Origin of the sequence: Clostridium acetireducens DSM 10703 (assembly GCF_001758365.1) — a bacterium.
In the GTDB taxonomy this organism is placed as follows: domain Bacteria; phylum Bacillota; class Clostridia; order Clostridiales; family Clostridiaceae; genus Clostridium_C; species Clostridium_C acetireducens.
Genome location: NZ_LZFO01000002.1, coordinates 1 through 57,671, shown reverse-complemented (window position 1 = coordinate 57,671; position 57,671 = coordinate 1). Strand labels below are relative to the sequence as shown.

60 protein-coding genes (1 of these 60 running past the window's edge) are annotated in these 57,671 nt (G+C 25.4%); 6 read left to right on the top strand and 54 right to left on the bottom strand.

What is annotated here, in order from left to right:
* The 20 genes from spoIIIAE to CLOACE_RS00870 all read right to left on the bottom strand — a co-directional run.
* Window positions 1–555 carry the start of a stage III sporulation protein AE gene (spoIIIAE, locus tag CLOACE_RS00960; RefSeq protein ID WP_070109168.1) on the bottom strand. The gene continues 609 nt to the left of window position 1, outside the view, so the window shows 555 of its 1,164 coding nt (coding positions 1–555); it begins with the start codon at window positions 553–555; the stop codon falls past the left edge of the window.
* A gap of 8 nt (window positions 556–563) precedes the next feature.
* Entirely contained in the window at window positions 564–947 is a 384-nt protein-coding gene (spoIIIAD, locus tag CLOACE_RS00955; protein WP_070109167.1) for a stage III sporulation protein AD, read from the bottom strand.
* 9 nt (window positions 948–956) lie between these two features.
* A complete protein-coding gene (gene spoIIIAC, locus CLOACE_RS00950) occupies window positions 957–1,154 on the bottom strand; it encodes a stage III sporulation protein AC (protein ID WP_070109166.1) in 198 nt (65 codons plus the stop codon).
* 24 nt (window positions 1,155–1,178) lie between these two features.
* Window positions 1,179–1,697 carry a stage III sporulation protein SpoIIIAB gene (gene spoIIIAB / locus CLOACE_RS00945; RefSeq protein ID WP_070109165.1) on the bottom strand — a complete coding sequence of 173 codons (519 nt, stop codon included), beginning with the start codon at window positions 1,695–1,697 and terminating at the stop codon, window positions 1,179–1,181.
* 1 nt (window position 1,698) lies between these two features.
* Complete coding sequence (gene spoIIIAA, locus CLOACE_RS00940) at window positions 1,699–2,613, bottom strand: stage III sporulation protein AA (protein WP_070109164.1); 915 nt, start codon at window positions 2,611–2,613, stop codon at window positions 1,699–1,701.
* Window positions 2,614–2,734: 121 nt separating this feature from the next.
* Entirely contained in the window at window positions 2,735–3,160 is a 426-nt protein-coding gene (locus CLOACE_RS00935; protein ID WP_070109163.1) for a CD1247 N-terminal domain-containing protein, read from the bottom strand.
* Between the two features lie 41 nt (window positions 3,161–3,201).
* Complete coding sequence (efp, locus tag CLOACE_RS00930; RefSeq protein WP_070109162.1) at window positions 3,202–3,759, bottom strand: elongation factor P; 558 nt, start codon at window positions 3,757–3,759, stop codon at window positions 3,202–3,204.
* 65 nt (window positions 3,760–3,824) lie between these two features.
* Window positions 3,825–4,895, bottom strand: a complete 1,071-nt coding sequence (locus CLOACE_RS00925) for a M24 family metallopeptidase (protein WP_070109161.1) — start codon at window positions 4,893–4,895, stop codon at window positions 3,825–3,827.
* A gap of 114 nt (window positions 4,896–5,009) precedes the next feature.
* Window positions 5,010–5,420, bottom strand: a complete 411-nt coding sequence (locus CLOACE_RS00920; RefSeq protein ID WP_070109160.1) for a hypothetical protein — start codon at window positions 5,418–5,420, stop codon at window positions 5,010–5,012.
* Complete coding sequence (locus CLOACE_RS00915) at window positions 5,413–5,886, bottom strand: hypothetical protein (protein WP_070109159.1); 474 nt, start codon at window positions 5,884–5,886, stop codon at window positions 5,413–5,415. The genes CLOACE_RS00920 and CLOACE_RS00915 overlap by 8 nt, the downstream gene beginning before the upstream one ends.
* Window positions 5,874–6,626 (bottom strand): hypothetical protein, encoded by a 753-nt coding sequence (locus tag CLOACE_RS00910; protein ID WP_070109158.1) that lies wholly within the window; start codon window positions 6,624–6,626, stop codon window positions 5,874–5,876. The genes CLOACE_RS00915 and CLOACE_RS00910 overlap by 13 nt, the downstream gene beginning before the upstream one ends.
* Before the next feature lie 5 nt (window positions 6,627–6,631).
* On the bottom strand, window positions 6,632–6,772 hold the full coding sequence (locus CLOACE_RS11695; RefSeq protein ID WP_175429417.1) for a hypothetical protein: 141 nt from the start codon (window positions 6,770–6,772) through the stop codon (window positions 6,632–6,634).
* A complete protein-coding gene (locus tag CLOACE_RS00905; RefSeq protein WP_070109157.1) occupies window positions 6,769–7,218 on the bottom strand; it encodes a hypothetical protein in 450 nt (149 codons plus the stop codon). Before CLOACE_RS00905 ends, CLOACE_RS11695 begins: the two co-directional genes overlap by 4 nt.
* Complete coding sequence (locus CLOACE_RS00900) at window positions 7,215–7,658, bottom strand: type IV pilus modification PilV family protein (RefSeq protein WP_070109156.1); 444 nt, start codon at window positions 7,656–7,658, stop codon at window positions 7,215–7,217. The genes CLOACE_RS00905 and CLOACE_RS00900 overlap by 4 nt, the downstream gene beginning before the upstream one ends.
* Window positions 7,639–8,088 (bottom strand): type II secretion system protein, encoded by a 450-nt coding sequence (locus CLOACE_RS00895; RefSeq protein WP_070109155.1) that lies wholly within the window; start codon window positions 8,086–8,088, stop codon window positions 7,639–7,641. The genes CLOACE_RS00900 and CLOACE_RS00895 overlap by 20 nt, the downstream gene beginning before the upstream one ends.
* Before the next feature lie 15 nt (window positions 8,089–8,103).
* Window positions 8,104–8,508: a type II secretion system protein gene (locus CLOACE_RS00890; protein ID WP_070109154.1), complete on the bottom strand. Its 405-nt coding sequence runs from the start codon at window positions 8,506–8,508 to the stop codon at window positions 8,104–8,106.
* Window positions 8,509–8,527: 19 nt separating this feature from the next.
* Complete coding sequence (locus tag CLOACE_RS00885) at window positions 8,528–9,727, bottom strand: type II secretion system F family protein (protein WP_084027504.1); 1,200 nt, start codon at window positions 9,725–9,727, stop codon at window positions 8,528–8,530.
* A 3-nt stretch (window positions 9,728–9,730) separates the two neighbouring features.
* Window positions 9,731–11,236 carry a GspE/PulE family protein gene (locus CLOACE_RS00880; RefSeq protein WP_070109153.1) on the bottom strand — a complete coding sequence of 502 codons (1,506 nt, stop codon included), beginning with the start codon at window positions 11,234–11,236 and terminating at the stop codon, window positions 9,731–9,733.
* A gap of 577 nt (window positions 11,237–11,813) precedes the next feature.
* Window positions 11,814–13,724, bottom strand: coding sequence for a cell wall-binding repeat-containing protein (locus CLOACE_RS00875; protein ID WP_070109152.1), 1,911 nt, complete (start codon window positions 13,722–13,724; stop codon window positions 11,814–11,816).
* A gap of 114 nt (window positions 13,725–13,838) precedes the next feature.
* Window positions 13,839–15,566: an Rqc2 family fibronectin-binding protein gene (locus CLOACE_RS00870; protein WP_070109151.1), complete on the bottom strand. Its 1,728-nt coding sequence runs from the start codon at window positions 15,564–15,566 to the stop codon at window positions 13,839–13,841.
* Window positions 15,567–15,765: 199 nt separating this feature from the next.
* On the opposite strand from CLOACE_RS00870, the gene CLOACE_RS00865 reads away from it, so the two are divergent.
* Complete coding sequence (locus tag CLOACE_RS00865; RefSeq protein ID WP_070109150.1) at window positions 15,766–16,833, top strand: DPP IV N-terminal domain-containing protein; 1,068 nt, start codon at window positions 15,766–15,768, stop codon at window positions 16,831–16,833.
* A 308-nt stretch (window positions 16,834–17,141) separates the two neighbouring features.
* Here the strand turns inward: CLOACE_RS00865 and CLOACE_RS00860 are convergent, their stop codons facing one another.
* The 27 genes from CLOACE_RS00860 to mraZ all read right to left on the bottom strand — a co-directional run bounded on the left by CLOACE_RS00860 (window position 17,142) and on the right by mraZ (window position 42,143).
* Entirely contained in the window at window positions 17,142–17,903 is a 762-nt protein-coding gene (locus CLOACE_RS00860; protein ID WP_070109149.1) for an exodeoxyribonuclease III, read from the bottom strand.
* Between the two features lie 76 nt (window positions 17,904–17,979).
* Window positions 17,980–19,692 carry a hypothetical protein gene (locus CLOACE_RS00855; protein WP_070109148.1) on the bottom strand — a complete coding sequence of 571 codons (1,713 nt, stop codon included), beginning with the start codon at window positions 19,690–19,692 and terminating at the stop codon, window positions 17,980–17,982.
* A gap of 169 nt (window positions 19,693–19,861) precedes the next feature.
* On the bottom strand, window positions 19,862–21,205 hold the full coding sequence (gene uraA / locus CLOACE_RS00850) for a uracil permease (RefSeq protein ID WP_070109147.1): 1,344 nt from the start codon (window positions 21,203–21,205) through the stop codon (window positions 19,862–19,864).
* Window positions 21,206–21,259: 54 nt separating this feature from the next.
* Complete coding sequence (pyrR, locus tag CLOACE_RS00845) at window positions 21,260–21,799, bottom strand: bifunctional pyr operon transcriptional regulator/uracil phosphoribosyltransferase PyrR (RefSeq protein WP_070109146.1); 540 nt, start codon at window positions 21,797–21,799, stop codon at window positions 21,260–21,262.
* 325 nt (window positions 21,800–22,124) lie between these two features.
* Window positions 22,125–23,036, bottom strand: coding sequence for an RluA family pseudouridine synthase (locus CLOACE_RS00840; RefSeq protein ID WP_070109145.1), 912 nt, complete (start codon window positions 23,034–23,036; stop codon window positions 22,125–22,127).
* Complete coding sequence (gene lspA, locus CLOACE_RS00835; protein ID WP_070109144.1) at window positions 23,026–23,481, bottom strand: signal peptidase II; 456 nt, start codon at window positions 23,479–23,481, stop codon at window positions 23,026–23,028. The genes CLOACE_RS00840 and lspA overlap by 11 nt, the downstream gene beginning before the upstream one ends.
* A 91-nt stretch (window positions 23,482–23,572) precedes the next feature.
* A complete protein-coding gene (locus tag CLOACE_RS00830) occupies window positions 23,573–24,184 on the bottom strand; it encodes a TraR/DksA C4-type zinc finger protein (protein WP_070109143.1) in 612 nt (203 codons plus the stop codon).
* A 113-nt stretch (window positions 24,185–24,297) separates the two neighbouring features.
* Window positions 24,298–25,098, bottom strand: a complete 801-nt coding sequence (gene aroF / locus CLOACE_RS00825; protein WP_070109142.1) for a 3-deoxy-7-phosphoheptulonate synthase — start codon at window positions 25,096–25,098, stop codon at window positions 24,298–24,300.
* A gap of 34 nt (window positions 25,099–25,132) precedes the next feature.
* A complete protein-coding gene (locus CLOACE_RS00820; protein ID WP_070109141.1) occupies window positions 25,133–25,825 on the bottom strand; it encodes a 5'-methylthioadenosine/adenosylhomocysteine nucleosidase in 693 nt (230 codons plus the stop codon).
* A 16-nt stretch (window positions 25,826–25,841) separates the two neighbouring features.
* On the bottom strand, window positions 25,842–26,918 hold the full coding sequence (gene aroB / locus CLOACE_RS00815; RefSeq protein ID WP_070109140.1) for a 3-dehydroquinate synthase: 1,077 nt from the start codon (window positions 26,916–26,918) through the stop codon (window positions 25,842–25,844).
* 174 nt (window positions 26,919–27,092) lie between these two features.
* Window positions 27,093–27,815 (bottom strand): DivIVA domain-containing protein, encoded by a 723-nt coding sequence (locus CLOACE_RS00810; RefSeq protein ID WP_070109222.1) that lies wholly within the window; start codon window positions 27,813–27,815, stop codon window positions 27,093–27,095.
* Between the two features lie 14 nt (window positions 27,816–27,829).
* On the bottom strand, window positions 27,830–28,609 hold the full coding sequence (locus tag CLOACE_RS00805) for a YlmH family RNA-binding protein (RefSeq protein ID WP_070109139.1): 780 nt from the start codon (window positions 28,607–28,609) through the stop codon (window positions 27,830–27,832).
* Between the two features lies 1 nt (window position 28,610).
* Window positions 28,611–28,883: a YggT family protein gene (locus CLOACE_RS00800; RefSeq protein ID WP_341465045.1), complete on the bottom strand. Its 273-nt coding sequence runs from the start codon at window positions 28,881–28,883 to the stop codon at window positions 28,611–28,613.
* 14 nt (window positions 28,884–28,897) lie between these two features.
* Window positions 28,898–29,353, bottom strand: a complete 456-nt coding sequence (locus CLOACE_RS00795; RefSeq protein ID WP_070109138.1) for a cell division protein SepF — start codon at window positions 29,351–29,353, stop codon at window positions 28,898–28,900.
* Between the two features lie 15 nt (window positions 29,354–29,368).
* Window positions 29,369–30,031: a YggS family pyridoxal phosphate-dependent enzyme gene (locus CLOACE_RS00790; protein WP_070109137.1), complete on the bottom strand. Its 663-nt coding sequence runs from the start codon at window positions 30,029–30,031 to the stop codon at window positions 29,369–29,371.
* 109 nt (window positions 30,032–30,140) lie between these two features.
* Window positions 30,141–30,857: a DUF881 domain-containing protein gene (locus tag CLOACE_RS00785; protein WP_070109136.1), complete on the bottom strand. Its 717-nt coding sequence runs from the start codon at window positions 30,855–30,857 to the stop codon at window positions 30,141–30,143.
* 13 nt (window positions 30,858–30,870) lie between these two features.
* Window positions 30,871–31,209, bottom strand: coding sequence for a small basic family protein (locus CLOACE_RS00780; RefSeq protein WP_070109135.1), 339 nt, complete (start codon window positions 31,207–31,209; stop codon window positions 30,871–30,873).
* A 20-nt stretch (window positions 31,210–31,229) separates the two neighbouring features.
* A complete protein-coding gene (locus CLOACE_RS00775) occupies window positions 31,230–31,943 on the bottom strand; it encodes a DUF881 domain-containing protein (protein WP_070109134.1) in 714 nt (237 codons plus the stop codon).
* Window positions 31,944–31,956: 13 nt separating this feature from the next.
* Window positions 31,957–32,727, bottom strand: a complete 771-nt coding sequence (locus CLOACE_RS00770; protein ID WP_070109133.1) for a cell division protein FtsQ/DivIB — start codon at window positions 32,725–32,727, stop codon at window positions 31,957–31,959.
* A gap of 148 nt (window positions 32,728–32,875) precedes the next feature.
* Window positions 32,876–33,985, bottom strand: a complete 1,110-nt coding sequence (spoVE, locus tag CLOACE_RS00765) for a stage V sporulation protein E (RefSeq protein WP_070109132.1) — start codon at window positions 33,983–33,985, stop codon at window positions 32,876–32,878.
* 23 nt (window positions 33,986–34,008) lie between these two features.
* The gene (gene mraY, locus CLOACE_RS00760) at window positions 34,009–34,965 is read right to left on the bottom strand and encodes a phospho-N-acetylmuramoyl-pentapeptide-transferase (RefSeq protein WP_070109220.1); all 957 of its coding nucleotides are present in this window, start codon (window positions 34,963–34,965) and stop codon (window positions 34,009–34,011) included.
* A 77-nt stretch (window positions 34,966–35,042) separates the two neighbouring features.
* On the bottom strand, window positions 35,043–36,431 hold the full coding sequence (locus CLOACE_RS00755) for a UDP-N-acetylmuramoyl-tripeptide--D-alanyl-D-alanine ligase (RefSeq protein ID WP_070109131.1): 1,389 nt from the start codon (window positions 36,429–36,431) through the stop codon (window positions 35,043–35,045).
* An 18-nt stretch (window positions 36,432–36,449) separates the two neighbouring features.
* Entirely contained in the window at window positions 36,450–37,904 is a 1,455-nt protein-coding gene (locus CLOACE_RS00750) for a UDP-N-acetylmuramoyl-L-alanyl-D-glutamate--2,6-diaminopimelate ligase (RefSeq protein WP_070109130.1), read from the bottom strand.
* Window positions 37,905–38,059: 155 nt separating this feature from the next.
* Window positions 38,060–40,240 (bottom strand): stage V sporulation protein D, encoded by a 2,181-nt coding sequence (locus CLOACE_RS00745; protein WP_070109129.1) that lies wholly within the window; start codon window positions 40,238–40,240, stop codon window positions 38,060–38,062.
* A gap of 1 nt (window position 40,241) precedes the next feature.
* Window positions 40,242–40,724 (bottom strand): cell division protein FtsL, encoded by a 483-nt coding sequence (locus CLOACE_RS00740; protein ID WP_084027502.1) that lies wholly within the window; start codon window positions 40,722–40,724, stop codon window positions 40,242–40,244.
* A gap of 42 nt (window positions 40,725–40,766) precedes the next feature.
* A complete protein-coding gene (gene rsmH / locus CLOACE_RS00735; RefSeq protein WP_070109128.1) occupies window positions 40,767–41,696 on the bottom strand; it encodes a 16S rRNA (cytosine(1402)-N(4))-methyltransferase RsmH in 930 nt (309 codons plus the stop codon).
* Window positions 41,697–41,714: 18 nt separating this feature from the next.
* Complete coding sequence (mraZ, locus tag CLOACE_RS00730; RefSeq protein WP_070109127.1) at window positions 41,715–42,143, bottom strand: division/cell wall cluster transcriptional repressor MraZ; 429 nt, start codon at window positions 42,141–42,143, stop codon at window positions 41,715–41,717.
* 388 nt (window positions 42,144–42,531) lie between these two features.
* Between mraZ and CLOACE_RS11690 the strand changes: the two genes are divergently transcribed.
* Window positions 42,532–42,675, top strand: a complete 144-nt coding sequence (locus CLOACE_RS11690; protein WP_175429416.1) for a hypothetical protein — start codon at window positions 42,532–42,534, stop codon at window positions 42,673–42,675.
* Window positions 42,676–43,029: 354 nt separating this feature from the next.
* Here the strand turns inward: CLOACE_RS11690 and CLOACE_RS00725 are convergent, their stop codons facing one another.
* Window positions 43,030–43,818, bottom strand: a complete 789-nt coding sequence (locus CLOACE_RS00725; RefSeq protein ID WP_070109126.1) for a DUF1835 domain-containing protein — start codon at window positions 43,816–43,818, stop codon at window positions 43,030–43,032.
* 324 nt (window positions 43,819–44,142) lie between these two features.
* On the opposite strand from CLOACE_RS00725, the gene CLOACE_RS00720 reads away from it, so the two are divergent.
* Window positions 44,143–44,643 carry a PH domain-containing protein gene (locus CLOACE_RS00720; RefSeq protein WP_070109125.1) on the top strand — a complete coding sequence of 167 codons (501 nt, stop codon included), beginning with the start codon at window positions 44,143–44,145 and terminating at the stop codon, window positions 44,641–44,643.
* Window positions 44,627–46,081: a PH domain-containing protein gene (locus CLOACE_RS00715; protein ID WP_070109124.1), complete on the top strand. Its 1,455-nt coding sequence runs from the start codon at window positions 44,627–44,629 to the stop codon at window positions 46,079–46,081. Before CLOACE_RS00720 ends, CLOACE_RS00715 begins: the two co-directional genes overlap by 17 nt.
* Before the next feature lie 547 nt (window positions 46,082–46,628).
* On the opposite strand, the gene CLOACE_RS00710 is transcribed toward CLOACE_RS00715, so the two are convergent.
* The 4 genes from CLOACE_RS00710 to CLOACE_RS00695 form a co-directional block, all read right to left on the bottom strand.
* Window positions 46,629–47,486 (bottom strand): AraC family transcriptional regulator, encoded by an 858-nt coding sequence (locus CLOACE_RS00710; protein WP_070109123.1) that lies wholly within the window; start codon window positions 47,484–47,486, stop codon window positions 46,629–46,631.
* A 593-nt stretch (window positions 47,487–48,079) separates the two neighbouring features.
* Window positions 48,080–49,363, bottom strand: a complete 1,284-nt coding sequence (locus CLOACE_RS11885) for a S8/S53 family peptidase (protein ID WP_242866356.1) — start codon at window positions 49,361–49,363, stop codon at window positions 48,080–48,082.
* Between the two features lie 110 nt (window positions 49,364–49,473).
* The gene (locus tag CLOACE_RS00700) at window positions 49,474–50,961 is read right to left on the bottom strand and encodes a M56 family metallopeptidase (protein WP_070109122.1); all 1,488 of its coding nucleotides are present in this window, start codon (window positions 50,959–50,961) and stop codon (window positions 49,474–49,476) included.
* Between the two features lies 1 nt (window position 50,962).
* Window positions 50,963–51,334: a BlaI/MecI/CopY family transcriptional regulator gene (locus CLOACE_RS00695; RefSeq protein WP_070109121.1), complete on the bottom strand. Its 372-nt coding sequence runs from the start codon at window positions 51,332–51,334 to the stop codon at window positions 50,963–50,965.
* Between the two features lie 193 nt (window positions 51,335–51,527).
* Here CLOACE_RS00695 and ychF point away from each other — a divergent pair, with 193 nt between their 5' ends.
* Entirely contained in the window at window positions 51,528–52,625 is a 1,098-nt protein-coding gene (gene ychF, locus CLOACE_RS00690) for a redox-regulated ATPase YchF (RefSeq protein ID WP_070109120.1), read from the top strand.
* A gap of 334 nt (window positions 52,626–52,959) precedes the next feature.
* Here the strand turns inward: ychF and CLOACE_RS00685 are convergent, their stop codons facing one another.
* Both CLOACE_RS00685 and deoC read right to left on the bottom strand, forming a co-directional pair.
* The gene (locus tag CLOACE_RS00685; protein WP_070109119.1) at window positions 52,960–55,269 is read right to left on the bottom strand and encodes an AAA family ATPase; all 2,310 of its coding nucleotides are present in this window, start codon (window positions 55,267–55,269) and stop codon (window positions 52,960–52,962) included.
* 335 nt (window positions 55,270–55,604) lie between these two features.
* Entirely contained in the window at window positions 55,605–56,267 is a 663-nt protein-coding gene (gene deoC / locus CLOACE_RS00680) for a deoxyribose-phosphate aldolase (RefSeq protein WP_101495356.1), read from the bottom strand.
* Between the two features lie 734 nt (window positions 56,268–57,001).
* Here deoC and CLOACE_RS00675 point away from each other — a divergent pair.
* The gene (locus CLOACE_RS00675; RefSeq protein ID WP_070109118.1) at window positions 57,002–57,418 is read left to right on the top strand and encodes a hypothetical protein; all 417 of its coding nucleotides are present in this window, start codon (window positions 57,002–57,004) and stop codon (window positions 57,416–57,418) included.
* Window positions 57,419–57,671: the final 253 nt, after the last annotated feature.

The window sequence follows — 57,671 nt, the reverse complement described above, 5'->3', positions numbered from 1 at the left end:
TATAGCTGCTTCTACAAAACCACCTACACTTGCCACTAACATTATTAAAACTGGTATTAATGCTGCCATAAAATCTGTCATTTTATTTATGCTTTCATTGGCTATTTTTACTCCTATATAAAAACTTTTTGTCATTATAATTATTATCAAACTATAACAGGCAAAATAAGCTATATTAGAAAGACTTTCATTGCTAAAAGCCTTTTGAAGATTAGTTAGTAAAGCACATATTACAGCTATTATAATTAGTATTGCCATTAATTTCAAAGAAGCGTGAACTTCTCTAAAGGCATATGTAATAAAATGTTTAATCAATTTTTTTCCCGAAAGTTTACTTTCACCCTTTTGCATATAGTGTTTTACATAATCTTTAACATCTATATCTTTTAAAAACTCATATTGGCTGTTTATATTTGTTATATAATTATAAAGTTCTTCTACTTTTTTATTATCTTGATTTGTTTTGTTATTTGCATCTTCATTAAATCCCTTTACATTACAGGAAAATAATAAAACAATTAAAACACTTAATAATAATATTTTTTTAATATTCATATTCACACCTACATGATTTTTAAAATTGATTGGAGTACTGCCATAAGAATTGGTATAGCTAATACAAGTATTAGTATTTTACCTGCAAACTCCACTTTAGATGCAATATTATTTTCTCCTGCATCTTTACAAATTTCACTGCAAAAAGTAGCTAAATAAGCAATTCCCAGTATTTTAAACACTACATTTAGATAAACAAAATTTATATTAGCTTTCAAAGCCAATTGTTGTAAAAGTTGCAGTATTGCTGTAATTTTACTTATCATAAATATAAATATTAAAGAACCTACAATTATGCTTACTTGTACTGCTAACTCTTTTTTTTCTTGTCTTAATATAATTACTATAAATAAAGAAATAAAAGCAAAAGCTACTATTTGTATTATTTCCATATTAGCCTCCTAAAGTTGAAACATAGTTCTAACTGTATTAAATAATCTATTTATTAAATTTATTACTAACATTAAAATTATTATTATACCTGCCAAATTAGTTACTACTGCATAATCATCTTTTCCACTACTTATCAAAATTTTATCTAATATTATAATAAGTATACTTATACCAGCAATTTTAAATATTAAACTTATGTCTAACATAGTGTTCATCCCCTTTAAAGTTTTTTAAATTAGCATTATTATAACCATTGCCCCTATAGTAAACCCTAGATACCTGTACATTTTTACATTTTTATCTAAAGATATTTCTGCAGATTTTATTTGCTTTTTTAAATTTTCACAAGTTAAAGAAAACATTTTTCTTTGACCTTCTATATCCGATTCTCCTAAATTTTTTGCCAAATCTAAAATTACATTTTTATCTTCTTTTAAAAGATTTAAAATTTCTTTTTCTTTATTTAAGGCTTTATAAAAGGCTTCATATACACTATCTACCTGATTATTATTTAATAAATTAAAAAGTTCTTTAAAGACTTTATTTAATGGATACTTACTCTTTTTATATATTTTAGTCATAGCTTCTGGTAAGGGGGTATGAGTGTACATTATTTCATTTTCCAATTGATGAATAATCCTATTTAATTCATTTAGTTCTTCTACTCTTTTAATAAACTTTTGGGCATATAAAAATCCAACTGAAGTGGAAGTAGTTATTATTAAAATGCATCCTAAAACTCTCAGCATTTTATCTCCTCCAAATAGCTATTTTATTTTCAAAATCGTATACATATTCTAATGTTCCTACAGATTTTTTGTTGCTTAGTACAATAGCTCTTTTAAATACTTTATTTTCTACTATTTTTTCAAATACCTTTCTATTATATAAGTCTTCTACTCCGTATCCATGAATAGTAGTAATAACACTTACACCTGAATTAAGAGCCATAATTATACTTTCCATATCTTTTTCAGTTCCTATTTCATCGCATACTATTATTTCTGGAGCCATACTTCTTATAGCCATTATTATTCCTTCACTTTTAGGACAATTATCTAATATATCTGTTCTTATACCTACGTTAAGTTGAGGTACTCCATCAAAACATGCTGCTATTTCACTTCTTTCATCTACTACGCATATTTTTTTACCCTGTAAATCTTTAAATCCATTGGATAAATTTTTAGTTATATCCCTAATTAAAGTGGTTTTTCCACACTTAGGTGGAGAAATTATTATTGTGTTCATAACTATATTTTTATTAATTATAAAAGGCATTATAAAATCAGAACAATTTTGAACTTCTCTGCAAATTCTAATATTTAATGAAGCAATATCCTTTATAGTTTTTACTTTGTTTTTTTCTATAATACATCTTCCACATATTCCAACTCTATGTCCACCTTTTATAGTTATATATCCCTGTTTTATTTCTTCTTCAAAAGCATAAATAGAATAATTGCTCATTCTCTGCAAAATAATTTTTATATCTTCTTTTGTTACAGTATAATTTAATATTTTTTCTCTATTTCTTATTTGAAGTATAATAGGTTTTTCTGCTCTTACTCTTATTTCTTCAATATAATCTTTTTTTTCTTCTTCTATTAATGTATTTTTTATAGTGTTAGGTAAAATATTAAATATATCTTTAAAATTTCTCATACTTTTTATCCTCCTTTCCATATTAATCTTTATTTATTTTTTACTTGAATTATTACTAAATTGTTAAAAAAAACTAAATAATGATTAATAAAAAAGCCGTGCAAATTGCACGACTTTTCTATTAATCATTATTTTCTTCATCATTGCATCCACAACCGCAATCACAAGAATCAAATTCATCTATTGAGAAGCTGTTGCTACAACTAGGGCATATTAAACTATCATTGTTATTTAACATTTCCTTATCAATATATATGATTTCATCGCAATTAGGACAATTTACTTCTATGAAGTTATCTATTTCTGATTCTTCATAATCATCATCTTCATAAAATTCATCTTCTAAATTAGATAAATCTTCATCAATAGCATCTACATATTCTCCCATTTCCACTTGTGATTCTCTTAAATCATCTAATTCCTCAGCCATTTCTTTTAAAACTTCTAGTATTTCTTTTATAACTTTACCTTCTTTAGACTGATTATTTAAATCTAATCCTTCTGCTAATCCACATAAATAAGAAACTTTTGAAGTTAGTGTTTCCATACATTCACACCCTTTTTATTTTCTTTTATTTATATTATTGACTAAATTCTTTCCATATATTCACCAGTTCTAGTATCTACTCTAATCACATCACCTTCATTTACAAATAAAGGCACATTTATTATAGCGCCAGTTTCTACTGTAGCTGGCTTTAATACGTTTGTTGCAGTATTTCCTTTAGCACCTGGTTCTGTATGAGTTACTTGTAATTCAACAAAATTTGGTGCTTCTACAGAGAAAGCTTCTCCTTTAAAGAATTTAATCACTGCAAACATATTTTCTTTTAAATATTTAATTGCTTCTTCAACTTTTGCATATTCTAGAGGAATTTGCTCAAAAGTTTCTTGATCCATAAAGTAGTATAATTCTCCATCAGTATATAAATATTGCATTTCTTTTCTTTCAATAACAGCTTCTTGAAGTTTAGTAGTAGGATTAAAAGTTGTTTCTGTAACTCCTCCAGAAATAACATTTCTAAGTTTTGTTCTTACGAAAGCTGCTCCTTTTCCTGGTTTAACGTGTAAAAAATCTACTACTGTAAAAACTTGTCCATCTAGTTCAAAAGTAGTTCCTTTTCTTAAATCTCCTGCTGATATCATTTATGTATCCCTCCAAAATCCTTAAATTCATTTATATTTTACCTAATTAGGCAAATTACTATACATTATTTAATACATATTAATTCCTTTGGTGATTTTGAAATTACTTCACAACCACATTCTGTAATAAGAATTAAATCTTCTATTCTCACTCCACCGAAATCTGGAATATATATACCTGGTTCATCAGTAACTACCATACCTTTTTCAAGTATAGTATCTCCCATAGGACTTACTCTAGGATTTTCATGAATTTCTCTTCCTACACCATGCCCTAATCCATGACCAAAGTATTTTCCATAGCCTTTTTCTGCTATATAATCTCTAGCTATTTTGTCTACAGATTTTCCTGTTACACCAGGTTTAAAACCTTTTAAAGCTTTCATTTCAGCTTCCAATACTACATTATAAATTTCTTTCATTTTATCAGAAGGTTCTCCTATTACTATAGTTCTTGTCATATCAGAACAATAATCATTATATATGCATCCAAAATCTAAAGTTAAGAATTCTCCTTCTTTTAAAACTTTATCTGTAGCCTGACCATGAGGAAGACAAGATCTTACACCTGAAGCAACTATAGTAGGAAAAGATAAATCTCTTGCTCCTAATTTTTTCATATAAAACTCTAGTTCAAGACCTACTTGTCTTTCTGTCATACCTGCTTTTATATAACCAAGCATGTGTTCAAAGGCTTTATCAGCAATAGCAGCTGCTTTTTTTATACAATTTATTTCTTCTTCATCTTTTACTATTCTTATTTTTTCTACCATTCCATCCATAGGAACTAATTCACAGTTTAATTTGTTTTTATATTTAATATAATTATCATAAGTAATTATATTTTCTTCAAAACCAATTTTAGATATATTTAAATTCTTTGTTAAATCACCTAAAAAATCTTCAAACTTTCCCGAATATTGTACTATTTCATAGTCCTTTGCCTGCTGTCTTGCTTGTTCTGTAAATCTAGAGTCAGTAATAAATATTGCTCTTTCATTAGTTATTACTGAAAAGCTTTCATCTCCAGTAAATCCACTTAAATAATTTCTATTTGGATCTCCCTGAAGTAAAACCCCATCTATTCCTTTTTCTGACATTAATTTTCTCAATTTATATATTCTGTTTTTAAACAATACATCACCTCCATTAGTCTATTTATAATATAAATAAACCAATGTTATTTTATCAAAACTTACGATTATTTGCAAATAATATTAATTTACTGGTAATAATATTGTATATATTTACTACGGGCTTTCTTTAATAAATTCTATATTCATTTTAGCATTATAATTATCTTTATTAGCACTTTCATTAATTTCAATATAATTTATATTAGCTAATTTACATCTTTTTTTAATATTTTTTACAAAATCATTAAAATAATTTATATCTCCTAAAACTCCTATTTCCACATTAACTTTATTATTATCATTTTCTTTAAATTTTAGTATATCAATATTTTCATATTTTAAAGAATTTAAAATATCACTATATGTAATTTTTTTTAAATTTTTATTTTTATTTTCAATTTTACATAAATTATTTAAGTATTGACTTTTATATATTGATTTATTTTTTAAAGTATAATTTAAAAATGTAAGTATAGATAAACTTATAATAAGTAAAATTAAAATATATTTAAAGTTTTTATACATGTTCATTTACTCCTAATAATATGTTAAATTTAAAATATTCTTCTTCTTTTGTTAAAGCAGTTAAATTTAAAATTTTATATTTTTTATTTAATTCAATATACTGTATAACCCCTATATAATCTTCTTTATTTTTTAAATAAATTTCTAATTCTATACTGTCATCTTTTATAAATATTCTTTTGCAATTTAAATTTTTGTACATACCATTATAAAAATTCTCAAAGTTATTTATAGCTGTTGTTTTTTTATTATTATTTTCTTTTTTATTTTTTAAATTATCATTTATTTCAAATTGCTTTTTTATTTGTTTATTTAAATAATTTAAATTATTTATATTTTTTATTAATACACAACACAAAAATATGTTTATTAAAAATACTATAATAATAAATAATTTTAACTTTTTATTATATAAATTTATTTTCTTTTTTATATACCATTTAGGTAAAAAATTTAAATTTTCCATAAACTACGCCTCTTTATAGTATTTAATATAATTTCTCTATTGCACATTTCACCTAAGTCTTCACAATTATAATAAGAATTAGTATAATCAATATATTCTTTATAGGGAAAATTACAAAAATAAAACTTTTCAAATTTAGTATTTACATAATTAATTTTATTGCATTTATCTATAAAATCATTAAAATTTTTAATATAATTTTTACTGCTAAAATTTATATTTATTGAATTGCAAACTAATTTGTTTTTATTACAAGCTAGAAAATATAAATCAGTATTATGTAAAAACACAAAAGCATAATTGCTACATTTTATATGGTTTTTGTAATAATTTAAAATGTCAAACTGCAATAATGATACCTTTTTTAAATTGCATTTATAAATGAATTTTTTTATAAATTTTCCTTCATTCCAATTTAAACAATAAACAATTATATCTATATACTCTTTTTCTTCTTTAAATATTAAATAATCAAATATTATACTTTCTACATAATTAAAATAGTAGTTTACTTCTTGGCTTATAATATATTTTATTTTATTTTTACTTACTTTAGGTATTCTAAATATTTTAATATATATTTCTTCACATTCTATAGTTATATATATTTTTTTGCCTTGAATACAATTCTTTAATTTATCCATATGCCTGTAATTTATCTTATTAGAAAGTATATTTTTAAAATCTCCATAAATTGCTCCTTCTTTAGAAAATTGCAATAAAGCAGTATTTGAAAACAATTTTTTCATCTCCCAATTTTTATATCTGCACTTTGATTTATACTTTTTAGTCTATTTAAAGTATTTTTTCTATTTTCTACTTGAATTTTAAAAGAAACAAATACAATAAAGCTACATATCATACCTATTATAATAGTGTAAATCAATATAAATCCCTTTGTTTTTTTATGCCAAAACATCTTTCATATAAAATTCCTTTCTTGCTTTTTATAGATATATACATAATATTTTCTTTTTTACTTACTTTAAATTCCTCTATGTTTTTTACTATATTATTTGAATTAATAGATGAACATCTATCATAAGAAATTATAATATTTCCATTTTTAGTCATCCTAATCCAATCTGAAGTTTCATTATCTTTTTTAATCAATTTTATTTTGTTATTTACTATTTCTACATCTTGGTAAAATTCTATTTTACTTTCAATAAATATAAAAGCTTCATTTATGTAAAAGTTTTCTTTTCTATAATTCATATTTATACTATAATTATTAATAGTTTTTGAAAAAATCAGCATAATCATAATTAAAAGCATGCTAGATATGCCTATAGTTATTAAAAGTTCTATTATTGTAATACCTTTTTTCATAAATCTTTTTCCTTACTAATGTTACATTCTATAATTTTATTTTTATTAAGTACTTTTCCATATATCTTTAAATTCAAATTTAATTTTTCTTTTTCATGTATATGCAAAACTAAATAATTTTCTTCATGAGGCTTTATATTGGTAAATAAATTTAATATGTTATTTTTCTTTATAGTATCTAATTTTAAATTTTCATTAGTAATATATATGTTGTTACTATTTTTTAATTGAATTATTTCCTCATAAGTACTATTGTAAATCAAATCATTTTTTATAAATTCCATTATTGTAACATATTCATTCATTTTATAATTATAATACTTTAATTTATTGTTATTTACTTGAATAACCACTAATTGAATAAATAAAATGCTAAATACAGTAAGGCTACACATAACTTCAATTAATGAAAATCCCTTTTTAATTTTTGTATTCAACATAACTAGTACCTACACACATTGTAATACGATGTGTTTTTCCTTTTCTATCTTTATATCGTATAGTACAAGCATCTGAACTCATTCCTTTATTATTAATATTTATACATTGATGCTTAGAATTCATATAAGTTAATTTAAATTTATTAGGAATTTTAATTTTATCAATTATTTTTTTATTTGCTTTAAAAACAAATTCTTTTTCATTATATTTATAATATATAGTGCCATTAACTTTATTTTTTCTACAATATACTTTGCTATTATTAATTAAATTAATTAGAGAAGTATAAAAAACTTCATTATCAACATTGTTAATTATGCTATTATAATTTTTATAATTTACAATATTAAAAGTTAAAAATATAGATAATATAGATAAAGTTATTACTAATTCTAACAATGTAAATGCTTTTTTATATTTTATATTCATAGTAACCTAAAAAATTTATTCAACATCTTGTGATTTATCACAAAATATTGTGTTCTTTCCTTGTTTTACCTCATAGTAACTTTTATTTGCATCAATACTTACAGTATATTGTTTTTTATCACTTTGAAAATTTATATCTACATTATCCTCACCACATTCACCCTCTATATCTATACTTTTAGCTCCTGTTAAATTAGTTATAGAATCTATAATCTTTTCTTCAACAAACTCTCCATTTTCCTCTGCATAACTTCCCATAACAGCAGTATGTATTTGTTTAGCTGTATTTATAGCTTTAACATTTTTAGCTTTTTCTTGATAACCTATAAATTTAGGTACTAAAAATCCTGCTAATACAATAATTATAGCTATAACTACCATTAGCTCTATTAAAGTAAATCCTTTTTTATTTCCTTTCATTTTTATAGCTAATCCCTCCTTAAATGCAATCCATTATATTAAGTATAGGCATTATTAAAGATATAGTAATTGTGCCTATTATTACAGATAAAATTATTATTAAAACAGGTTCTATAAAACTTGAAAGTATTTTCAAATTTTCTTTAATATCATTTTCATAAATAAAAGATACATTTAAAAATATTTCTTCTAATTTTCCACTTTCCTCTCCTACAATAATCATAGACACAAATAAATCATCAAATATATTTGTACTCTTTAAAGCATCACTTAAACTAAATCCTTTTTCAATATTATATATAGCATTTTTTATAGAATCACTTATATATACATTGTTTACTATATTACTAGATATGTATAAACTTTTTATTATTGAAAATCCAGATTTAATTAAAAGATTCATAGATTTAGAAAATTTTAATAATACAATTTTTTTATATAAATTTTTTATTAAAGGAATTTTTAATTTAAAATTATCTAAAATAGTAAAAGTTTTTAAATCTTTATTTTTTCTTAAAAATTTAAAAAACATTATTATTAAAATTAATATAAAAGTTAATAAAAACAACTTGCCTTTTATAAATTCAAATATGCACATTAACCTATAAGTTGATTTTGGCAAATTTCCTCCTAAAGTACTTAGTATATCAACAAATTGAGGCAATATTTTTATCATTAAAAAAGCTATTACAAATATAGATACAAAACAAACTATAGAAGGATATATCATAGAATTTTTAAATTTTAGTTCTATTTTATACATATTTTCATAATATTCTGATAAATCTTTAAATATTTTTTCTATATTTCCGCTTTCCTCTCCTATGCCTATCATTTCTATTAAAAATTCTGGGTATATGTAGTCAAATTTTTTAATGCTATTATAAAATTTATATCCTTTTATAATATCTTCTTTAATATTTTTTAAACTGTACTTTATATACTTGTTTTTGCATTTAATACTAATTATATCTAATGCTTTCCATATACTTAATCCTGAAGATAGTATAATATAAAACTGTCTGCACATAATAAATATATCTTTTTTATTAGGCTTCCTTATATCTATATTAAATTTTATTAATTTACTGCTTTGCAGGCAAAAATATCCCTTTTGTTTTATTAAAAACAATAACTCCTTTTCATTTTCACAATGAATACAGCCTTTTAAAATTTCTCCTTTAAGATTTTTAGCTTTGTATTTATAAATTTTACTCACTCCCTAATTAAATGAAACATTAACTGCTTCTTCATAAGTAGTTATACCTTTTTTTACTAAATCTATACAATTGTTTCTCAAAGATTGAAAATCCTCTTTATTTACATAGGTATTTAACTTTTGAAATACATTTTTCTTTTCACTAATAGAAGAGTAAAATTTATTAAAATCCAACAATTCATAAGTAACAATTCTTCCTCTATAGCCTGTATTGTTACATTTACTACAGCCTTTCCCCCTATATATATAAGTATTTGAATTTAATTTCAATGCATTTTTTTCTTTAATATCAGGCAAATATTTTTCTCTGCAGTGAACACATATCTTTCTAACCAGCCTTTGAGCTATTATTCCTGTAATTGAATCAAACAACAAATAATCTGGTACTCCCATATCTATAAGTCTTAATATAGAACTTGCTGTATCATTAGTGTGAAGAGTGGATAATACTAAATGCCCTGTAATAGATGCTCTAACTGCTATTTGTGCTGTTTCTTCATCTCTTATTTCACCTACCATAAGTATATCCGGATCTTGTCTCAGTAAATTTCTTAATCCTTTAGCAAAAGTAAAACCTATTTTGTTGTTTACATTAACTTGATTTATTCCCTTAATCACATATTCTACAGGGTCTTCTATAGTTGTGATATTTTTACTATTATTATTTATTTCATTTAACATAGCATATAAAGTAGTTGTCTTACCACTTCCTGTAGGTCCTGTTATTAGTATAATTCCATTAGGCTTTTGTAGAAAATTTTTTAATTTTTTTATATCCTTATAATTAAATCCTAGTGCATTTAATGAAACTTTTCTATTTATATCATAAAGTATTCTTATAACAATTTTTTCTCCGCTTATAGTAGGTAAAGAAGAAACTCTAAAATCATAATTATAATTATTTATATTTAATCTGATTTTTCCATCTTGGGGCATTCTTTTTTCTGCAATATTCATATTAGCCATTATTTTTATTCTAGTATTTATAGAATTGTATATATCTTTGTTTATTTTTAATATTTTATACAAAATACCATCTATTCTAAACCTTATCCAAACAGTATCTTCAAAAGGTTCTATATGTATATCACTGGCTTTTTTATATATAGCTTGTTTTAATATTATATCTGTAAATTTAACTGCTGGTTCTTCTTTTATATTAAAACTTTCTTCTTTAACAAAACTACTGCTTATAGAATGATTTTCTTTTTCTAGTTTTTCTAAAGCTTTTTTAACGTATTGTCTATCATAATAAAAATTTATTGATTTAGTTATGAATTCTTCTTTAGCTAGAATAGCTACTACATCCTTATTTGTTATAAATTTTATATAATCTAATGCAAATTCATCTATACATTTTACAGCTACATACAATTTGTTTTTATCTATTTTCACAGGTATTAAATTATTTTTTAAAGCAAATTTTTTAGGTATTAATTTTACTGCCTCTATATCTATAGAAATTTTATTTAAATCATCAAATTCTTTGGTTTGCCACTGTGCACTCAAATCACATCATCCTCTTATAAAAAGTTCTATTTACATTTATGCCCAAAATTACTATTTTTAAAACACTTTTTATAATAAAAATACTATTTCATATTAAAATTTTTTTATTAATTTAAGATATTCAAAAATATTAACTTATACATCTAGATTTACCAATAAGGATTTTACAAAGTAAATATAAATAATGGAAATAAAACTAAATTTTAATGTAGGCTATTGAATAAAAAATCATTGATATAATTTCCAGATAAAAAATAATTAAAAATAAGCTGCATAAAATAATAATACAGCAACATAAAGAGAGTTTGTAAATAATTAGAATGAATTTTAGACAATCTTAGAAGAAAAAATAAAAAAACTCCGTAATTCATCACAGGACGTGATGAGCCAATTTCCGCCCCAAGGACGGGGCATAAATTGGGTAGGAGTTTTTTTATTTTTTATTCTTAGAGTGTCTTAATGAAATGACTTATTTACAAACTCTCTTTATGTTGCTGTATTATTATTTTATGCAGCTTATTTTTAATTATTTTTTATCTGGAAATTATATCAATGATTTTTTATTCAATAGCCTACATTAAAATTTAGTTTTATTTCCATTATTTATATTTACTTTGTAAAACCCTTCATAGTATGGAAAATCTTTAATTATATAATCATCTATATATAAATAGTCATCTATTATATTTATAGAATCTATTACTCCACTACATAATTCTATTTTTTGTTTTCCATCTAAAGACAGTTTATATAAAGTAAGTTGTTTATCTTCTCCATGATTTTTAAAAGTAGTGTAATAAATATATCCATCTTTTATATTAAAATTTGAAGCTCCTGAAGTATCTCCAAAACATTTATATAATCTATCATCACAGATTTTTACTTTTTCACTGCCATCGGTTTTCATCTTATAAATATGACTATCATTACAATAATAAACATAATCACCATAAACTTCAGAAGCTATTATAGAACTTTCTTTATTTAAAAGTACTTTTTCGCTGCCATCAGTTTTTAATTTGTATAAGTAGCTTATACCATATTGGCTATTGTCTATATAGTAAATCCAATCTCCTTGAACATTTATTTTAGTAAGTGAAGAATCTCCTAATAGCTTATCTCCTTGTCCATTTAATCCTACTTTATATATTTTAAAATCTCCATCAAAATAAGCATTATAATATATATAATCTCCTTGTATTTTCATAGAATAAACATCTTTATTTTTTAATATAAAATATTCCTCTCCAGAGTTTATATTAAGTATTTTTATTCCTTCATCTGTTCCATAATAAATATTATCTCCTATTACATTTAAACATCTTCCTGTACTATTAGATATTTTTATTTTATATAATCCATCTGTAGTCATTTTATATATTTTGGCATTATCTTCTAAATTGAAATAATAAATCCAATTACCTTGTTTAGCCATCATTCCAAAATTATTTATATTTCCATTGGAATTTCCTTCTGTATTTATTTCATAATTTGCACTTTGCTTTAATATACCTGAAGCATTTTCACTTACTGAAGCTTCACCACCTAGTATTATTTGATTATTTATTTCTGATTTATCTATAAAATCTTTTTGCCTTGAAACATTACAACCATCTGTTAAAACAATAGGTGCTTTTAATTTATACGCAATAGAAGTTCCAGATAAAGCATCTGGGAAATTTTGACCATTGGCTACTATAATATTATTACTTTCAAATTTAAAATACTTATTTATATTCAAGCAAGTTTCATATCTATCTTTTCCCTGTATTCTAATTATTTCGGATTTTGTTATGGATTTTACTTCTTTTTCTATATTGCTACTTAAAGCTCCTTGTCCTCCTATTAAATACACTTTAGAAGGATTTATATTATTTAAAATATACTTGCATTGAGAAGTTAATTTACCTTGAGGGCTTAATACTATAGGATATCCATTAATTGAAGCAGCACTAGATATACTTAAAGCATCTGGGAAAGCATATCCATTAACTATAACTACTGGTGTTCCTTTTTCTACATTTAAACTTTCCACTATATTTTTATTTGTTTCAAATCTATCTTTTCCCCATAATCTTTTAATATTATTGTATCCTATAGATTTAAAATATTTTTCAAAATCTTCTCCTACAGCTCCTTTTCCACCTAAAACATATATATTTCCTTCTTTATTTAAGTGATTTTTTATATAATTTATGGTACTTGTACTCTTAGAAACATTTTCTCCTACAAGAAGTATGGGTGCATTTAAATTTCTTGTAAGAGCACTACCTGAAAGAGCATCTGGAAAGTTTAATCCACTAGTTATTATTACATTATCTAATTTACCTTCCTGAAATTTTTCTGCAATATTAGCAGAGGTTTCATATCTATCTTTTCCTTGTATTCTAACTTGATTATAGTTTTTTATGTCCTTTGCTAATACAGGCATAGAAAAATTAATAGTAAATATAGATGTTAATAAAATAAATTTCGTTATTTTATTCATAAATTTCCTCCTTGTATGGTATATTTGTACAAAAATAGCTTACACGTTATTATTCTACATATATGAATATTTTCCTTCATAAAAAAATCCCATAGCAATTTTTTATGTTTTGAATTATTTCAATCTTTCCAATTCTGGTTGTTTTGGATCAATAAAAATAGTTTTATTTGTATAATATATAACCATTCCCGGCTTTGCACCATTAGGTTTATGAACATTTTTAACTTCTGTATAATCTACAGCAACCTTAGAAGATTCCTTACCTTTGCTATAGTAAGCAGCTAAATTTGCAGATTCTTCTAAAGTCTTATCAGAAACATTACCAAAATTTTTAACTATAACATGCGAACCCGGTACTTCTTTAGTATGAAGCCATATATCATGTTTATTTGCAAATTTTAAAGTCAAATAATCATTTTGAAAATTATTTTTTCCTACATATATGTCAATACCTTCAGAAGATTTAAAATGCATAGGCTTAGAAATTTTTTGCTTTTTATTTTTATTTTTTCTAAATCTTATATAACCACTTTCTATAAGCTCTGACTTAATTTCTTCTATAGATTCATAATCTTCTGCATTTTTCAAATTAGTAAATACAGATTGTAAATAATTTATTTCATCTTTTGTTATTTTAATTTGTGTTTTAGCTGATTCTTCAGATTTTTTTAATTTATTATACTTTTTATAATAAAATTGTACATTTTGAGAAGGAGATTTATTTTCCTTTAATTTAATAACTACATTTTCACCAGTATAATAATTTAGTACATTTATTTCTTTATCTCCACTTTTTATATTATATATATTAGCTGTTAAAAGTTCTCCATAAATTTTATATATTTCTTTTTTTTCACATTCATCTAAAGTATTTTTTAATATGCCTAGCTTTTTATAACATCTATCTAAGTTTATATTTATAAGTTTTTGCATAGAAGAAGCTTTATTATTTAACCTGTCTTCTTTATCCTTTTTTAAATAATAATTTTGTAATAAATCTGAAGGGGAATTATACTCTTCTTTATGGTAATTAGTTAAATTAGTAAGTTTTATACAGTGAAAATCTTTAAAAGTACCATCTTTTTTATATAAAGAAAAATCTAATTTTTCCTCTTTAATTTCATTAAACATATTATTTATAAATTCACTTATTAAATTTAAATTATCATAGTTTATTTCAATATTATTATTGTTTAATCTATACCATATTTCCTTTGACAATGGATTACTTACTCCCATGAATACTCTTGAAAATAGCTTGTTATCTAGGGATATATTGTTTTTGTATATATATTCTTTAAAAGATTCATAAGAATAATTTAAAGGGTTTAATTTATTAGATGAAGGTGGAAGTACAAATTCTATACCAGGATAAATGTTTCTTACACTATTAATTTCAGGTGTTACATGCTTTATGCTATCCATAATAATATTATCTCTTTTTCTAACTAAAGTTATATTACTATGCCTTCCCATGATTTCAATAACTAATGTATATATACTATCAAAACCTAATTCATCTAAGCTTTTAAAATCTATAAATACAATTCTATCAGTGTAGAATTGTTTAATGTCTATAATTACAGAATTATTTAAATACTTTCTAAGAAGCATACAAAACATTGGAGCAGTTATTGGATTTGGCTTACTTATAGTAGTTAAGTGAATTTTAGGATATACAGCACTAGCACTTATACACAATTTATAACTTTTTCTATTATTTGATATAGATAAAACTATTTCATCTTTTTCCGGCTGATTTACTTTGTTAACTCTGCCCTTTAAAAGGCAACTTTTTAATTCATTTATAATGCTGTACAAAAATATTCCGTCTAAAGCCATTTTGATTATCATCCTTTCTTTTGATAAAATTACATGTATTAAGTATAACATTATAAAATTTTAAAATAAAGATATTTTGTTATTGATAATATAGTATTAAAGTAGTAAACTAATTTTAGAATTTCTAGAGAGGAGATGATACATTATTGAATTTTTAAAATATTAATAAGTTAGTTTAAAAGGGGAATATGATGGTTAAATGAAAAAAGTAGAAAGATTTTTATTTTTAATATGTTTTATTTTTTTAATAAATGGTTGCACAAGTAAAACAAATAATGTTTTAGAATCTTCACCAGTAGAATATGGCGAAATTATGGCTGCATTTCAAAATGGAAATGAAGTAAATTACTATAAAATAGAAGATGGCAATTTATCTTCAATAGATTTTAAAGATAATGTTGCAGAATTTCAATATAATTTAAATAGCAAAGTATACGTTTATTTAATTAATATAAAAAAAGGAAATAATTTAACTAACAATAAAATAGAAGTACAAAAAAATAATGAAAAGTTTTATATAGATAAGTATTATTTTAATAGTGGTGTAAAAATTTCACCTAACTCCAGCAAAATAGCTTTTACTGCTTATAGTAAAGATTCTTTAGAGAGTATCGAAGGATTAAAAATATATGATATAAAAAACAATAAGGAAATTAATTTAAATTCAAATATACTAATTTCTGGTGATTTATATAACTGGATTAGCGATGAAAAAATAATATATTATGGTACAAATCCAAATAAAAAAATATATAACAATATATGTGTATACAATACTAAAGATAAAACTGAAAAAGTTTATATGGATAAAGTAGAAGGTTTTTGTACTAGTTTAATACCTTTAGAAAGTAATTTATTATATATAGAACAACAATATGATGATAGTAAATTAGCGTTTTATAACAGTGAAAATAATACTAAAAAAATTATAAACAATAATTTAGAAAAAATATATGATTGGGCTTTTAATTCTAAAACAGGAGAAGTATTTTTTATAGGAAAAGAAAAAAATACCGACAAAAATGCATTGTACGAATTCTCCTTAAATTATAAAAACTTAAACAAGTTAAATTATGATTTTCCTGAAAATGTAGATGAAAATGGAGGCATATCTATAGATAAGTCTGGAAATGTATATTTCTGTGGATATAATTCTGAGGATTTTAATTCTAAAGATATATATATGTATAATAACAAAGAAAAATCCAACAACTTAATATCTATAGAATCAGGTCATTACTATGTTTTTGGCAATAAAAAAATTTAGCAATTCAATGGAACCTTTTTGAATTAAGAGTTGAGAGAGAAAATAGTTTGTAAAGTAGCATGGATAGAGTTTGTTAATAAGTAATTATTGAGTTTAAAAATAAAAAAACTCCTAACCAATTTATGCCCTTTCCTTGGGGAAGTTGGCTTATTAGATTCTGTGGTGAATTATGGAGTTTTTTTATTTTTAGAAACTTGTATAGTTTTTTAAAAAAATAAATAATCTAAATGCTACCGCATGAATTTTCTTACGATAATTTTTTATAAGCCCTTATTAATATTTTCATCTAATAATATCCTGCCTTCAATCTATTTTATCTTTATCATTACAGGACAATGATCTGAACCTTGTACTTCAGTAAGAATTTTAGCATCCTTTACATTATCAAGTAAATTATCAGATACAAAATGATAATCTAATCTCCATCCTGCATTTCTTTCTCTAGCTTTAAATCTATAACTCCACCAAGAATATTCTACTTTATCTGGGTATAAATATCTGAAAGTATCAGTATAGCCATTTTCTATTAATTTATCAATCCAAGCCCTTTCTATAGGTAAAAATCCAGATCTTTTTTCATTGGCTTTAGGATTTTTAATATCTATTTCTTTATGTGCCGTATTATAATCTCCACATACTATAAGTTTTTTACCTTCACTTACTAAATTATTGCAATAATCTAAAATAGCATCATAAAATCTTAATTTATAGTCTAATCTTTCGTCATCTTTTTGACCATTAGGAAAATATATATTAAAAAGAATAAACTTTTCAAATTCAGTTATTACTATTCTACCTTCACTATCAAATTCTTCTATATCTATGCCGTATTTTACAGATAAAGGTTTTAATTTAGTATATGTAGCTACACCACTATAGCCTTTTCTGCGGGCAAAACTAAAATAAGAATGATATCCTTCTATATTTTTTAAATTGTCTTCTAATTGATGTGCTTGAAGCTTTGTTTCTTGTATACATAATATATCTGGATTTTCTTCTTCTATCCAGCTAAAAAAATTCTTTTTAGATATTGCTCTAAGTCCATTTACATTCCAAGAATATATTCTCAACATTATCACCTTTCTTTTATAATTTTATATTTTAAAGTATTAGCACTCCCTTTTAAAGAAGTGCTATACTATACTTTTATTTTACACTTTTATTTGTAAATTTAGTTACAGATACTATATTATTATCTTTTATATCCATGTATTTTATTTCAACTTCATCGCTTTCTTTAGTTAAAACTATATTTACTCCTGCTGATTTGGTTACCATAAATAAGTTATTGTTATTTTCTAATTTTATATAAAATACAGTATTTCCATTTTCACTTATAGAGTTAATTCTTTGTACCTTTCCTGATATTGTCTTTTCATCGGCTTTAACACTGTTGGCATTTTTATCTGTGGAATTTATTTTTCCGTAAGCTATGGCATTTTTAAAAGATTCGATAGCAGAGGCTTTGTTGTCTTCTAATACTACATATCCATTTTCAGCTGCTACTATAGCTACTTTTATTAAGGCACCATCAACTTTATTTACTACAGGTACTACCCAAGCTTCACTGCCAAATAAGTTATAAAATAGTGGTTGTACTGGAGCCCAGTTTGCTTTATTTGCTCCTAAAGCCTTGTCTACTGCATTCATTGCTCCTTTACCATTTATATATCCTGAAGTTTTATAGTAGGTCATTTCTCCTGTTCTCATGTTCATTAAAGAGTATCCTGTCATAGTAGTGGATGCTTCTGAAGTATTTGTATGGTCTGTGAACCATTTCATTTCTCCATCTGCATCTACTACTCCTATTACTTCATTAGAATTAATTAATAATCCTTCTACTTTTGCACCGGATTTCCATCTAGTTGGTATGTGAACACCTTTTTTTGATATTTTTTTGTTTAACCATCCTTTTCCCAATGTTCCAAAATATTCATTATACTCTTCAGATACATCAGATGGATATATTTCATCTACCCAATTTGGAACTTTATCTTTATTATAATCTAAAACTTGTCCATCTTTAAAGGACATAAGTAAAACTCCATCAATTACAGGTCCTTTTCTTCCATATTTATAATGTCCATAACTTCCTACATAATAAGGATTTCCTTCATAATCTAACTCTGCATTAGCTTGAAAAAGCACTGCATTTTTTTTGTATTTACGCAAATGCCTTTCTAGCTTTTTATTTAAAGCAAAAGATTCTGCATATTTTACTGGTATGTTTATTATTTTAGCTTCTTCTGTTTTTTCTGCTGATACATATATAACTCCTGGAATTTCTTTATTAGTAAAAGCTCTTAAAAGTCCATCTATTTCTATAGGTGCTACATAGCAAGTACCATTTTTTGTGCTAGTTATACCTAATTCTCCTATTTTATATATGCTTGGATTAGGCAATGTTCCTAGCATTTTTTGCATTTCGTAATAAGCAGTTTCCGGTGAAATTATTATAACATGTTCTGCATTTATTTTAGATATTTTGTCATTACTTTCTTTTAAATTAACCATTTTTGCTAAATTTTTAGATTGTCCAATTACATAAGGATAGCCATTATAAACCATACTACCAATTATTAAAATTATCATAGTAGATAAAAATAAATTTTCCTTTTTATCTTTTGTTGTTTCTTTTTTACGTTCTACAAATGTATTTACTGTTGCAAATATTATTTGAAATAGTGCAGGAATCCAAATTGCAGAAATTAAGAAAGATATGCTTCTATCCATATTAAATATATAGAAAAGTATAAAGGATACTACAAATCCTAAACTTCCTCTAAATATTTGTTCTTTCATATACTCTTTTTTAAAGCTGGGTTTTAAGAAAAGTATAATCATTATCATATAAAACATTTTATCTCCTCGCTTTTAATAAATTTTATACTAGTTTAACAAAATTTATTACTATATGCAAATTGACCAACTTTTTTTAGTTAAGAGTTAAAATTTAAGAGTTGTGGAGAAAAATTCTCCGCAACTCTTAAATCTCAACTCTTCACTAAAAAAATTGCATAGCAATTTTTTAAATTGCTGCTTTTTTTGATTTTAAACCATTTTTTTGTTCTGATTCTTCAATAACCACTGCTGAGTCTTCACTTTTGCTTTGCTCAGGTAATATTAAATTTAATATTATTCCAACTAATGTAGCTAGAGCTACACCTGCTATTTCTACATCTGAACCATTAAATTTAAATTTAATAGCTGCACCACCTATGCCAAGTACTATTATTACTGAAGCTATTATAAGATTTCTCTTTTTACTAAAATCTATTTTATCTTCTACAAATACTCTAAAACCAGAGGAAGCTATTATTCCAAATAAAAGTATACTAACTCCACCCATTACAGGCATTGGCATAGTTTGTATTATTGCTGCTACTGGTCCTATAAAAGATAATACTATTGCAATTACAGCTGCAAAACCTATTACCCATACACTATAAACTCTTGTTATAGCCATAACTCCTACGTTTTCACCATAAGTTGTGTTAGGAGGACCTCCTGCAAATCCTGCAAATATAGTAGCCAAGCCATCTCCTAATATGGATCTATGAAGACCTGGTTCTTTTGTAAAGTCTCTTCCTACTACATTATTTGTTACATATACGTGTCCTATGTGTTCTGCTAATGTTACAAAAGCTACTGGTGCCATAAGTATCATGGCATTTATATTAAATTTTGGTGCCATAAATGGTGGTAATTGAAATAATTTTGCACTTACAATTTGGTTTATTGCTTCTTTAGGTATAACTCCTAAAATTAAAGCTGACATATATCCAACTATCATTGATATAAGTATTGGAATTACTCCTAAAAATCCTTTGAAATACATTGTTCCTAATACTCCCACAGCTAAAGTTATCATAGATACTGCTATCCAAGCCCATCTTGGTACACTTTGCATTGCTGGAGTGGTAAAAGCTGAGTTTAACCCTGCCCAATTTATAGCTACTCCTGCAAGTCCAAGTCCTATAACAATAACTACTGAACCTACAACTACTGGTGGAAGAGCTTTATTTAACCAATCTATACCTGTAAATTTAATAATTAAAGCTACAATTACATATACAAACCCTGCTGCAATTATTCCAGATAACATGGCATTAGGACCATAAGCTGCTGAAGCCACTGTCATAGGTCCTATAAAAGCAAAGGATGAACCAATATAGGCAGGTAACTTTGCCTTAGTACAAAGTATATAAAGAAGTGTTCCTATTCCACTACAAAAAAGAGCAATTGAAGGACTCATTCCTGTAAGCATTGGTACTAATATAGTAGCACCTACCATAGCAAATAAATGCTGAAAACTTAAAGGTATTGTTTTTAACATGGGTAATTTTTCTTCTACATCTACATAATTTTTCATTAATAATTTCCTCCTTTTTTAGCCTCGCTGGGACTAATTAAAAAGTTTTATTTTTTATTTGTCATATATTTTTATAGAATCTACTTCATTGTCTACTTCACTAAGTTCTACTGCTACTAGTTCATTTCTTGAAGTAGGAATGTTTTTTCCAATGTAATCTGGTCTTATAGGAAATTCTCTATGACCTCTATCTACAAGTACAGCTAATTGTATCATTTCTGGTCTTCCATTATCTATTACTGCATCTAAAGCTGCCCTTACAGTTCTTCCTGTATATATAACGTCATCTACTAAAATTACTTTTTTTCCTTCTATGTTTATTTTTATATTTTCATCTTTTATAGTAGGTTTATCTGTAAGCTGTGTTAAATCATCTCTATACAATGTTATATCTACACTGCCTACTGGTATTTTAACACCTTCTATATTTTCTATATTTTTTGCTATTCTATTTGCAAGGGGTACTCCTCTTCTTTTTATTCCTACTAATACTATATTATCTGTTCCTTTATTTTTTTCTAAAATTTCGTGAGATATTCTGGTTAAAGTTCTATTTACTCCCTTTTGGTCTAATATAACAGCTTTTAAATTCAAAATAAACCACCCCCTAAATTATAGCCATTAAAAAAAGCGTCTTGACCCCATCAAGACGCTATAATATACATGTCCATATATTATTCAAGAGCAACCTTATAATCTCACAGGATCATTTAAAGGATTTAATATTTATTTTTATCAAAGTTATATTATCACAAAATCTAAAATTTTTCAACTAAATTTTTAATTGCATTATTTGTTTTTTTATAATACATCTATTCCTAACTAACAAAATTTAAAATTTTTTATAGTGCCAATGTAGAAAAATTCTCCACAACTCTTAACTTTTAAATATTAACTCTTAACTAAAAAAGATTGCATATCAATCGTTTTTTACTATATTAACTATCCTTTGAAAATATTCTGGAATTGGTGTTTCAAATTCCATGTATTGATTTTTAGTAGGGTGAATAAATCCAAGTTTTTTTGCATGAAGCATTTGTCCTTTTAAATTAAATCTTTGTTTTTTCAAACCATATACAGCATCTCCTACAAGTGGGTGTGCTATATAACTCATATGTACTCTTATTTGATGGGTTCTTCCTGTTTCTAATATGCATTTTACTAATGTATTATTTTTATACATTTCCATTACTTCATAATGAGTAATGGCTTCTCTGCCACCTTCAACTACAGCTATTTTAATTCTTTCAGAAGGATGTCTTGCTAAAGGAGCATTTATTGTGCCTTTATACTCTTTTAATTTACCTTCTACTAGTGCAATATATTCTCTAGTCATAGAATGATTTTTTAGCTGCTGTGCTAGTTTATCATGAGAATTATCGTTTTTAGCTACTACTAGTATTCCAGAAGTATCCTTATCTATTCTATGTACTATGCCTGGTCTAGTTACACCATTTACTTTTGATAAGTTTTTGCAATGATATAATAGTGCATTTACTAAAGTTCCTGAATAATTATTTGTTGCTGGATGGACAACCATGCCTTGAGGTTTATTTACTACTAAAACATCTTCATCTTGGTATATTATATCTAAGTCTATATTTTCTGGTTCTATTTTTAATTCTGTGGATTTTGGAATATAAGCAGTTATTTTATCCCCTAATTTTACTTTATAATTGCTTTTTTTAATTTTCCCATTTACAAGTACATTGCCCTTTTCTATTTTATTTTGTATATAAGATCTAGATTTGTCTTTAAATTCATTAGTTAAAATTAAATCTAACCTAGTACCTTTTAGGTTTTCATTTATTATAATATATTTATTTTCCATGAATCTCTTCCTTTATTAAATATATTGCCAATAATAAGGCTCCTAAAGAAACTAGCATATCTGCTATGTTAAATGTAGGAAAATAATACACATTTTTATAGTGTAATAAAATGAAATCTACTACAAATCCATACATTACTCTATCTATAAGGTTTCCTATAGCACCGCTAATTACAAAAGCAAGTCCTATTCTAAGAAGATTAGATGTAGGTTTGTATTTTAATATGTAATATACTATTCCTATTAAAACAATTAAAGTTATTACTACTAAAAATAAAAGTTTATTTTGTAGTATTCCAAAAGCTGCTCCTCTATTTTCTAAATAAGAAAATGCAAAAAAATTTGGTATAATTATAACATTATTTCCTAAAGCTAAATATTTTAACGCCCATATTTTTGTTATTCTATCTAGTATTATACCTAAAATAATAATTATAAATTCCAAAAAATGCTCTCCCCCTTTGCCAGTAAATTATTGCAACTAATAGTTTTTTTTAATCTATTAGTTGCAATAATTTATAGTTTGTTTATTAAATTTAGTCTGGCAGTTGATTTTTGTATTGCTCATTACTTATTCTATCTACTAAATCTACATATTTATCATCGTCATCATAATATTCATATATGTTTTCTAATCTATTAAATCTTTCTACACTTTGATAAGAATCTTCAGCATCAAATCCAACACTTTCATTTACATCATAATCATTAAATCCATAGCCAAAATTTCTATTTAATAGGCTTTCTCCTGGAGTTTTATTTAAATTAGGTACATTTTCCCTGCCACTTATATTATTTTGACATTGTACACAATATTCAGCATAAGGTATAAATTCTAACCTTTCTTGTAAAATATCTTTTCCACATATTTTGCATTTTCCATATTCTCCTTGGTCAATTCTATTTAAGGCACTGTCTATTTTTTTAATTAAATCTACTTGTTTACTTTTTAAAGCTAATCCTTTTTCTTTTTCATAAAGTTCGCTTGCCACATCTGAAGGATGATTATCATATACAGATAATTCCATACTCATAGAAGAATTAGAATTTATTGTTTCATTTTCTTCCATGTGCTTTAATAAACTATAAACATTCTCTTTTTCTAGATTTAACTTTTTTCTAAAATAATCTAATTTATTTTCATCCATATGCAGAAAACACCTCTTTTAATTCTATTTTAAAACATAAAATAAGTTATCTACTTTATTTTATTTTAACTATATATTTTTTATTTATTCTGCATAAAGATAAAATTTTAATACTATAAAATTTTCTCCAGTTTCTCTATATTTTCCTTTATTTTTTTTACTGTATCTATAGAAACAGTTTGCCTAGCATCAGATATGGAATCCTCTGGATTTATGTGACTTTCTATCATAATTCCGTCTGCTCCTGCTGCTACTGCTGCTAAAGACATATTTGGCACTAATTCCCTAAGACCAGTACCATGACTAGTATCTACTATAATAGGCATTCTATATTTTTGTTTTATTACTGCTACACTATTTAAATCCAATGTATTTCTTGTGTAACTTTCAAAAGTTCTTATACCTCTTTCACACAAAATTACATTTAAGTTTCCTTCTGCCATTATATATTCTGCAGCATAAATCCACTCAGATATAGAAGCACTCATTCCTCTTTTTAATATTATTGGTAATTTGGTTTTGCCTACTTCTTTTAAAAGATTATAATTATACATATTTCTAGAGCCTATTTGTATTATATTTGTATAATCTAGAGATTTTTCTACATCTCTTGTATCCATTATTTCTGTAACTACAGGCATATTAAGTTGTTCACCTACAGATTTTAATATTTTAAGTCCTTCCCATTGAAGACCTTGAAAAGTATAGGGAGAAGTTCTTGGTTTAAAAGCTCCTCCTCTTAAAATATCTACTCCTATATCTTTTAATTTTTTTCCAATAGACAGCATAATATCATAGTTTTCTATAGTACAGGGTCCTGATATTATAACTCTTTTATTATCACCTATTATTACATTTTTAATTTTAATTTTTATTTTGCTGCCACTTTTTATATCTCCTATTAATTTTTCCATGAATTTATCACCTGCGTAAATATGTTTATTAGTATTATGCACTTTTAATCATATATTTAATAATATTAGTTGAATTTTTTACAGCTATAGGTATGAATTTTTCATAATCCATATGAGCACCTATATTAGCATTGTCAGATATAGATCTTATTACAATAAATGGAATGTTATTTAAATAACAAACTTGTGCTATACTTCCACCTTCCATTTCACAAGCAATAGCATCAAATTCTTTATTAATCCACTTTATCTTATGTATATCTGCTATAAATTGATCTCCTGTAGCTATTATTCCTACATAATGATTAACTTCATTAAATTGTTCACATGCATTTTGGGCTTTTTCTATAAGGTATTTATCACATTTAAAGTCAAAAGTATCTAATCTAGGTATTTGACCTATTTTATCTCCAAAAGCAGAAGCATCCATGTCATGCTGTACTAAGCTACTTCCAATAACTACATCTCCTGGATAAACTATGTCTCCTATACCTCCAGCTACTCCTACATTTATAACTTTATCCACATTAAAATCATCTACTAAAATTTGAGTACATACTGCAGCATTTACTTTTCCAATACCACATCTTACTGCTACTATATCTTTTTTATATATTTTCCCTAAATTAAATTGCATATTTGCTTTCATATATTTTTTTTCAATTTCCATTTCCTCTAATATGGGTTTTATTTCTTCATCCATAGCACAAATTATACCTATTATCATTTTTCTAACTTCCTTTCTAGTTTATACTTTCTTTTAACGCAGCTGTTAAATCTTTTTCCCCTATATTAACTTTTATTTTACAAGATTCTATATCTTCTAATAAAGTAAAAGTAATACCATTAGTATTTTTTTTATCATGTTTTATAGCATACAAAAAGGAAGAATAATTGTCAACTTTATACTTATAAGGCAATGAAAATTTTTTATATAATTGCTCTATTTTTTTATATACTTCCTGTGGTAAATTAGCTTTTTTTTCTGAAATTTTAATAGCTACCAACATTCCTAAGGCTACAGCTTTTCCATGACTAATACTATAGTTAGATGAAACTTCTATACCATGAGCCACTGTATGACCAAAATTCAATATATTTCTTATGCCTTTATCATGAAAATCCTTATATATAACATTAGATTTTATATATAAACTCTCTTTTATTATATAAAGCAGTTCATCATCTTGTTTTTCTAAAATTTGTTTGTAATTCACATCTAAAAAATTAAGCAATTTATTATTTTTAATAACACCATATTTAATTACTTCGCCTATGCCATTTATAAATTCTTCTTCATTTAATGTTTTTAAAAATTCTGTAGATACATATACAAATAGAGGATTGTAAAAACTTCCAATTGCATTTTTAACTTCATTATAGTTATATGCTGTTTTTCCGCCAATACAGCTATCTACTTGAGATAAAAATGTAGTAGGTATATTTATATATTTTATGCCTCGCATAAATGTAGATGCTACAAAACCCGTTATATCCCCTACAATTCCTCCTCCAAAAGCTATTAAAATGCTATTTCTATCTGCATTATTTTTTAGCAAAAAACTATATATATTTTGTATAGTACTATAGTTTTTACTATTTTCTCCCGGTTTAAAACTTATTATATTGCAATTATAATTATTTTGAAATTTTTCTATTAAGTTTTTGTGTATATTATATACATTATCATCTGTTATTAAAAATATTCTATTTCCCTTTTTTACTTTATGTTCTTCCAAAGATTTTTTTAATTTAAACATATTTCTATCAATGTATACCCTATAATCTTCGTTTTTGTTTTTAACTAAAATTTCATTCATAAAAAACCACCCTGATTTTAATTTAAATTAACAATTTAATTATAACACAAAAATTACTTTGTATTTGATAGTATACCCAATATACAAAGTAATCTAGTGCATAATTAAAGCCCTCCTTTTATATATAACGGAAGGCTACACAATTAAGTATTAATTTAAAAAATAATAGTGTAGTTACTTTACAAAGAAATTTTTAATTTCATCTAGTGAATTATTTTCCGAAAATTTTTCTTCCTCTGAAAACTCTTCTTCTTGCACATTTAATGTGTTTTCTGTTATTTTATTTAAGTCTTCTTCTATTTGTTGTACTTCAATATCTTTTTTTGAAGACTCTGTTTTTTTAGAATCTGCATTATGTAAATTTGTTTGCATTTCTATATCTTTTTCTTTTATAAAGTTATTTTCTTCATTATCCATTACTTCGCATCCTATGTTATAGTGTTTTATAAAATCTTTTTCCATATCATTAAACATTTCCATTTGAGTTTTCATGAAATTTTTAAATTTAGTTCTAAATATTATAAATTCTTGCTTTGTAGATTCATATTCATCTTTTATTTGCATTACATCGTTATTAGCTTTATCTAATACTTTTTGTGCTGCTTGATTAGCTTTTTCCATTATTAAATCTGCTTCTTTTTGTGCAGATTGTCTTGCTTGGTCTGCAGAAGTTTGAGCTAAAAGTATAGTGTTTTTTATAGTATCTTCCATTTTTTTGTAATGTTCTATTTGCTCATTTAGACTATTTATTTTTTCCTTTAAATATGTATTTTCTTTGTAAATTTCTTCATAATCTTCTCCTACTTTGTCTAAAAACTCATCTACTTCATCTATATCATAACCCCTAAAAATTTTTTTAAATTCCTTTTCATTTATGTCCATTGCTGTGATTTTCATGGTAACACCTCTATTTAAATAAATTTTTTTACACATATTTTAATTTTTTCTCTTTTAGTCCATCCAATTTCCTCTACTATTTTAAATTTTCCAAAACCCCTAATAGTAATTACTGAATTTTCTTTAACCATTTCACTTTTATCTAAACTTTTCATATAATTTACAAGCACATTTCCTGTTTTTATTAATTGATTAGATTTTGCTCTAGATAAATTTGTTAAAGAAGATACAACACAGTCTAGCCTATTAGAAGCTGCATTTATTACTATATTTTCAAAGTTATATGTAGGAATTTCTTTTTCATTATCTATGTTAATTTCTTTTATTCCACAAGGGCTTTTTCCTATTCTTGTTAAATTGGATTTTATAAAGTCTACTATTTCTTCACAAATAGCTGCATAGCAACAATTGCCTATAACTATTAAATCACCAAATTTTTCTCTTTTTATGCCAGTAGAAGTTAAAGCTCCTAAATAATCTTTGTGATTTAAAGTACTAAAATTAGATTTATTTATAATATTTATTAATTTTATAGGATAATTTGTATAGTCCTTAGGATTTATACAAATTATCCTTCTTTCTGCTTCTTTAAAAACTCCACAACTTTCTATTTTTACATTATAAAAATGTTGAGAAGTTATTTTGCATAAAATGTTCCATACATTAGGAGGATAAAATTCACTAGTATAAATTGTATTACCAGTTTTTTCTGATAATACAATTTTATCATATATACTAGAAAGTAAAATTTTATCCTCATAATCAAATTTACATAAAAATTCAGATTTATTCATTTTACATCATTCCTATAAATGTTAATAATACTCTCTTTAACAAAGATAAAACTAAAAGAGCTATTATAGGAGAAAAATCCAGCATAAGTCCTGGTATAAGTTTTTCCTGTATTCGCCTTCCTGGCACTAAAAAAGGTTCTGTAAATATATGCAGTATTTCTGTAAACTTATTTTTTCCACCAGGAAATACCCAAGATAAAATTACATCTATTAATATGGCATATTCCAAAAATTCAAATAACATTCCTACAGCATAATATAAAGTAGTACTCATTATTTCCTCCAATATTATTTATTAAAATTAAACAATCCTTTGCTACTTAATTGAGATTTTAATTCATTAGATACATCTACATTAGATGGTGAAAGTATATACACTCCTGATTCTATTTCTTGAAGGTCTCCAGATAAAGCATAACTTGCTCCACCCATAAAGTCAAGAAGCCTTTGTGCTATTTTGTGCTCAAGTCCTGTAGTATTAATTACAATAATCTTTCTATTTTTTAAATCATCACATATATCTGCTGCTTCTTCAAAAGTTTTTGGTTTAACTATAGCTACTTTTACATTAGAAGCAGTATGTATGCTTACAACTTTATTAGTTTTTTTATTAAATCCTATTTCTGGTTGAAGATTTTTATCTTCATCTTGATTATCTTGGTTTTCAACTTCTTCAAATTCTTCATCTAGTTCATCTTCAAGGCCTAAAAATCCCATCATTTTATTTAAAACTTTTCCAGCCATTTATGTTTCCCCCTTTTACTTATTATAATTTCTTGCACCAAATATGCCTTGACCTATTCTAACCATATTAGAACCTTCTTCTATGGCTATTTTGTAATCTCCTGACATACCCATGGATAAGTACTCCATGTTTATATTTTTATACTGTTTTTCATTTAAGCTATCCCAGATTTTTTTCATTTTTTTAAAATAATGCCTACAGCTTTCTTCATTGCCTTTTGGTATTATTGCCATAAGCCCCTTTACTTTAACGCTATTACAATTCTCACAGCCCTTCAAAAATTCTTCTAAATCTTCTTCATAAATTCCTGTTTTACTTTCTTCTTTACCTATATTTATTTGTACTAATATATTAGCTGTAATGTTTTTTTCTCCAAATCTTTTTTCAATTTCATTTAAAAGTCTAACACTATCTACAGAATGTATTAAATGTACTTTTCCTACTATATATTTAACTTTATTTCTTTGAAGATGCCCTATTAAGTGCCATCGTACATCTTTACCAAAATAATCGTATTTTTCTACTAATTCTTGAACTTTATTTTCGCCAAAATCTCTAATTTCTGCTTCATAAGCTTCTTTTATATATTCTATAGGTTTTGTTTTAGAAACAGCAATTAAAGTTACATTTTCTGGAATATTCTCCTTTGCTTTTATTATGTTTTCCTTTATTGACAACATTACCGTCTCCTCTTTAGTATATTAATAAATTTCTTATTGTTTATATTCTCCATAAAATTCAAAATTCCTTCAAATGGAACTTTTTTTTATACTAATTTTGCTTTATTTAATTTAACTTTAAATATTTATGCAACATTTTTCCATTATAAGCAGGTATAACTATGTTATTTTCTTCTGTAATTGATACATTTATTTTTCTTATTATCATGCCTTTTAAATAATTTTCATTGGAAAGCATATAATTTTTCATAGTTTCTGCATTTCCAATAGCATAAATATAAAATGGTGCTACTATTTTAACACCATTAACTCTTAAAAAAGGACCATTGCAATAAACCTCTGTACTGTTTATTATTCTTTGGTCATTAATAGATAAAGCTTCTGCTCCTGCATTTTTTAAATCATTTATAACTTGTATAATATCTCTGTCATGTATAAGTCTAGACTTATATTCAAAAGGGTCATTTACAAATTCTACACTAGCATCTTCTAATACTATTTTTATTCCCGGTCCAGTAACATCAGTAACTCCTAATATTAAATTATTAATACTTACTTCACTATTAATTTCTTGCATTATTTCTTCATAATTTTTATTACTGTTTTTATATTTCTTTATCTTGCTTTCATTTTTTTTATATTCTTCAATTAAATCACTTATATCATTATGTAACTTATTTCTTTGATTATAGGCCTCCTGATACTGTTTAGCACTTAAAACTACTCTTTTATGCGATTTATTAAAACTTATATTCATGGCTATAAGTATTCCAAGTATTACAGAAGCAATAAATACAAAAGCATTAGCTTCATTGTTTTTCATTTATTTCACCTCACTACTTGGATTTAGCTTTTTCTAAGAGCTGTCTTCTTATTATTGCAAAGTTATCAAATACTCTTCCACCAAAAACTATAACTGCTGCTAAATATATAGGAACTCCCATTTTATCACCTAAATAAGCTAATGCTGCTGCTAAAACAGAATTACCAAAAAAACCAGATATAAATATATCTACTTTAAAATTTTTTGAAAGACTTGCTCTTATAGCACCAAATACAGAATCTAAACAAGCAAGTATTGCTACAGACATATAGGGTGAAAATTTTTCAGGAATATTTATATTCCATACTGCTCCTATTATAATTCCAAATATTAAGCCTATAAATGGTATCATATTTACCACCTCATTTAAATTTATTTTGAAGGTTTTGTATAATTAAATTTATAAGTTTTATTGTATCTTCCTATTTTTACATCATCCATTTTTTCATATTTAATATCACATATTCTTTTAAAATCAGTAAAAACTTCTGGAAAACCTAAAGCCCCATATAAAAGATTTTTATCTCCTATAGCTTTTATAGTAATTCTTCTAGAAGGAGATACTCTATCGTCATTAATCAATATGTAATTTCCTGCATTTCGTATACCAGTTCTTGCAGTTATTCTTGTATCATTTATAGATATTGCCTCTGCTCCTGCAAATTTTAATTCATTTACTAAATAAACTAAATGCCTATCTGTTATAGTTTCTGAAGCATTTGATGAAAATATTGCAGATTCTGGATCTAAGTAAATTACAACTCCAGGTCCGTGCACATCTGTATTTCCAGTAAGCAATCTAGTATTTTCTAATTCATTATATAAATTTTTAGCTTCATCACTTTTTCCTGCAGCAGAATTTTCATACTCTTTTACTTGTTTTTGAAGTTCATCTACTTTTTTTTCTAATTGTTCTTTTTGTTTTTTATATTGTTCTATTTCTACTGTTATATCGCTATTATTTTTATTTACTTGCATATTTAATGTCTTATCTTGTTTTATCAATACTTTTATTTGATAAGACAACATAAATCCTAAAATTGCACATACAATTGCTACACTTATATGGGAATTGATTTTCTTCATCTGTACCCTCCTCCTATTTTTCTATAAATAAAACGGGATTTCCATCATAACTCACATCTATATATCCTTTTTTTCCTTTTACTTCGTCTTTTTTCAATACATTTATAGCTCTATTTAACTTTTTTTCTAAATCATTCGATGTACCTATTTTTATGCACATATTGCCTGAATATATTTTTATATCTAATAAATCTTTTATATCTACTAGAGAAAATTCAATATTACTAATATTTTTATCCACCAAATTTGATATTTTACTTATTACTTCATATTTTCTTTTATCATCACAAGGAATAGTTTTTCCTACTTCTGCTTTATTAAAATCTAACCCTTCTAACATTAATAAATTCATATGTTTTATATTACTTTTTTTCTGCAAAGCAATTCCTTGTTTATCTACTATTATGTAATCTTTATTTTTTTTATTGTAAAATTTTACTTGTCTTTCTGTTACATATATGCATATTTTATTTGGAATTTTTCTTTTTATATTTACATTTAATATGTAAGGATTTCTTAATATATCCCTTTCTACATTAGATGTATTTACATAAAATATATTATTGCCAATGTATATTTGGGATGATTTTACTATTTCTTGCTTTTGTATGTTTTTATTATTAAACACTTCTATGTTTTTTATATTAAATATGGGATGTTTTAAACATAAAATAGCTAATGTAGATACTAATACTACAAATAAACAAAAATACTGCTTATAAAGTATCTTTTTTCTCCTTTTAATTATATACTCATTGTCTGTATCAGGTAAACGAAAAAACATATTTTTCCCATCCATTCTAAATTAGAATATATTTTAAAAACTAGTATATATACAATAATAACATTTAATAAGTTTAAATTCATTACGTTTTTATTACATTTTAAATATTAATTTGAGGAAATTATATAAAAATATAATTTCCTCATTTTTAACTAAAAGATTTTTGTCTAGATATATTTAATAATACTCCCATGGCTATAAGATTAAATACTAAAGAAGAGCCTCCGTAACTTATAAAAGGAAGTGGTACCCCTGTAACTGGCATAGAGCCTGTTACTACGGCTATATTTATAACAGCTTGAATTGCTACAACAGAAGTAATTCCCGAAGCAAGTAGTGTACCGTAAACATCTTTAGCTCTAATAGCTGTAACTATTCCTCTCCAAATAAATACTATAAAAAGCATTATAATAAAAGTACAGCCTATTAATCCCAATTCTTCTCCTATTATAGAAAATATAAAGTCATTATGAGGCTCAGGTATATAGTAACACTTTTGTCTTGATTTTCCCAATCCTACTCCCCATATTCCTCCAGAACCTAAAGCTAAAAGTGATTGTATTAATTGGTATCCTGTTTTTTTAGGGTCTGCCCAAGGATTTCTAAAACTTAAAAACCTAGCCATTCTATAAGGTTCAAAGTAAATAGCTGCAACTCCTACTGCTCCTACAATTCCACCTAGAGTTAATAAATGCTTAAACTTTGCTCCTCCTATAAAAAGTATAATAACAGTTACTATCATTATAACAGCAGCTATACTTAAGTTTTTTTCTGCTAAAACTAAAGCTGCATAAAAACCAGATACACATATATAAGGTAATATTCCATATTTAACGGTTTTTATTTTTTCCCCTTTAATATCTATACTTTTAGCCATATAAATCACTATTATATACTTAGCTATTTCTGAAGGCTGAAAAGTAGCAGGACCTAATTGTATCCATCTTCTAGCACCATTTATAGGTGGAAATAAAAATACTAATAAAAGTAATATTATAGTAACTAACATGAAAGTATTGGTATATTTTCTCAATTTGTGATAATCAGTTTTTATAGCCCAAAACATGAATATTATGCCTATAATAGCCCAAAGAGCCTGCCTTTTTAAAAAATACATACTGTCATTTATTTGAGGATTGAAAAAAGCACTATAAGAACTAGCACTATATACCATTATTACGCCTATAGCTACTAAAAGCATAATAGTGGCAAATAGTAAAAAATCTATAGAACCCATTTTTACTTTGGATTTATTCATATATCATATCCTCCTACCCTAATTTAAAATGAAAGAAAAGCAATTAAACACAGTATTACCGTTATAATGCAAAATACAGATGCAATTTTTGTTTCATGCCATCCTGAAAGTTCAAAATGATGATGTAGAGGACTCATTTTAAATATTCTCTTACCTGTAATTTTAAATGAAGCTACTTGAAGTATCACAGAAACTGCTTCTGCTACATATATTCCCCCTACTAATATTATTAACAAAGGTAATTTTAATATCATAGCCACTATAGCTACAGCTCCTCCAAGAGCTAATGAGCCTGTATCTCCCATAAATATTTGTGCTGGAAAGGAATTATATCTTAAAAATCCTAAAAGAGAACCTACCACTATAGCGCAAAATATAGAAAGAGTATAGTGTCCTGTACCTAAAGAAACAAGAGTAAAAAATGTCATAACTAACAAAGTTACCGAGGAAGCTAATCCATCTAATCCATCTGTTAAATTTACTGCATTAGTAGTAGCTGCAAAATAAAGTATTATAAAAGGTACATAGGCTATTCCTAAATTTATACTTTTGTGCATAAAAGGTATTATTATAGATGTTCCTATATCTGGATTTATCATTCCATAATAAGCAAAGGCTGTAGAAACTATAATAAGCAAAATCATTTTTTGATAAGCTCTAAGTCCTAAATTATTTTTGTGTAAAATTTTTAAGAAATCATCTATAAATCCAATGGCACCAAATGCAATAAAAGCGTAAAGAGCAATCATTGATTCATCTGTAGGTTTTTTTACAATTAATGCCATAGTTACTACTGTAGAGAAAATGAACATTACCCCACCCATAGTAGGTGTTCCTGCTTTTTTTTGATGACTTTTTGGTCCTTCTTCTCTTATATTTTGACCAAATTTTAACCTATGAAGTACTGGTATTAATATAGGTCCTTCTAAAATTACAATAAAAAATGCTACTAATACTGAATAAATAATTTTACTATTCATTTTTGCCTGCCCTATATTATAAAAACTGTTACTTAATACAAATGTGTTCAGTTCAGTATAGAGCATATTCACCTCCTCTAACAATTATCAGCATTAAGTTTATTAACTATTTTTTCAAATTTCATTGATCTAGATGCTTTAACTAAAACAGCATCACCCTCTTCAATATTTTCTAATATATATTTAATTGCTTTACTATAGTTTTTAAATCCTTTGTAATTTTTTCTATTTTCATCACAAACAAAGCCTTTTTCAAAAGCTTTATTAAAATCTCCTAATGTAATTAACATATCAATTCCATTTTCTTTAGCATACTCTCCTACTTTTTTGTGTTCATTATAGGATTCTTCTCCTAATTCAAACATAGTTCCAAGTATTGCTACTTTCCTTTTACATTTTAAATTTTTAAGTACATCTATAGCTGCTTTCATAGACTCAGTGCTGGCATTATAGCTATCGTCAATTATTGTAAATTTACTTCCTTTAATTATATCTAATCTCATAGAAGTTTTTTCAAGTTTTTTAAATCCATATTTCATTTCTTTATATTCTACATCTAATTTTTTAGCACAATCTATAGCTAAAAGTGCATTTAATACATTATGTTTTCCTAAAACATCTAATTTAAAGTTTTCCTTTTGATATTCTTTATCTAATACATCAAATTCTATGCCATCTTCTTTTAATACTATATTTTCAGCTTTTAAGTCTGCTTTTTCATTATCTATACCTATAGTATTAACTTCAAACATATCTGCTTTCAAATTTGAAAGCAAATCATTATCTGCATTTACAATTAGTGTATTTCCTTCTTTAAAATAATCAGTAATTTCAAGTTTAGCCATTAGTATATTTTCTCTACTTTTAAGATTTTCTATATGAGATACTCCTATATTAGTTATTATAGCTATATCTGGTCTTGCTGCATCTGCCATTCTATGTATTTCAGAAAAATGATTCATACCCATTTCTAATACTGCCACATCATAATTTTCATTTAAATTAAATATACTAAGTGGTAATCCTATTTCATTATTGTAGTTTCCTTCTGTTTTATACACTTTGTATTTTGAACTTAAAGCTGCAGCTACTAAATCCTTTGTAGATGTTTTACCTGTAGAACCTGTTATAGCCACAATTTTTATATCCAGTAAGCTTCTATAAAGTTTTGCAATGTCTAAAAGCGCTTGTTTTCCATACTCTACTTTTATTACAGTAGTATAATCTTTTATATCTTCTTTATTAAATTTTACTTCATCTACTACACATATAACTGCACCTTTTTCACTGGCTTCTTTTACAAATTCATTTCCATTAAAATTTTCTCCCTTTAATGCTACAAATATGTTTCCCTTTTGTATTTTTCTAGTATCTGTACATACTGTATTGTAATCTGTACTATTTCCTTTTACAATTATTGATCCTAATACACCTTTGACTATTTCCTTCATATCTAACCTTTTCATTTATTACACCCCACCATATTATTGTAATTTTAATTCATCTATTAATTCTTTAATTACTTCTCTTTCATCAAAATGTATAGTTTTATCTTTTAATATTTGGTAATCTTCATGACCTTTACCAGCAACAACTATAACATCATCTTTTTGAGCTATTTCCATAGCTTTTTTAATTGCTTCTCTTCTATTTTCTACAACTATGTAATTTTCCTTATCTATTCCTTTAATTACATCTTCTATAATTAACATAGGATCTTCTGTTCTAGGATTATCAGAAGTTATAACTGCAATATCACTTAATTCTGAGCCTATTTTTCCCATTATAGGTCTTTTAGTTCTATCTCTATCTCCTCCACAGCCATATACACTTATAAGCCTTCCTTTTGTAAATTCTCTAGCTGTACTTAGTATATTTTCAAGCCCATCTGGAGTATGAGCATAATCTACTATAACTTCAAAACCTAAATTATATTTTTTAGTAACTATTTCACATCTTCCAGGTACAAATAGCAAATTTTCTAATCCCTTTTTCACAATTTCTAAAGAAATTCCTTCATTTAAGCAAGCAGCAGCACTGCCTAAAGCATTTAATACATTGTATTTACCTGGTATATGTATTCCTATATTAGATTTTTCTCCTTTATAGTTAATATCAAATTCTATTCCTCTTGAATGCATTTTTATATTATCTGCTTTTACATCAGATTTTTTTTCTATAGAATAAGTAATTTTATTGTTATTTACATCTTTAAATACTCTTTCTCCATATTTATCATCTATATTTATAATAGAATTTTTGCTATTTTTAAATAAAATAAGTTTTGCATTATAATAATTTTCAAAAGTTTTATGAAAATCTAAATGATCTTGAGTTAAATTTGTAAATATTGCCTCACAAAATTCCACACCATAAACCCTATCTAAATAAAGTGAATGAGAAGATACTTCCATAACACAATAATCTACTTTTTCATCTACCATATCTTTAAATAATTTTTGTAATTCAAAAGATTCTGGTGTAGTTCTTTCTGCATGTATTTTTTTATCTCCTATGTAGTTTGCTATAGTTCCTACAATTCCTACTTTGTATCCTGCTGCTTCCAATATAGATTTTATCATAAAAGTAGAAGTAGTCTTACCATTAGTACCAGTTATGCCTATTACTTTTAATTTTTTTGAAGGATTTTGAAAATAATTTGCACCTATTACAGCTAAAGCTTTTCTTGAATTACTAACTTTTATAATAGTTATATCTCCTTTTATATCTATATCTTTTTCACATATTATTACTTTAGCTCCTTTCTCCACTGCATTTTCAGCATATTTATGACCATCTGTAGCATAGCCTTCAATGCATATAAATAAATCCCCTTTACTTACTTTTCTAGAATCATATTCTACTTTTTCAATATTAATATTTGTGGTGCCTTTTAACTCTTTATAATCAACTCCTTGTAATAATTCCTTTAAATTCAATTTAAACACTCTCCTTTTAATTATAACTATATTTATAATAACACAAACATTGGCATGCAACATGCAGAAAAAAATCTGCAATTTTGCATGCCTTAGTTTTTTATAACATATTAATTTTTTATGTTTATAACTTTGAAAAATATTACATTCATAATCTAGTCTCCAATTTCACTAAGTTTGGCTGATACAACTGTTCCTTTTTTTACTTCTTTACCTGGTTCAATACTTTGTTCAGAAACCATACCCTTTCCGCTATATTCAAATTTTAATCCTAAACTATTTAAAAGTTTTGATGCTCCTTCTGGAGATAATCCTTTTATATCCGGAACCACTACTATCTTATTATAATTTGATGATGTACCTGTGTAAAGTATTATTTTTGTTCCTTCCTTAACATTATATCCTGGTTTTGGATTCATATCCACTACATATTCCCCTTCACCATCTAATTCAAAATCTAATTTTAAATCCTTTAATATTTTTTCAGATTCTGCTTTTTTAAGACCTCTAATTTCTGGTATAGTTATATCCTTTAACATGCTCTTTGCCACTTCTTCTGCTGTAGCATCTGGTTTAAGAGAAAGATAGTTAAATATATCATTAAATAATTGCTTGGCTACAGGAGCTGCTACTTGGCTGGCATAATAATTTCCTGGATCTGGTTCATCTACAGACACAAATACTGTTATTTTAGGGTCATTTGCTGGAGCCATACCTGCAAAAGAAGATACATACTTTCCAGCTTGATATCCTCCCTTTCCTGCTTTTTGTGCTGTGCCTGTTTTTCCTGCTATATGATACCCTTCAATAAAAGCGTTTTTTCCTCCTCCTTCAGATACAACTCTTTCAAGATATCCTCTAAGTGTAGCCATTTTATTTGAATCTAAAATTTTATTTTCATAAGCTTTATAACTGCTTGTAGTTACTTCTTTATTTTGTGATTCATCGAAATAAGCTACATTCTTCATTACATGAGGTCTTATAAGCCTTCCTCCATTGGCTACTGCATTAAATGCTGCCATAAATTGTATAGAAGAAACTGTATTAGCTTGACCAAAAGATATGGTTGCTACGTCAATATCTGTTATATTTTCAGTTTTCTTTATTATACCTTTAGCTTCTCCAGGTAAATCTATACCAGTTTTTTTACCAAATCCAAACTTTTGTATATATTTATTTAAATTTTCTTTTCCTATTTTCTTTCCTAACTCTGCAAATCCTACGTTACAAGAATTTTTTAATATATCTGGGAAATGTTGCAATCCATGTCCTGTTCTTTTCCAACAGTGAATTGTTCTATTGCCTATAGTTATACTTCCTCCACAATTAAAAGTATCTTTTTCGCTTACTACATTTTCTTCCATAGCTGTTGCTGCTGTTACTACTTTAAAAATAGAACCTGGTTCAAATGTATCGTTAACTGCTCTATTTCTCCACATTTTTTGAAGTTCTTCTGAAGACTTGCCTTCCTGCCAAGGATCATTTGGATTATAATCAGGCTTATTTACAAGAGCTAATATTTCTCCTGTATTAGGATTCATAACCATTATGGTTACAGCTTTTGCACCATTATCATTCATAGCTTGATTAGCAGATTTCTCACAAAAATGCTGTATCATTTCATCTATAGTAAGCACTAAGTCATTACCATCTTCAGGTTTTACATACGAAGATATAGTATAGGGTAAATCTTTACTCTTTCTATCGGTTTCAGCAATCCTAATGCCAGGTTTTCCTGATAAAATTTTATTATAATAAAATTCTACTCCTGTTAAACCATCTCCATCAGAATTTGTATGCCCTAATACATGAGATAAAAAGTTATTATTAGGATAATACCTTTTAGTATCTGCAGATACTATTACACCTCTTAATTTTAAATCTCTTACTTTATCTGCTTCCTTTTTTTCTACTCTTCTTTTCAAAGTGGCAGCCCCATAAGGAAGTCCATTGGGAAATTTTTTATTTATTATCTTAATTACATCATTTTTATCCATATTTACTGCTAAAGCAATTTTATCTGCTACTTCTTCTCCAGTTAACTTTTTTTCTTTCATTGTATCCCTTAAAGTATTTAAATCTAAATCTATTCTATAAACATTGGCACTTACAGCTAATTCATTCCCATTTCTATCTAATATTCTTCCTCTTTTAGCTGATATTTTTACTTCACTGGTCCACTGAGCTACTGCTTTGTTTTTAAGTTCAGAGGACTTACCTATCATAATATAACTCATTCTTAAAAAAAGTAATGTAAACATAATTAAAAGTATACAAAATAACAATAGCATTCTTTTTTTCACAATTACCTTATCTCTAAATTCATATTTAGACAACTTATTTTACCCCCGCACTAATAGCTTTCTTTATAACTTCTAAAAAATTTTTTTTATTTGAATTTTCTTTATTTAGATTTTTTTTAAAATTATTTTTATCTAAATCACAGTATATAGCATTTTCTCTTTTAGGTGAAACCATTTTTAATTTTTCAACAGCATTTTCTTCTACAAATTGTATATTATTATATTTTACTAATTCTACTCTTAAATTTTCATTTTCCTTATTTAAACACTCTATTTCATTTTTTGTATTATTTAATCCCTTTTGCATACCATAAATTATACAATATCTACTTACTAAAACAATGCCTACAGTAAATATCAATAAAATGTTTTTTATAGTTTTAATTTTATTTTTTATATATACTTTCTCTTTTTTTCTTTTTCTATTGTTATTATTATTTTTATTTTTACCTTGAGTATATCTTTCAGGCTTTAACACAGTACTGCCATTAACCCAATTCTTTTCCATCAATATCAATTTATTCACCCCTCATTAAATTTAGAACCTAAAATTTAGAACCTAAATTTTTTCCCCAATTCTAAGTTTTGCACTTTTACTTCTTGAATTAACCTGTTTTTCATATTCACTAGGTTCCACAGGCTTCTTATTTATTATTTTTAAAATAGGTTTTTTACCACATACGCAAATTGGAAAATCTGGAGGGCATGTACAAGGGTTCTCTAATTCTCTAAATTTATTTTTTACTATTCTATCTTCTAAAGAATGAAAAGTTATAATAGATATTCTTCCTTCTGAATTCAAGTGATTTACACTATCTTCTATAGCTTTGTTTAATATTTTTAATTCTCTATTAACTTCTATTCTTATAGCTTGAAAAGTTTTTTTAGCTGGATGACCTTTCTTTTGAAATTTAACAGGTATAGCTTCTTTTATTATGTCTACTAATTGAATCGTAGTATCAATAGAAGTTTTTTTTCTTCTTTCAACTATCTTTCTAGATATTCTTTTAGCAAACTTTTCCTCACCATATTTTTTTATTACATTAGTTAGTTCTTCTTCACTATAGTTATTTATCACATTGAAAGCAGAAATATCATTATCTCTATCCATTCTCATATCTAACGGTGCATCTTTCATATAGCTAAAGCCTCTCTCTGCTGTATCCAACTGATAAGAAGACACTCCCAAATCCATAATTACTCCATCTACTTTTTCTATATTTAAATTATTTAATATAGTATCTATATTATAAAAATTATTGTGTACATATATTACATTAGAATACTCTTTAAATCTTTCTCTACAGACTTCTAAAGCAGTAGAATCTTGATCTATACCTATTAAAGTTCCTTTTTCAGAAAGTCTTTTTAATATTTCTCTAGAATGTCCTCCGCCACCTAAAGTACAATCTACATATACTCCCTCAGGTTTTATATTCAATCCATCAATTGTTTCATTTAATAGCACTGATATATGCTTAAAATCCATTATTACATCTCCATTCTTTTAAATTCCCAATTCACTCATTTTTTCTGCTATTTCATTAAAATCTATATCTGAATCATTATATTCTTCCCACTTTTCTTTACTCCATACTTCTATTCTAGTAGAAACTCCTATACTTACTATTTCCTTTTTTATATGGGCATATTCTATTAAATTTTGTGGTATAGATGTTCTTCCTTGTTTATCTAAATTCATTTCATTAGCACCTGAAAAAAAGAACCTTACAAAAGCTCTAGCATTCCTGCTAGTTAAAGGTAATTTCTTTAACTTTTCTTCAAGTAACTTCCACTCATTTAAAGGGTATGCATATAGGCATCCATCTAAACCTTTAGTTAATATAAAGTTTTCTCCTAATTCTTCTCTAAATTTAGCTGGTATAATCATTCTCTTTTTAGAATCCACAGCATGAGAATACTCCCCTATAAACATATTTGCACCCCTATATCACAACTATTAACCACTTAACACCACTTTCAACCACTTAAGCTATTTATTCTATAAAAAACTTTAAAATCCTTCTTTCATATAAACAAAATTAAATAGTTTTTTAAAACTAATTAAAAGATTTTATAACAACTTTCGACTTTGTAATATTAAAATATTGCATCTTTAAAATACTATACATTATTTAAAGCGACTTTTTCTATATAAATATATGATAGTTTAATGTTATTTTTAGAAATAATTTTCACAGGTTTTTGATATTTTATTACTATATATGATAAAAAATATTTAATAATTTTATTGATTTAATAGCATAATAAAAATAAATAATCATAAAATTTAAATTATATAGTATAAAAGAAAGGTGAAATTTATGAATAAATTTAAAAAAGGTAAAATAGTTAAACGTCATTATTTTAACTGCTTAAATAAAAGAGAAAAAATTTTTATTGCAGGAATGATTACTTGTAGCTTTATAAGAGGTATATGGATTGGAATGTACTTAGGCGAAAAATAAAAAACTTCATTACATTAAACGTATTTGGTACAAAAATCCTAACACAGAATTATTGCCATGTTAGAGGTAGGATATTAGAGGAGTAAAATTAATAAAAAATATAGGCACATATAGAGATTTTAGCCTTAAGAAATTTGCAGCTTAAAAGCTAAAGCCTAGAAAAAAATTTTTGCTAAACTTTTAAAACTCACATTCCTTCAAACAGTTAAAAGTTCTTCACGCAAAAGTTTTTTTATAGGCTAAGCTTTTTATAGCAACAAATTTAATACAGTCTAATCTCTCTATATGTGCCTATATTTTTTATTAATTTTACTCCTCTAATATCTCAATTTAAATTGTAATAGTTTATAATTATTATGCTTTTTTTATTTCCATTTCTCTTATAACACCTAACTTCCCTCTATAAGTAACTTTTCTATTTTTTACTAGTTCCATTACTCTCCAAAAAATAAAAGTATCAGAAACATAACTTTCCATTCTTCCTATTACTTCCCCAACTATTCTTACACTATGCATAAAATTCTCATGTATATAACAAAGTATCCTATTATCAAAGTAATCTATCTGTACACTTTTAACTTGCCTGCCCTCATAAACACGTAAACTTGAATTTTCTATCTTCAGTTTCTCCCAAAAATTTATTAAACTTGAGTACCTGCTGAAGTCCAGTGATTTCCTTATTTCAATTAATTCACTTAACCGCTCAGGTGAAATTTCTCCTACCACCATTGGTGTAAATTCATTCCTTTTTCCAGCATTATAAGTAATCTCTGAAACATTTATGGTATACACATTCTGAATTTTCTGTTGGAGCATTGATAAAATATACAACATACCACAAGTTTCTTTTGCACTGTTGCTGTACCATAAATAAATATCCTCATCTGTAATGCTTATTATTTCCTCTTGAAGTCGCCTATAAGAGCTCCTAATTTCTTCAGAAATTTCATTGTCTTCTATATATATTTTTTTGCACCAATCAATTCTTACTCCCAGTTCATTAAGTTGATCTATTGGACCATTAGATAAGTCATCAATAAATCCTACAACTTTTTTACCTTTAAGTAAACCATTCTCAATTGCATGCTTCATACTTCCCACTGCACTATCAGAACAACATATATGAATTATTTCTTTTGTCATTAATTAGTCCCTCCTAGTTTAATGTATACTTATTGTTTTATAAGTTAAGGTACTATATATTTTCTGACATTAATATTTCTATTTTATAAAATTATAGACTTTATATAAAATAAAAAATAGCCTGTCTACTTTCTTTTATTTAGTGCTAACTTTTTGAAAACTTAATTTGCTGTTTTAAATTGCTTAATATATAATTTATTCCATAGGATACCATGTTTTTTAGGTTAGTTATGCCTTTGGACAAGTTCCTATAGGATTTGAATACTTTAATATAAACATAATAACAAATAATTGATGTCTTATAAATAAGGAAAGGAAGATATTATGGAATATAATAAACTTAATGAAAAAGCAAAAACCTCATGGATGTTAGCCAGAGCTGTAACAACGATTATAGTAGCGGTAATATTAGGAGTATGTAAATGGTTTTTTACTTATAAACTAAAAATTGATTTCTTTATAAAATTAGGCGGATACATAAATGTAATATTTATTATAATAGTTGGATTATTGCTATTAAACACATTTATATACCCAGCTATAGAGTATGCTCAATGGAAATATAGAATAACTAAAGATAAAATAGAATTTTCAGAAGGAATTTATTCTATAACTACAACTATAATTCCCATAGTTAGAGTTCAACATATAAAAATACATCAAGGACCTATAAATAAAATTTTTAATTTAGCAAATTTAAGCATATACACTGCCGGTGGAAATCATGATATACCTAATATAGATATGAAAAAAGCAGAAGAAATAAGTGAATTTTTAAAAGACAAAATAAGGGAAAAGGTGGAGGATTATGATAAATCAAATTAATAGAAACCACTGGATATACATAATACAAAACTTAATTAGCATGATTAAAAGTAATTTATTTCTATTTATAATAGTATTAACCACTAAGAAAGGTATTTATTATATTGCAGCTATAATAATTTTAATGATTGGTATATCAATATTAAACTGGAGAAAAACTATATTCTACATTAACGATGATTTATTAGTATCTGAAAAAGGCATTATTTCAAAATCAAAGGAAGAGATCCCCTTTAACAAAATAAATACAATAGATGTTGGACAAACTTTATTAGGTAGAATATTTAATATATTTACTATGAAAATAGATACTGGAAGTGCTGTAGCCCAAAAATCCGAATTGAAAATAATATCAAATTATAAAGTAGTAGAAGAACTTAGAAAAATAATATTAACATCTAAAAAAATTAAAACAAATCAAAGTAATGAATATATAGAAAAAGATATAGTTGTTCCTATAGTTGAAAAAGTTATAACTAATAGAGAAATATTAAAATATACATTAACTAAAAATAAACTTGGTTGGGCAATAGGTGGTTTCTTTTTATTAAATAATGTATTAGATGACCTAGCAAAATTTTTTAACACATCCTTTTCTAAATTTATAAGTAAAAATATGAATGTAGATTTTATCAAAACTAAAACAATTGCTACCAGCATTGTAATTTTAATAGGATTTATGCTATTCCTATATATTTTAATAACAATATTATCAATAATATTTGAAACAATACGTTTGTACAATTTTACAGTAAAATCTGATAAAGAAAAAATAAGCATATCCTATGGGCTTTTAAATAAAAAAGAGTATTCATTTAATATAGACAAGATATATGGGTTAAGGTACAAGCAGAGTATACTACAACAAATTTTAAATATTTATACAGTAGAAATCATAACAATAGGATATGGTGATGAAGAAAATGAAAATGCATTGCTATATCCCATAGCAGAAGATAATTTTAAAAATGAATTCATAAAAAAGCTGTTACCTAATTTAACTTTTGAAGGTGAATTAAATAAACCTCCTAAAAGTAGTTTAAGAAGGTTTATACTAAAAAAACTTATAATATGGCTTATTATATTAATACCTGCCTATGTATTTATAAAATTTATACCAAGCAATATCAAATTATCAATTATTATACTAATATTATGTTCTTCTTTAATTTTAGGATATTTAAACTATAAGAATACTTCCTTAGGAGTTTCAAAAGATTCTTTAATAGCAAGTACGGGAGCTTTTTTAAAAACAACAACAATAATAAGACAAGATACTCTTCAATCAATAACTAAAAAACAAGGAATATTTCAAAAGATGGGTAAAGTTTGTGATTACAAGATAGATTTATATTCTAATACACTTGGAGATATTATTCATGTAAAACATATGGATGAAAATGTATATGAAAAATTACAACAAAACTTAACCTTGTAAAAAAGTTCTTTGATTTCTACATTTAAAATATTTTCCCCTCTTTAAGTACATAATTTAGAATTATTGCGATGTTAGAGGTAGGATATTATTAGCTGAAAATGAATTGGAAATTCTGAGGCTATATAGCTAGAGTTCACCTTAAGAAATTTGTAGCTTAAAAGCTAAAGCATAGAAAAAAACTTTTGCTAAACTTTTAAAACTCACCTTCGTTCAAACAGTTAAAAGTTCTTCACGCAAAAGTTTTTTTCTATGCTAAGCTTTTATAGCAACAAATTTAATACAGGTGAACTCTAGCTATATAGCCTCAGAATTTCCAATCCATTTTCAGCTAATAATATCTCAATTTAAATTACAATAATCTATTTAAGGGTGTATAAAAAATTTTCGTAAGAAAATTCATGCGATAGCATTTGGGGTTATTGATTTTTTAAAATTTAATAGTAGCAATTTATATTTAAGAAAATACGACATAACTAAAGCTAAAATTATGTTATTTGAACTTTATAAATTGGGATTTGATGAACTCCGAATTAAGCTCTTTACGTAGTTATTTTTTATTAACAGGAATCCAAATTTCGCTGTAGTAATTTTCATCTTGATTACCTTGCGGATAATCAGCTATATTAGTGTACATTTCAATATTATAACCTGCTGCAATTTCATACTCCTTGCAATTAGGCAACCATTCTGAGAAAATTTTTCTATTCACATCTTGTAAAGATTTAGGCATTGCACCCTTGCAAGTAAAAACAGCCCACGTGTGTTTAGGAATAACCTTTGTAATAAAACCATTAGGTATTTCTATAGACGGATTATAATTGTCTGCAATCAAATATTCAAACTCATCTGAACCCATACTCTCATCTATGCATACTCCGTACATTCCGCATACAAATTTCCCTTTTCCTGTTTGATAATGCTCTCTCCAAAACTGTGGAATTTCTGTAGTTGCACTATCATATTTAAACATCTTTGATATGCCCATGACAGTAAACGAATCTTTTTCAACAATTTTGTAATCCATAATATAACCACCTTCCAATGAAAATTTAATTTTCAGCGGAGCAAATAATTTAATCATTGCTCCATCTTTTCGAACAGCAGTAGGTGTGACACCATGAAATCGAGTAAAAGCTTTTGTAAAACTATCCGGTGAGACGTAACCATATTTCAGTGCAATATCAATGATTTTTTTATCAGTAGAAACAAGCTCACTACCGGCAATGGTAAGCCTGCGTTGTCTAATATACTCTCCCATCGTAAAACCGCAAAGCATTGCAAAGCCTTTTTGGAAATAAAACGGAGACATAAATACTTTTTTTGCAATATTTTCTATTGAGATTTCTTCAGTGATATTCTCCTCAATATAGTTGATAGCCTCACCGATTCCTTCAATCCATCCCATAATCATCACCCCTCTGTCTGTACATATATCTTATCTCTTTTCAAGCAGTTGTTCCCGACTTTTTGTGTTATGTTCTGTCTTGTCTGAAAGATTATTCAATAACCTACACATTAAATTATAGTTTATGTATGCACTAATTATAATTTAAATAATAACAGTTTACAACTAAATGACTATCGTCGTAAATAATTTTAAAATATAAAGTACTGTTATTAATCTTAGAAAATCAATAACCCCAAATGCTATCGCATGAATTTTCTTATGAAAATTTTTTATAAGTCGTTAAAATAAATTATTACAATTTAAGTTGAGATATTAGAGGAATAAAATTAATAAAAAATATAGGCACATATAGAGAGATTAGACTGTATTAAATTTGTTGCTATAAAAGCTTAGTCTAGAAAAAAACTTTTGCGTGAAGAACTTTTAACTGTTTGAACGAATGTGAGTTTTAAAAGTTTAGCAAAAATTTTTTTCTAGGCTTTAGCTTTTAAGCTACAAATTTCTTAAGGCTGAAATCTCTATATGTGCCTATATTTTTTATTAATTTTGCTCCTCTAATATCCTACCTTTAACGTCGCAATAATGCTATATTATAACTTATTAGTATGTACTTTTTCTATGAGTCTTTCTGGGTTTACTATTTTACCTAAGTTATATTTTTTATTATTCTTTTCTACTTGAACTACATCACCTGTATCTACTGCGGCTTTTAAAAATTCATCTGGAGTTATGTCAGGATTTACTTGGCAACATAAAGTATATAAAGCTGCTATATAAGGAACAGACCAACTTAATCCACCTTGTCTATAAAACGCATAATCTGATATTCCTGTAGGAGATGCAGTACATCTGCTATCCATAGGTACCATAATATTTTTTTCTAAATTAAATTTTTCGTTATGTTTAAAAAATGTATCACTCCAGAACATACCTGGCTCATAGTTTTTAAAATCATCTGGATTTTTCATACTATCTCTTCCAAGACCCCAAAAGCCAACTTTATAATATCTATCAAAGCTTGTAGAGACTACTAATATCCCTTCATTTTTAGCTCTTTTTACTGCTGCATCTACTTCCTTAAATCCCTTTTGTTTTTCATTCCATCCTATAGACATAGAAATAGCCCTTATCTTTTTGTCTTTAGGTAAAGTTTTGTTTATTTCTACAATTCTATCTATAGATTTTGCCAAATAAGTAAAATCAAAAGGAAATCCTGTTACAAAGCTACTTAAAGTAACTTTACCATGAGTTTCTGCAATATAGTATAAATCTGCTTCTGGTGCAACGCCTACAGTTTTTCCTACTGCAATAGAACTAACAGCTGCCCCATGCATAGAGGCACTACCACTTTCTTGATTATGAATTTCTTCATAAAATTTTAATCTATCTTTATATTCTTTATGATTAGTTAATAGAGTTTGATCAATAATAGCCATGCTAACTCCTTTACCTGTAATACCTTTTTCATGAAGTTTTCTTAAATTTAAACCTGGATTTTTTCCATATTCCATAATAGCATTTTTATCAAATTTCTTTGGAAGAGAAGAAGGCCACTTTGTTTTACTATCAAAATCTGCATACATTAAATCCTTAAAATTATTTTTAATATCAAGTTCAGATAAATCAAAACTTCTTAAATCCACTTGCCAATCTTTTTCTGAGTTTCCATCATACTTTGGAAGTTCTTTAAGTTTTCCTCTTTTATAATCTACAGCTTTAGGTGCTTTAGCTATTCCGCTATTGCCATTTACTTTACAATCTTCATATTTACCTATTGGAAAAGTAAATGCAAATACTACAAATAAAACTAAAATAATAATAAGTGAAAAGCACACTTTCTTTTTAATACTAAATTTTTTAATACAGTTCCACATAATAATCCTCCTTAAAATTTAATCTTGTGTTAAAGATTACATTTGTAATCCTTAAGGGATAAAATTTCTTATTAGAGCTACCAAAGGTGATATCTCTAATAAGAAAAATATTACTTAACTTTTTTTAATACATAATATTCTGGTGTTCTATTCCTTAATATATAATCTCCACTTTTCCATTGTAAAAACATATATTCATCATTATTTATATTTTTTATATAATATTTACTAACTGTTTTATCACAAAAATCTATAATTAAATCTTTTGACCAGTTCCAAATTTTTATATTTGTTTTTCCATTTTGGAAGAACTCTAAATTCTTAAGATATAAGTCGTCTTTACAATTTCTTTTATTTGGATTAAATTCTTTTACATTTTTTACAAAATCTACAGATATCCATTTGCCTATAACCTTATCATCTTTAGTAAATGAAATATTTGTATTTTCTATTTTTCTAATTCGTCCTTTTTCATCTATTATGTAATTAGAGGATATATCTTTATCAATGGCTGCAGAAACTGTTTTATTACATTCTGTTAACATAATTCCACCAATTAAAAGTACACTAATTAAAGATAAAATTGTAATACATAAGCTTTTCTTTTTAAAATTACGTATAAATAATACTCTTTTGGTAATCTCTTTTTTATTTCCTACCATATTTAAAGGCATATATATTTTTGAATTATTTTTTGAATAAGCAAGAAGATTTATTATAGTATGTCCATAACTTAACTTTTCTTCTGTATTTATATATGAAAGTACCATTTCATCACAACTTAATTCTAATGTTTTCTTTAACTTGTCCACAGTATACCAAATTAAAGGGTTAAACCAATATAATATACAAATAATTTTAGCTAAATATAAAATATAAATATCTTTTCTTTTATAATGACATAATTCATGTAAAAATATATTTTTTATATCTTCTTTTTTAATCTCTGTTAATAATCCTTTTGGAATTAATATTACAGGATTTTTAAATCCAAATATAGCAGGACTATTTATAAAATCTAATTCTATTAGCTTAAATTTTGATTTAATTTTAAGAAACTCTTTACATTCTAATAAAATGGTTACTACTTCGGGATTATCTATTTGTTTAATACACTTTATTTTTTTACAAAACTTTATATATTTTATTGTATTGCATACTATTAATGTACTTAATCCTATATACCATAATATAAACAAGTACTTTATGTAAGAATGAGAGTTACTTATAATATGTAAAAAACTTATATATTTAGGTTGTTTAAAGTTTTCATTCTTTATTTCTTTATAATAATTTAAACTACTATCATAACTTTTAAAATTATATTCATTTTTCATCATATATACTATATTATTTTTATGATTTGATTTATTTAATATTTCTAATTTATTATATAAACTTAAAGAACTTTTAGGCATTATAGGCAAAATTAATCTTACTAATATAAAAATATAAAGTATATATTGAAAATTTACAGAGATTTTTTTATTGAAAAGTTTATTTATAATACTTATAAGTATTATAGGTATTATAGAAAAAATTGATAATTCTATAATTAATTTAAAAACTAAAAATGTATAAAATATTATCTTATCCATATTATTTTCTCTTTTCTAAAACTTTTTTTAAGTCCTCTATATCTTCATCTGTAAGATTATGATCTTCTATAAAATTCAATACCATATCTTTAGCCACGCCATTAAATACTTTGTGTAAAAAAGATCTGCTTTCTTCTTTTATACAATCTTCTTTTTTTAATAAAGGATAATAATTGTAGCATCTTCCTTCTACTTTAAATGCTAATACTTCTTTTTTCACTAATCTACTTATTAAAGTTTTTATAGTTTTAGGTTTCCAATCCATTTTTTCTTCCAAATTTTCTATAACATAATTAGCGCTACAAGGATTATTATCCCATATTACTTTCATAACTTCCCACTCTGACTCAGATATTTTGGGTAATTTAGCCATAATAACACTCCTTAGATTACAAATGTAATTTATAGATAAATATTATACTTTTAATTTATATTTGTCAATATCAAATACTAATTTATTATAAATATGAAATTTACAATCATAACTTAAATGTTGAAATAATAATCTCTGTAGAGTATAATTTAGGAAGAATTATACTTAAGATAGGAAAGGACTGTGTACATATATGAAACTAGGAATCGTAGGTTTACCAAACGTAGGTAAAAGTACTTTATTTAACGCTATTACAAAGGCAGGTGCTGAAGCAGCAAACTATCCTTTTTGTACAATAGAACCAAATGTAGGAGTTGTTACTGTTCCAGATAAAAGATTAGATGTACTTGAAGAAATGTATAACCCAAAAAAGAAAATTTACACTACTATTGAATTTTATGATATAGCTGGATTAGTTAAAGGTGCCAGCAAAGGTGAAGGATTAGGAAATAAATTTTTATCTCATATAAGAGAAGTAGCTGCTATAGTTCATGTAGTTAGATGCTTTGATGATGAAAATATAGTCCATGTAGATGGTTCTATTGATCCTATAAGAGATATTGAAACTATAAACTTAGAACTTATTTTCTCTGATATAGAAGTAATGGACAGAAGAATTGAAAAAATAGCAAAGAGTGTTAAAAGCGGAGATAAAAAAGCTAAAACAGAATATGAATTTATGTTAAAAGTAAAACAACACTTAGAAGATGGAAAACCAGTAAGAACTTTAGAAGTTACTGATGATGAGAAAAACTATGTAAAAGAATATTTCCTTCTTACTTCTAAACCAGTACTTTATGTAACAAATTTATCCGAAGATGATTTATTATCTGGAAATTTGGAAAATGAATATGTTAAAAAAGTTAAAGAATACGCTGAAAAAGAAAATTCAGAAGTTGTTCCAATTTGTGGTAAAGTTGAAGAAGAATTAGCTTCTCTAGAAGATGAAGATAGAGAAGAAATGCTTAAAGAATATGGCTTAGATGAAGCAGGATTAGATAAATTAATAACTTCAAGCTATAAACTATTAGGACTTATAAGCTTCTTAACTGCTGGAAGTGACGAAGTTAGAGCTTGGACTATAAAAAATGGAACTAAAGCTCCAAAAGCCGCTGGAAAAATTCATACTGATATTGAAAAAGGATTTATAAGAGCAGAAGTTATTTCTTACGACAAACTTATAGAATGTGGCTCTGAAGCTGCTGCTAAAGAAAAAGGTCATTTTAGATTAGAAGGAAAAGAATACGAAATGAAAGACGGAGACATAGTAAACTTTAGATTTAATGTTTAAAAAATATAGCTCCAAAAAAAGATATAGAAGATAAACAGATAAAAAATAATTAAAAATAATCTATATAAAAATAATAATACAGTGTCATAAAGAGAGTTTGTAAATAATTTGAATGAATTTTAGACACTCTTAGAAGAAAAAATAAAAAAACTCCGTAATTCATCACAGGACGTGATGAGCCAATTTCCGCCCCAAGGACGGGGCATAAATTGGGTAGGAGTTTTTTTATTTTTTATTCTTAGAGTGTCTTAATGAAATGACTTATTTACAAACTCTCTTTATGACACTGTATTATTATTTTTATATAGATTATTTTTAATTATTTTTTATCTGTTTATCTTCTATATCTTTTTTTAGAGCTATATTTTTTTACTTCTTTTTCTATGCTGTCTAGTACAAAATCTACTTTGTTTCTTTCTTCTATATCTAGTAAAATTTCTACAGCATCTTTCATGTTTTCCATGTAGTATATATTAAATTTACCTTCTTGTATAGACTTTTCTACTTCCTCGTTCAAAACTAGGTTTTTTGTATTGGATTTAGGAATTAACACACCTTTGTTCTCTATGGTATCTATTGTTTTGCAAACTTTAAAGAACCCTTCTATTTTGTCATTAACTCCTCCTATAGGTTGTACTTTGCCAAATTGATTTACAGAACCAGTTACTGCTATATTTTGTTTTATAGGTATTTTACTTAAAGCAGAAATAATTGCTATAGCTTCTGCTACAGAGGCACTATCTCCATCCACTTTTCCGTAAATTTGTTCAAAATTCAAATGAAAATCTACTGGAAGAACTTCGTAATTATTTACTAAAGTATTTATATATCCTCTTAATGTGTTTATGGCTTTATTGTGGATGTTTCCACTTAAATTGCTTTCCTTTTGTATATCAATAATATTTCCTGTACCATTATAACAACTGCAAGTTATTTTAATAGGTCTTCCAAATCTATAGTAGCCCATGTCTATTACAGAAAGTCCATTTATTTGCCCTATAGATTTATCTTTAACATCTATTAACAGTGTATTTTCTTTATATTTTTCTAAAACTTCTTTTTCCAAAATTTCTTCTTTGCAAACTATATTTATTATATCTGTTTTCTCTATATAATCTTGATTTTTTTCTTCAATATTACTGTTAGCTAATATTAAAATTTTATTTAATTCGTAATTATCCATATATAATTTATTTTTATATTCTGCTTTTCTAGATAAATATTTAGCTAATTCTTTTATAGCATCATCTGTTAATGGTTTTAAATTATTTTTTTTGCAATTCATATATATATTATCTACAAAAAATTCTTTATTTGATTTATTTATGTCAATTATAGGATTGTATTCTGATTTTATTTTGAATATTTTTTTAAAATCTTCATCGTAACTGTATAATAAATCATATACACTATAATCTCCTACTAATATTACAGTTTCATTTATATCTATAGGTTTAGGGTTTAATCCGCTTAATGATAAAAGTTCTAAATAACCTCTATTATAATCTAACCTAACTTTGCCACTTAAAAGTGATTTTTTTAAGTAATAATAGGCATTAGCATTAGAAAATAAACTATTAACTCTTAATATTAAACACCCTCCATTGGCTTTTAATAAAGCACCTGATTTTATTAAATTTAAATCTGTAACATATATACCATTTCTATTTTCATATTCTATGCTGCCTAATAGATTATTTACACTAGGATCTTCTTCAAATATTATTGGAGGTTTTGAATTTTTACTATTATCTACTATTACATTTACATCATATTTGTATATAGATTTACTTATTAATTCTTCATCATCATCGTAGTTTATACTATAAATATTTGCTAAAGATTCTCCTATTTTATTGCATACAAAATTTAAATATTCAATAACATTTTTATCTTCTTTAAAATCTTCCTTATAATTTTCTTTTAAACTGTAAATTTTTTTTGATAAATATTCTTTCATTATTTTTTTTATTTTATTTAAATCTTTATTTTCATTTTCTTCTAACATAATTAATATATTTTGTGCTTTTTTCTTTAATATATTTAATTTATTTAAAATTTCTTCTTTTTCATATTCTCCTAAAATTTCATATTCTTTTTCTGTTATTGGCTTTCCATCTTTTGTTGGTAAAAATTTAAATCCACTTTTATATACTTTAATTTGAAATCCACTTTCCTCTGCTTCCTCAATTAAACTACCTACTATTTCATTTCTTTTTTTCTGCATATTTTCTAAAATTTCTTCTTTCTCTTTTATAGAAGAATTTAAATAAAAATTAATCACAATTTTGCTATACTCTTCTTGTATATTATGAAGAGTTTTCTTTAATAAATTACCTTTTCCATTTTTCAAAAATAAAGCTTCTGGACTTTTTTCATCTTCATAAATTACATAACATATATCTTTAGGTTTTTCTTTATTTTTTACATTTTCTTTTATAAAGTCAGTTATGTTATTTAATTTATCCATAGAAAAATCATCTATTAAATAAACATTATATCCAAATTTATTAATTTGCAAAGCAGTTTTTATATTTTCATACACCTGTTCATATTCTGGCATATAATTTTTATTATTATCTAATTTTATACCTGTTAAATCAAATTTATATACTACTTCCTCTGATTTTAATTTATTTCTCATACTTATCCCCCTTTCAGAAAAAGATTCTACAAAACTCATTTATTATATTAATATTCTTACAATGATAAATAGATACAAAATTTTGAAATAATTAAATAAATATAATAATACTTAAGTGCCTGAGATGTAGCAATGCATTTTGTAAATAATTTGAATAAATTTTAGACACTCTTAGAAAAAAATAAAAAACTCCTACCCAATTTCCGCCCAAGGATGGGGCATAAATTGGGTAGGAGTTTTTTTATTTTTTATTCTTAGAGTGTATTAATGAAATGATTTATTTACAAAATGTATTGCTACATCTCAGGCACTTAAGTATTATTATATTTATTTAATTATTGTTTTGCCCCATTGCATATGTCTATAGAAGCTGATGCTCCTATTCTAGATGCTCCAGCTTTTATCATGGCTAATGCTTCTTCGTAAGTATGTATTCCCCCTGCTGCTTTTACACCCATTTCTTCGCCTACGGTTTTTCTCATAATCTTTACATCTTCCACTGTAGCACCATATTTAGAAAAACCTGTAGATGTTTTTACAAAATCTGCACCAGCTTCTTTTGCTAATAAACAGGCTTTTATTTTTTCATTTTCTTCTAAAAGACAATTCTCTATAATGACTTTTACTAAAGCTTTTCCTTTTACAGCATGTACTACAGATTTTATATCTTTTTTTACATAATCATAATCACCTTTTTTAAGACTTCCTATATTTATTACCATATCTATCTCTTTTGCTCCATCTTTAACTGCTTCAATAGCTTCAAAAGACTTTACTTCACTTTTATTTGCTCCTAATGGAAACCCTATTACAGTGCAAACTTTCACATTAGTATCTTTTAAATATTCATAAGCTAATTTTACATTACATGGATTTATGCATACTGACGCAAATTCAAATTTTAATGCTTCTTTGCATAAATTCTCTATATCTTCCTTGGAAGCTTCTGGTTTTAACAATGTATGATCTATGACTTTACATATACTTTGTATTTTCACAAATACACCTCCATTATTTTATAATTATACTAAACCTGTAAAATATATGTTATACTTTAATTTTAAAATTTTCAAGTAATTATGCATTTATATGAATTAACTTATACTGTTGAATAAAAAATCGTTGATGTAATTTGCAAATAGAAAATAATTAAAAATAATCTGTATAAAAATAATAATACAGTAGTATAAAGAAAGTTTGTAAATAATTAGAATGAATTTTAGACAATCTTAGAAGAAAAAATAAAAAAACTCCGTAATTCATCACAGGACGTGATGAGCCAATTTCCGCCCCAAGGACGGGGCATAAATTGGGTAGGAGTTTTTTTGTTTTTTATTCTTAGAGTGTCTTAATGAAATGACTTATTTACAAACTTTCTTTATACTACTGTATTATTATTTTTATACAGATTATTTTTAATTATTTTCTATTTGCAAATTACATCAACGATTTTTTATTCAACAGTATAAGTTAATTCATATAAATTTTATTTTTGCAATATTTACTACCATAATATTACATAATTATAATTACATTTATTATATTTCTTTTGTTAAAACTATAATTAATCAGATAATTGTTAATATATATTAGTATATTTCAAAAAAATAAATACTATGCTATAATATACATAAAATTCTATAGATTAATTTTAAATTTTTTGATTAATTCATTGAATGTTTATTATACATTTATATATAACAATAAAACAATAAGCAAAGGAGTTATACGTATGAGTTTTAAAGAAAAATTAGCTAATTATTACACTCAATCTTATTTAAAAAAATATGGAGATAGAATTACTCAAGTACAGGGAAATGTAGTTTCCATAAAATTAGAGGAAAAAAGTATTTTATGGATATTTAATAAAATAACTGCTACTATATTATTAAGACCTGAAAGAAGTAGAACTATTGTTAAATGCATATACAAAAAAAGCCGTTGGTTTAAAAAGCCTAAATTCATTGCTATAAATCAAGGAAATTTATTAGTGATTCAAGGCTTAAAAGGTAAAAAAGGAAAAGACAATAGAGAACAAATAGACATTGTAAATATTCGAAATCTAACTACTAAAAAAGACTTAGTACCTCTAGAAGGAAAGGCTGCTGAAATTAAAAAGGTGCAGCAAAGAAAAATAAAATACAAATAAAAAATCATTTATATAATTTGCAAATAGAAAATAATTAAAAATAATCTGTATAAAAATAATAAGACAGTAGCATAAAGAAAGTTTGTAAATAAGTCATTTCATTAAGACACTCTAAGAATAAAAAATAAAAAAACTCCTACCCAATTTATGCCCCGTCCTTGGGGCGGAAATTGGCTCATCACGTCCTGTGATGAATTACGGAGTTTTTTTATTTTTTCTTCTAAGATTGTCTAAAATTCATTCTAATTATTTA

What these genes read in the sequence shown, in the direction of transcription:
- spoIIIAD (WP_070109167.1), bottom strand. Translation starts at nt 947, where the DNA reads ATGGAAATAATACAAATAGTAGCTTTTGCTTTTATTTCTTTATTTATA.
- spoIIIAC (WP_070109166.1), bottom strand. Translation starts at nt 1,154, where the DNA reads ATGTTAGACATAAGTTTAATATTTAAAATTGCTGGTATAAGTATACTT.
- spoIIIAB (WP_070109165.1), bottom strand. Translation starts at nt 1,697, where the DNA reads ATGCTGAGAGTTTTAGGATGCATTTTAATAATAACTACTTCCACTTCA.
- spoIIIAA (WP_070109164.1), bottom strand. Translation starts at nt 2,613, where the DNA reads ATGAGAAATTTTAAAGATATATTTAATATTTTACCTAACACTATAAAA.
- CLOACE_RS00935 (WP_070109163.1), bottom strand. Translation starts at nt 3,160, where the DNA reads ATGGAAACACTAACTTCAAAAGTTTCTTATTTATGTGGATTAGCAGAA.
- efp (WP_070109162.1), bottom strand. Translation starts at nt 3,759, where the DNA reads ATGATATCAGCAGGAGATTTAAGAAAAGGAACTACTTTTGAACTAGAT.
- CLOACE_RS00920 (WP_070109160.1), bottom strand. Translation starts at nt 5,420, where the DNA reads ATGTATAAAAACTTTAAATATATTTTAATTTTACTTATTATAAGTTTA.
- CLOACE_RS00915 (WP_070109159.1), bottom strand. Translation starts at nt 5,886, where the DNA reads ATGGAAAATTTAAATTTTTTACCTAAATGGTATATAAAAAAGAAAATA.
- CLOACE_RS00905 (WP_070109157.1), bottom strand. Translation starts at nt 7,218, where the DNA reads ATGAAAAAAGGTATTACAATAATAGAACTTTTAATAACTATAGGCATA.
- CLOACE_RS00900 (WP_070109156.1), bottom strand. Translation starts at nt 7,658, where the DNA reads ATGTTGAATACAAAAATTAAAAAGGGATTTTCATTAATTGAAGTTATG.
- CLOACE_RS00895 (WP_070109155.1), bottom strand. Translation starts at nt 8,088, where the DNA reads ATGAATATAAAATATAAAAAAGCATTTACATTGTTAGAATTAGTAATA.
- CLOACE_RS00890 (WP_070109154.1), bottom strand. Translation starts at nt 8,508, where the DNA reads ATGAAAGGAAATAAAAAAGGATTTACTTTAATAGAGCTAATGGTAGTT.
- CLOACE_RS00875 (WP_070109152.1), bottom strand. Translation starts at nt 13,724, where the DNA reads ATGAATAAAATAACGAAATTTATTTTATTAACATCTATATTTACTATT.
- CLOACE_RS00870 (WP_070109151.1), bottom strand. Translation starts at nt 15,566, where the DNA reads ATGGCTTTAGACGGAATATTTTTGTACAGCATTATAAATGAATTAAAA.
- CLOACE_RS00865 (WP_070109150.1), top strand. Translation starts at nt 15,766, where the DNA reads ATGAAAAAAGTAGAAAGATTTTTATTTTTAATATGTTTTATTTTTTTA.
- CLOACE_RS00855 (WP_070109148.1), bottom strand. Translation starts at nt 19,692, where the DNA reads ATGTTTTATATGATAATGATTATACTTTTCTTAAAACCCAGCTTTAAA.
- uraA (WP_070109147.1), bottom strand. Translation starts at nt 21,205, where the DNA reads ATGAAAAATTATGTAGATGTAGAAGAAAAATTACCCATGTTAAAAACA.
- CLOACE_RS00840 (WP_070109145.1), bottom strand. Translation starts at nt 23,036, where the DNA reads ATGGAAAATAAATATATTATAATAAATGAAAACCTAAAAGGTACTAGG.
- CLOACE_RS00830 (WP_070109143.1), bottom strand. Translation starts at nt 24,184, where the DNA reads ATGGATGAAAATAAATTAGATTATTTTAGAAAAAAGTTAAATCTAGAA.
- aroF (WP_070109142.1), bottom strand. Translation starts at nt 25,098, where the DNA reads ATGGAAAAATTAATAGGAGATATAAAAAGTGGCAGCAAAATAAAAATT.
- CLOACE_RS00820 (WP_070109141.1), bottom strand. Translation starts at nt 25,825, where the DNA reads ATGATAATAGGTATAATTTGTGCTATGGATGAAGAAATAAAACCCATA.
- aroB (WP_070109140.1), bottom strand. Translation starts at nt 26,918, where the DNA reads ATGAATGAAATTTTAGTTAAAAACAAAAACGAAGATTATAGGGTATAC.
- CLOACE_RS00810 (WP_070109222.1), bottom strand. Translation starts at nt 27,815, where the DNA reads ATGAAAATCACAGCAATGGACATAAATGAAAAGGAATTTAAAAAAATT.
- CLOACE_RS00805 (WP_070109139.1), bottom strand. Translation starts at nt 28,609, where the DNA reads ATGAATAAATCTGAATTTTTATGTAAATTTGATTATGAGGATAAAATT.
- CLOACE_RS00800 (WP_341465045.1), bottom strand. Translation starts at nt 28,883, where the DNA reads ATGAGTACTACTTTATATTATGCTGTAGGAATGTTATTTGAATTTTTG.
- CLOACE_RS00795 (WP_070109138.1), bottom strand. Translation starts at nt 29,353, where the DNA reads ATGGCTGGAAAAGTTTTAAATAAAATGATGGGATTTTTAGGCCTTGAA.
- CLOACE_RS00785 (WP_070109136.1), bottom strand. Translation starts at nt 30,857, where the DNA reads ATGAAAAACAATGAAGCTAATGCTTTTGTATTTATTGCTTCTGTAATA.
- CLOACE_RS00780 (WP_070109135.1), bottom strand. Translation starts at nt 31,209, where the DNA reads ATGATACCATTTATAGGCTTAATATTTGGAATTATAATAGGAGCAGTA.
- CLOACE_RS00775 (WP_070109134.1), bottom strand. Translation starts at nt 31,943, where the DNA reads ATGAAGAAAATCAATTCCCATATAAGTGTAGCAATTGTATGTGCAATT.
- CLOACE_RS00770 (WP_070109133.1), bottom strand. Translation starts at nt 32,727, where the DNA reads ATGTTTTTTCGTTTACCTGATACAGACAATGAGTATATAATTAAAAGG.
- spoVE (WP_070109132.1), bottom strand. Translation starts at nt 33,985, where the DNA reads ATGAATAAATCCAAAGTAAAAATGGGTTCTATAGATTTTTTACTATTT.
- mraY (WP_070109220.1), bottom strand. Translation starts at nt 34,965, where the DNA reads ATGAATAGTAAAATTATTTATTCAGTATTAGTAGCATTTTTTATTGTA.
- CLOACE_RS00755 (WP_070109131.1), bottom strand. Translation starts at nt 36,431, where the DNA reads ATGAAAAGGTTAGATATGAAGGAAATAGTCAAAGGTGTATTAGGATCA.
- rsmH (WP_070109128.1), bottom strand. Translation starts at nt 41,696, where the DNA reads ATGGATTTTAAGCATATATCAGTGCTATTAAATGAAACAATTGATGGA.
- mraZ (WP_070109127.1), bottom strand. Translation starts at nt 42,143, where the DNA reads ATGTTTATAGGGGAGTATTCTCATGCTGTGGATTCTAAAAAGAGAATG.
- CLOACE_RS11690 (WP_175429416.1), top strand. Translation starts at nt 42,532, where the DNA reads ATGAATAAATTTAAAAAAGGTAAAATAGTTAAACGTCATTATTTTAAC.
- CLOACE_RS00725 (WP_070109126.1), bottom strand. Translation starts at nt 43,818, where the DNA reads ATGACAAAAGAAATAATTCATATATGTTGTTCTGATAGTGCAGTGGGA.
- CLOACE_RS00720 (WP_070109125.1), top strand. Translation starts at nt 44,143, where the DNA reads ATGGAATATAATAAACTTAATGAAAAAGCAAAAACCTCATGGATGTTA.
- CLOACE_RS00715 (WP_070109124.1), top strand. Translation starts at nt 44,627, where the DNA reads ATGATAAATCAAATTAATAGAAACCACTGGATATACATAATACAAAAC.
- CLOACE_RS00710 (WP_070109123.1), bottom strand. Translation starts at nt 47,486, where the DNA reads ATGGGATGGATTGAAGGAATCGGTGAGGCTATCAACTATATTGAGGAG.
- CLOACE_RS11885 (WP_242866356.1), bottom strand. Translation starts at nt 49,363, where the DNA reads ATGTGGAACTGTATTAAAAAATTTAGTATTAAAAAGAAAGTGTGCTTT.
- CLOACE_RS00700 (WP_070109122.1), bottom strand. Translation starts at nt 50,961, where the DNA reads ATGGATAAGATAATATTTTATACATTTTTAGTTTTTAAATTAATTATA.
- CLOACE_RS00695 (WP_070109121.1), bottom strand. Translation starts at nt 51,334, where the DNA reads ATGGCTAAATTACCCAAAATATCTGAGTCAGAGTGGGAAGTTATGAAA.
- ychF (WP_070109120.1), top strand. Translation starts at nt 51,528, where the DNA reads ATGAAACTAGGAATCGTAGGTTTACCAAACGTAGGTAAAAGTACTTTA.
- CLOACE_RS00685 (WP_070109119.1), bottom strand. Translation starts at nt 55,269, where the DNA reads ATGAGAAATAAATTAAAATCAGAGGAAGTAGTATATAAATTTGATTTA.
- CLOACE_RS00675 (WP_070109118.1), top strand. Translation starts at nt 57,002, where the DNA reads ATGAGTTTTAAAGAAAAATTAGCTAATTATTACACTCAATCTTATTTA.